Origin of the sequence: Pseudoalteromonas sp. bablab_jr010, from assembly GCF_016464105.1 — a bacterium.
GTDB lineage: Bacteria > Pseudomonadota > Gammaproteobacteria > Enterobacterales > Alteromonadaceae > Pseudoalteromonas > Pseudoalteromonas simplex.
In genome coordinates this window covers 1-57,671 of sequence record NZ_JACDWV010000070.1, presented here as the reverse complement: position 1 = coordinate 57,671, position 57,671 = coordinate 1, and the positions used below count along the sequence as shown (strand labels likewise).

Below are 57,671 nucleotides of genomic sequence, written 5' to 3'. Positions count from 1 at the left end.
TCAAGCGCTTGCGTATACTGAAAAGTAAGCAAACAAGGAATAGGAAGGTTATTTTTATGTGCCAATCTTGGCAAGCTCGCATTATTAATCAACAAAAATATCGTCCAAACGATAACCGCTCAGCTTGGCAGGTTGACCGCTCTCGAATCATACACGCCGCAGCATTTAGGCGTTTGCAGGCCAAAACTCAGATTATGGGTATTGGCTTAAATGATTTTTATAGAACTCGTCTTACTCATTCTTTAGAAGTTGCCCAAATTGGCAGTGGTTTATTACGCCATTTGAAAAAGCAGCACCCTGAATTTACGAATTTTCCTAGCGGTAGTTTACTCGAAACCTTATGCCTTGCTCATGATATTGGCCACCCTCCTTTTGGTCATGGTGGTGAAATAGCATTAAATTACATGATGCGCGATCATGGTGGCTTTGAAGGTAACGCGCAAACACTTAGAATTGTCTCTAAGCTTGAGCCCTATTCAAATGGCTATGGCATGAACTTAACCAGGCGCACCTTGTTAGGTTTTATTAAATATCCAGCCTTCATTGATGATTTGTGGCACAGCATTCCACCTTTGAGCGAGCAGCGTAGCTTTATTAAAGCTGACCATTGGCGACCAGCTAAGGGGTTATACACCGACGATAAAGATATTTTCGACTGGATCATGGAGCCACTGTCTAATAACGATAAAGCACTGCTGAGCAGTCATTATAAGGTTGATGAATTTAGAGCCAAAACCCACTATAAATCGATAGACTCAGCAATTATGGAATTAGCTGACGATATTGCGTATGCCGTTCATGATTTAGAAGACGCTATAGCAACAGAGGTTTTAACGTTGGCTGATTGGCAAAATCATGCCCTTGTACAACTACAAGAGCTTGACTCTGCGTGGCTAACCACTCATTTAAGCTCGATAACCGCCAGACTCTTTTCTCATCACGAGTATGAGCGTAAAGACGCCATTGGTGAGTTGGTAAACACCTTTATTATTAACGCTCAGTTAGTTGTACAAAACGCAGATTTCGAATCTGAAATATTACAGTACACGGTGAGTCTTCCAGATGAATTTGCCGAAATTCTTAACGTGCTAAAACATTTTGTTTTTAAACGCTTAATTCGTGAGCCGAAGATGCAGCAAGTGGAGTTTAAAGGGCAAAACCTGCTGATTGAATTATTTAGTGCTTTTGCCAGCGACCCAATGCGCTTATTACCAGAAACAACGCAAGAAATGTGGCTAAATGCGCACCAACAAGGCGATAATGCGATGCGCATAATCTGTGATTATTTGTCAGGAATGAGTGACGAATACGCCTACAAAACCTATCAGCGTTTGTTTTTGCCCTCTGCTTAAGTAATTTTTGAACACTATTTGATAGTGTTCTAAAATTAAGCAGGTTATTAATAAATAATCGCACTTCTTTAGATGCATTCTATTTAACATGGATTGAAATAATGCTCAAAAAATACCTGCTCATCAGTGCAGCTGTTGCAAGTTCATTTGCTTGCTATAGCGCAGAAACACTTCCAGATCCGCTTCTCGAAGAGCGCGGCATAATAATTAAAGATGCAACCCACTTTGATTGGGTGCGACTTAATTCTGGCGAATGGCTCAAAGGCGAGCTTGTCTCTTTGTACGACAAAGAAGTTGAGTTTGACAGCGACATTCTTGATACATTAATGATTGATCGCGAAGATATCTATATGATTATTTCAGATCGCCATCATACGGTTCGCTTTAACGATGGCAATGAACTCAGTGGTACACTTAATATATCGGGCGGTTATGTAAAAGTTGGCGAACAAGAAGCTAAATACCGTTATCGCGATTTAGTCTCAATTGCTCCCTCAGTTGAAAGCGAACTCAGTGCATGGACTGTAAAGTTATCCATGGGTGCTGATTTGGCCCGTGGAAATACTGACCAAACTGAATATTCTATTAAAGCTGACATAAAGCGCCGTACTGCTTCAAGTCGATTTTTATCTGAGATTTTAGGCTATCGCACTACCAGTGATGATCAAATTACTAAAAACAATATTCGTGCTAACGGTACATTTGACTGGTTTTACACACAAAAAATGTATTATCGCCCTATTTTCTTCGAATACTATCGTGACCCGTTCCAAAATATCGCCAATAAATACACTGTCGGCGCCGGTGTTGGTTATTATGTGATAGATACCGACAAAACAGAATGGGATTTTACAGCGGGGCCTGCTTATCAAAAAACCCAATTTGACACTGTAGCAGCTGGAGAAGATAAGAGTAACTCATCAATGTCTTGGTTTATTTCTACAAATTATGAGTTAGAAATCACTAAGAAAATCGATTTTTCATTAAACTATCGCTACCTAACTGCAAGCAGTGATGCTGGCGGTGACTCACAATATGCTTTGGCTGCGTTTGAATTTGAAATCACAGATGATATCGATTTTGATGTGTCATTAGTTTGGGATTACCTTGCCGACCCGATTGCCGATGAAAACGGTGTAGTACCAGAAAAAGAAGATTACAAAATGATTTTCGCATTGGGTATCGATTTATAATATCAATTCGCTTGATCGATACAAAAACGCCGAGCTAAGCTCGGCGTTTTTAATTTTAGTTAAGTAATATATACATTACCTTATAGCGATTTAACACCCATGTTGTATAGAGTAAAGCCATAAATATCAGCGTACTGATCGATGATCTTACTTGTTGGTGTTCCTGCACCATGGCCTGCATTTGTTTCAATGCGAATAAGATACGGATTTTGTTTAGCACCTTTTTCTTGTAGCTCTGCTGCAAACTTAAAGGAATGCGCAGGTACCACACGGTCATCATGATCCCCTGTTGTTACTAAGGTTGCTGGGTAGCTAACACCCTCTTTTACATTATGAACTGGTGAGTAACCTTTTAAGTACTCGAACATTTCTTTACTTTGTTCACTCGTACCGTAGTCATACGCCCAACCAGCACCAGCTGTAAAGGTGTGGTAACGCAGCATATCTAAAACACCTACAGCAGGAAGCGCAACTTTAAATAGCTCAGGGCGCTGTGTCATAACCGCACCAACTAATAAGCCACCATTTGAGCCACCACGTACCGCTAGGTAATCAGGTGAGCTGTATTGTTTTTCGTTTAAGTACTCACCCGCTGCAATAAAGTCATCAAATACATTTTGTTTCTTAAGCTGTGTACCATTTACATGCCATTCTTTACCGTATTCGCCACCACCACGAATATTAGCAACAGCATAGATACCACCGTGCTCAAGCCATGCCGCAATTGTAGGGCTGTAGCTTGGTGTTAAGCTCACGTTAAAGCCACCATAACCATATAAAATAGTCGGATTTTTACCGTTAAGTTCGGTGCCCTTTTTGTACGAAATTATCATCGGAACTTTGGTGCCATCTTTTGATGTATAGAACACTTGTTCAGAGATATATTCTTCGCTATTAAATTTAGCGCCCGACTTGCGGTACACATCAGACTTACCTGATTCAACATCAAACGAATAGGTATTGCCTGGTGTAGTGTAATTAGTAAATGAGTAATACAGCGTTTGTGCATCGTGCTTACCGCTAAAGCCATATGCAGTACCCACACCTGGTAGGCTGATGTCACGCACCAATTTGCCTGATTTATCGTATTGTTTTACTTGCGAAATCGCATCAACCATATACTTAGCAAAGAAGTAGTCACCGCCTTTTGAAAGGCTAAGCACATTGTCAGTTTCTGGGATTAAATCTTGCCAATTTTCTGGGCTTGGATCAGCTGCATCAACAGTTACAACACGTTTATTTGGCGCGTTTAAGTTAGTCACCAAATATAGTTTCGAGCCGTCATTATCAATAATTGAGGTATCTGAGTCAGTGTTATCTAAAATAGTCACTAACTCGCTGTCAGGCTTAGTTAAATCTTTGATAAACAGTTTATTACCTGAAGTTGAAGTACTTGCAGCAATAATTAAATAACGATTATCACGGGTTACATCAGCACCAATATAACGATGTTTCTGAGCCTCTGTGCCACCATAAACTAATTGGTCATCTGCTTGTGCCGTGCCTAACTTATGGTAGTAAACTTTATGTTGATCTGTTTTTGCAGAAAGCTCACTACCCTTTGGCTTATCGTAGCTCGAATAATAGAAACCTTCGTTGCCAAGCCAAGAGATACCACTGAATTTTACATCGACTAATGCTTCTTCAATTGGTTGTTTAGTCGCAGTATCAATAATGATAATTTTACGCCAGTCACTGCCGCCTTCAGAGATTTGATAAGCCGCTAAAGTGCCGTCTTCTGTGAATGTTAAGCCCGACATTGAGGTTGTGCCGTCGCTACTGAAAGTATTTGGATCTAAGAATACCTCAGCTTCAGAGTCGCCTTTTTTACGATAAACTACGTACTGATTTTGCAGACCATCGTTTTTATAAAAGTAGGTGTACTCACCCTCTTTAAATGGCGCTGTGACTTTTTCGTAGTTCATCAACTTTTCAAGCGTAGTTTTTAGCTCATCGCGATACGGAATATTTTTTAGATAAGAAAAGGTAACGTCATTTTCGGCTTTAACCCACTGGGCTGTTTCGTCGCTCATATCGTCTTCTAACCAACGATACGGATCGGCTACTTTCTCACCGAAGTACTCGTCAACAACATTGCCTTTTTTAGTTTCTGGATAATTCACAGCAGCTTTAACCTCTGCAGTTTTCACTGTTTGTTCTGTTTTTGTTGGGGTAGACTCACCGCAGCCCGCCAATGCAACAACAATCGCACATGCTAGTGTTTTCTTGATCATAATAAATTTACTTTTAGTTATTGTTAATAAAATGAAAGTAAAATTAAAGCATTAGAATGTCTAGTAATTTGCGGTTAAACACCGGAAGTGCTGTAAACCAATGTAAAAACAAAAAAGCCACGTAGTAACGTGGCTCTTCAAAGCATGTATTTGCTCAGCGATTATACTTTTGTTAACCAGCCATGAGTATCTGCTGATTTACCCCATTGAATATCATTCAATGCTTGGCGTAATTTTGCGACTTTTTCACCCGGCTCACCCGACCCCACTTTAAACTCTTGGTTGTTATGAATAAGTGTGCCAACCGAAGTAAGTACCGCAGCAGTACCTGATAACGCAGCTTCAGTACCTGGTTTAGCGGCTCTTTCTAGTAACTCAGACACAGTAAAGTTACGCTCAGATACTGTCATACCTAAATCTTTAGCAATCGTTAAAATACTATTACGTGTTACACCGTGTAAGAATGTGCTATCAAGTGCTTTTGTGATGATTTCATCACCATCAATTAGAATGAAGTTTGCAGCACCAGTTTCTTGTACATCACCACCAGGGCAGAATAAAATTTGGTCTGCTTGATGCTCTGAGCGAGCTTCTAAGATTGGACCTAATGCACTTGCGTAGTTACCACCACTTTTAACCATACCCATGTGTGGTGCACAGCGCATGCCATCTTCTTCAAGTAATACACGTAATGCTGTAGCACCACCAGCAAAGTAATCACCCACTGGCGAAAGTAATACATACAGTAGTGAACTCATTGACGGTGCAGCCGCTTTACCAATAGCCGCTTCTGTACCAATGTGAGTTGGGCGAATATACATAGACCCCGGTGGTGTTGGTGTTTCGTCTGCGTATTCTTTTACAATGTCTTTGATCATTTGCTCAAGCATGGTTTCGTCAAAGTCAGGTAAGTTTAGTAACTTAGAGCTTTGTTTCATACGCGCAATGTTAGCATCCATACGAAAGATATAGACCGAGCCATCTTCGTGACGAAATGCTTTTAATCCTTCAAAACAGGTGCTTGAGTAATGTAATACGTGAGCACCCGCATGTAATTCGATTTTATCAGATGGGACCAGCGCACTTTCACTCCATGAGTTATCAGCAAAACGTGCTTGGATCATTTGTGGCATAAATACAGTACCAAATGCGGCCATTGTTGTTCTCTCTTGTTTGGACTACTTTTACCCCATTGTATGCTAATCCATCCCCGTTTAACCATAGCAAACTAGTGCCTTTTATCGATTAAAGTGATAATAATCCGACCATTTGGTACAAAAAATGCGCAACCCAAGTTGCGCATTGTTTACTGAGAATCATTCGCTAACAAATGACTATAAATTATCTGTAGTTCATTTTTGCTGTGAGGCGATTAAAAAAGCCCGGGAAAAAACGCTTGATAGTCGGTGCTAAACCACTTATTCCTTCACCAATAACAACTTCATCTTTCTCGGCTTCAATGGCTTTAATCATTTTTGCAGCCGCTTTTGCCACATCCATGCCGTTTTCGATTGATTCCTCTGGCTTATTTTGCGGTTTACCTTGACCATCTAACGAATTATGCGCAATGGCTGTTTTAATTGAACCTGGGCAAATAGTCAGGCAATTCACATTTTTGTCGGCTAGTTCTGCTCTTAAGCAATCCATAAAGCCCACGACCGCATATTTAGAGCCCGAATAACCCGTTCTAAACTTTGAACCGACTTTACCCGCTACACTGCTAATTGATACCACCATGCCCATACCTTGCTTCACCATCTGTGGTACGACCGCCTTAGTTAAAGCAATTAAACCAAAATAGTTTACTTCCATCAGTTGGCGATAAACCGTAAATTCGTTTTCTAAAAATAGACTACGCTGCGACACCCCACCGTTATTGATAAGCACATCAATGCGGCCAATTCGCTCGATCACTGCTGGCATATCTTCAAGTAAGGCTTCGGGCTTTGCCAAATCAAGGGCGACTACATGATGATTACCGCCGAGTCTTGTATTAAGAGCGTTGAGTTTTTCCTCATTACGGGCAGACAGTACTAGCGTTGCACCTTTTGCCGCCAATTGCTCACAAAGTGCCTCACCAATTCCAGAAGATGCCCCAGTAACCCAAACTGTTTTACCATTTAATTGCATGTGTGTTCCTTATTATTGTTGTTATGCTTTATTAGGCCCTGCATGTTGTTCGATATGATCAGCAATATCTTTATAAAAACCAAGCATAATCAAGAACTCTGCTAATACAAATAACGGCCCTATGACCAAACCAATTAAATCATCAACAAAGGCTGGCTTTTTACCTTCAAAATAGTGACCAATAAACTGAAACACCCAACCAACCACGAAACTGCCAATGCTCACAGTTAGCCATAACTCTGTTGAAAGCGACACCACAGGCTCAGCAGCAATGCTTAACAAACTTAAGCATACAGCCATAATTAACCCCACAGATAAGCTAAGCATTAAGTAATAAAGACAGGTGAGCGCAATTACCACGGTTGCCAAGGAGATAACAGCAGGCTCTGAGATAAGCGTGACGCGTTGCAATAAACAAATAATTGCAAACACAATTAATGGGATGCCGATAAAGTGAGTGACAATATTGCGTTTAGAACGGTGATAAAGGGCGTAATTTGTCAGTTGTTGTTTTAATGTTTTCATTGTTTTTCCTGCCAAAACTGTGTTCAAAATTCAGATTAGCAGAAAATTCACCAACAAGAATGTCAACTAGCCGACATTTAAAGTTGCTAGCTTAAAATCACACATTAAACCAGCGCATCAATAACTTTGCCTTTTTCAGCTTCTGGTCGCATATCCATGCGTTCGCGATCTTTTTGATATTCTTCATCGAGCATCGCTTGCAGCTCATTCATTTTTTCTTGCAGTGCTTTAGTATCGGCACCTTGTTGTTGCATTTGTTCAGTAAGCTTCTCTATTTGCGCTTTTATTTCATCAATTTTCTCTTTATCAACCCCGAGCCGCTGATAAACCAAAGCTTCTTGAGCTTGTGCTAAAAAAGAGCTGGGCTCAGGCTGCTTTTGTAAAAGTTGTTGTGCTGAAGATGCTGGCGTATGCATTGCTTTCACACCCTCAGTGCGAGCCGTTTGCGACAGCTTAGCAGCAACCGAAGCGTGATAAGGGTTATATTGATTATGAAATGTAATTGCCACAAGTTGTCTTCCATTTAAGCTTGATTACAACCTTGCAGCAATTTTAGTTCCAAGCTAGCATTGAGATTGCAATTTATCGATATCAATAATCTCAATCGTTTGATATTTAAGGTTAATAATTGAGTCAGCTTGCAGGGATTGTAATATTTGGTTAATGGTTTGCCGTGTTAAATAGGTCATATCGGCAAGTTGTTGCTGGGTAAGCGGCAAACAGCTTTGGTGTGACGATTGAAAAAGCATGCATAACCGCTTACTCACCTTTTGCTTTGCTGTAAGGAGTGCGTGATCTTCTAATGAGTCAAACAGATTTCGCACTTTATTGGTAAGCAGCAGCCCAAAGTCATGCCAATATGCAGGATGCTCTTGTAATAACTGAGTTAATGCCCGCTCAGGTACGTGTAAAAGTCGTACCGCAGTTTGAGCATACACATCGTGGGTGCGTTTACCACCATCAAACAAAGCCACTTCACCAAACCACATAGCACCGGTTACAAAACTGAGCACGGCTTCTTTGCCTTGGCTATTGACCCCAGAAACTCTAAGCACACCATTAATAACACAATACAGACCGGTATTTTCATCACCACGCAAAAACAATGCATCACCCGCATTTAAGGTGATTAATTTAGCATTTTTTACTAGCTTGTCCCTAAATAATTGTGTGCGATTTTTAAACCATTTGTCTTGGTTAATTACCGAAAGGTCTTGTTCATTCAAGTGTTTATCCTTTACATTGGTGTAGTGTGCATATATCCAAGCCACCTCAAAATGCAGAATTCAGCGTTTCACAGATTGTTTGGATATCTAAATAATAAAAGGATACGGGATGTTAAACAAACTACTTTCGACCAGCCTACTTCTCAGTGCTATTTCTACCCCTGCATTTGCGAGTGATATTAATACTGAACTTAAATCTGCCAATAAAAGCGTCAGCGAAAAAGTCATTAAATGGCGCCGTCATTTACACAAATACCCAGAGCTTAGTAACCGTGAGTTTGAAACAGCTAAATACGTGGCTAAGCATTTACGTTCTCTAGGCCTTGAGGTTCAAACAGGTGTGGCACATACCGGTGTAGTTGCCAAACTTAAGGGGGGCAAAAAAGGTCCGCTTATTGCGCTACGTGCTGATATGGATGCATTACCTGTTAAAGAGCAAGTAGACTTACCTTTCGCGTCAACTCAAACAACAGAGTACAAAGGCAATACCGTTGGCGTAATGCATGCCTGTGGTCATGATAACCATGTGGCTATTTTAATGGCAGCCGCTGAGTCTTTAGTAAAAATTAAAGAAGAGCTCGCGGGTGATATTCTGTTTGTCTTCCAACCTGCTGAAGAAGGTGCTCCTGATGGTGAAGAAGGTGGTGCTGAGCTGATGCTTAAAGAAGGCTTATTTAAAGAAAAGCCAGAAGCCGTATTTGGTTTACACGTAACCAGTTCACTTAATACCGGACAAATTGGTTTTCGTGAAGGGCCGCTAATGGCCAGCGCCGACAAATTTACAATCACAGTAAAAGGTCGCCAAACTCACGGTTCTCGCCCTTGGAATGGGGTTGACCCAATTGTGGCGTCATCACAAATTATTATGGCAACACAAACCATCGCTTCTCGCCAAGTTGATGTGACTAAAGCGCCTTCGGTGGTTTCATTTGGTGCCATTAATGGCGGTGTGCGTAACAACATCATCCCTGATCAAGTTGAAATGGTGGGCACAATCCGTACCTTTGACCAAGAAATGCGTGCTGACATTAAAAAACGTTTAGCTAAAACCGCTGAGATGGTAGCTGAATCAGGTGGCGCAGAAGCACATGTTCACATTGATCATGGTTACCCAGTAACAGTAAACGATGTTGAATTAACCAAGAAAATGACACCAACTCTTGCTGGTGTGGTTGGCAAAGAAAACCTGATCACAACGCCACTTATCACAGGTGCCGAAGACTTTAGTTACTACGCCTTAGAAACACCGGGCATGTTCTTTTTCTTAGGTGTCACACCAAAAGGTCAAGATGCAGTTACAGCACCTAGTAACCATTCACCACACTTTTTTGCAGACGAAAAAGCTTTACAGCTTGGCGTAAATGCAATGACGCAATTAGTGGTTGATTACCTAAAATAATAAAAATTTTCTTACCGGCGGGTGACATCACTACCCGCCCTATTTTCTTAGCTGTTCAGCATCAATAAAGTTCATTTTGCTAGGGTTTAGTTACTATAAACAGGTAAGGAAACCCCATGACATCAGAATACTTTCATTTTTTAAGCATTATCGGTGTAGCGTTTTTTGCTATTTCTGGCACCTTGCTGGGCCATGAAAAAAGTGTTGGTGGTTTTGGTGTGGTGGTTGTTGCCACAGTCACAGCTCTAGGTGGTGGCACACTTCGAGACATATTGCTTAACAAACCAGTATTTTGGATAGCTCAGCCCGATTATTTGTACGCAACTTACATAGCCATATTCGCCTCTATTTTATCTATTCGTCACTTACCCGATTTAAGTAACACCACCATGCTATTAATGGATGCCGTAGGGATGGCAATTTTCAACATTATTGGTATCGAAAAGGCGCTGATCGGCGGCGCAGATATGATTGTTGCCATCACCATGGGTATGACCACAGGTATTTTTGGTGGCCTGATGCGTGATGTGATCTGCCGAGAAGTGCCTTTAGTAATGGGTGAAGAACTCTATTCAACCGCTTGCTTATCTGGCGGGTTAACTTACGCGGCTTTATTCACCCTAGAGGTGAGTTATATTTGGTGCATTCTTGGCGCATTTGCTGTGACGGTCTGTTTAAGATTAGGCGCCATACACTTTGGCTGGCAACCTAACCTGTTTCGTAAAAGCAGCTTTAAACGTTCTTAGCAGGTCATATAAATACAGCCATCCAGTGGCATGTCAGCGGGGTATTGGGTTTGAATAAACCCCATTTTTTCATAAGCTGTTTTAGCAAGGGTATTATGGGTATATACAAACAACGACAAGCTATCACACTGCAACTGCTGTTTGCCCTGCTCTCCTAGTAAATTTATCAACACTTTCGCAAGACCTTTGCCTCGCTCACTTGGCGCGATAACTAGCCGTCCTAAATGGCAACGACCTTCACGTAAATAGTATTGACCAAACCCTAACATGCAGCCTTCGTCATTAACCAACGCGAAGGAATTCAGCGCATCTAGGTTTAAATCATTCTTAAAGCTTTGCGTATCAAATGGATAATTAAAAAATGGCCCAGACCAAATACGCAGTTCAGCCTCTGAGTTAAACCAACCCATTAACTCGTTGAGTTGGTCACTCGTTACTTTAACTAGCTTCATGTTTTAACCTATCGTATAAACCCGATGCACGAGTAACAGACTTATTCATTGCCATGAGCAATACATTTTTATCGGCCACCAGCTCAAATGTGGTTTTCGCGCGGGTGATCCCCGTGTAAACCAATTGTCTGTTAATGCCCTGATTAGCCTGTTTTATTGGCGGTAAAATCATCGCTGTGTAAGCAAATTCAGAGCCTTGCGACTTATGAATTGTCATGGCATACACTTTGTCGTGAGCAGGTAAGCGTGCGGGCGAAAAGGCACGAATATTTTCTTGTTCATCAACAAACATGGCTTTTAACTGACCTTGCTCATCGTGCATTAAAATACCGATGTCGCCATTAAACAGTTTTAGTTGGTAGTCGTTTTGGCTGATCATAATTGGCATACCCACGTAATGCCTTTGATATGGCGAGATTAAACCTTGTTGAGCCAGTGCTTTTTCAATACGCTGATTAAGGCTATTTACACCGTAATCACCCTCTCTGACTGCAGCTAACAACTGATAATGCGCAAAGGCTTTATGCACACTGGCAACACTTGCCCCTTGCTGGATAAGCTGCAAATAATCGTGATATTGCAACGCAGCTTGTTGCACAAATTGCTCAATCGGTTTACTAATTACGCTGTAATTAAGTTTAAGGTCTTTAAAGCCACCTTGATTAATCGTTTGCTCAACATAGCCCAGTAAGCCACTGTTATTGGTATTTACAGCTTGTGCTAATTGACCAATGCCGCTGCTACCATCAAAACGATAACTTTGCTGTAAAAACGCAATACAATCGTTAAGTACAAAATGACTGCTCGCCGGGGGTATTTCGCTCTGATTATTAAAACAAACGCGATTAAGCTGCGCTGCTCTTTCACTACTGTAATCAGGCATTTTGCCAAGCTCTAACCCTTGGCATAGGTCGCTAAGAATACTGCCCGTATCAACCGAGGCTAATTGGTCTTTATCACCCAGTAAAATAAGCCTTGCATGGCTCGGTAATGCCTCGATTAGTTTTGCCATAAGCGACAAATCAACCATCGACGCTTCATCAATGATCAGTACATCTAAATGCAGCTTATTACGCTTGTTATGGCGAAACTTGTTGGTATGCGGAATAACGCCCAGTAAACGGTGAATCGTTTGCGCGCTGTCAGGAATAAGTGGCGCGATATTATCAGGGATCATACTAAGCTTTTGTTTTGCCCCTAAAATCGACTCGGTTAAACGCGCTGCCGCTTTACCTGTCGGTGCAACCAGCTTAATTGTTAGCGGCGCACTGGCATACAAAGATTGTAATATGGCCAATAGCTTAGTTACAGTTGTGGTTTTACCTGTACCCGGGCCCCCAGTGATCACACTAAAGCCTTTTGTTGCAGCAATCGCACAGGCTACTTTTTGCCAGTTTAATGTTTTAATAGGATCGCTTAGGTTGGTTGTATGGTCACTGCTAGGAAAATACACCTCAAGTAATGCCGTTAATTCGGCTTCATCAAGGGTGAGTTCTTTCGTTGCTAAATGATGTAAACGCGAAGCCAGTGTGGTTTCGTACTCTGCCAAGCGGGCAAAATAAAGTTTATTCGCAAACAACAGTAGTGGCTTGTCGTCCCCTACGCACTCAGCATTCATTAGTTTATTAACAACCTCATTAAGGCTAAATTCCATAGCAAACGGGGTTAAAACCTCAGGGGCTGCAATGCTGGCATCAGCAAAGCTTTGCTCTCTAATTTCAAACGGATTTTGCCAGTTTATATTCACGAGCTCTAAGCAGCTGTGCTGACTTTGCTGCGCGGCCGCAAGTAATAAAATCAGGTAAAACACTTCGTTGTGCGCTGCTTCGTTATTCTCTACCAGTGTTTCTGTGCCAGTCAATAGCTCTGCGAGTTTAACATCAACTAAGCGAATACGTTTTGCCTCAAGTAAATAACTCAGTAACGGCTGTGTTTTAAGTTCTGTGGCAGGCAACACTAAATCGCTTTGGGCATGTTGTTCTGGCTGCTTATTCATTGGCTCGTTTGGCTCATGGTCATCAAAGCCGAATGTCAGTTGACTCATAGCATGGCTCCTTGTGCGAATAAGCTATCCAGCTCAGTTATCTGCTGTTTTGTTAACTGATTAAAATACACCCCTTGTCCTTCGCTCATACCACGTAAGAAGGTGTAGTAAACACCCCCTAAATGCGTATCGCTATCGTAATCTTGAATACGTTGTTTTAATAAACGGTGCAGTGCCACGGTATAAATTAAATACTGCAAATGATACTGATGACTGGTCATGGCTTGCTCTAGTTGCTCATGTTGGTAATCAGCCGCATTATTACCTAAAAAGTTCGATTTATAATCAAGAATATAATACTTACCCTGCCAGCAAAATATTAAATCTATAAAGCCTTTTAGTAAGCCTTGCACCTCACTAAAATCAAGCTGCCCTGGTAAATTAAAGTGCTTTACCAACACTTGGTTAAGCTTATCACTTGAGAGTGATAACAGCGGTAAGTTAAATTCCATTTCGACCAAACAGGTATCGGGCTCAAGTACTGATAAACTAAGCCCTTTATCGTTTAGTGGGCAATTCAGTGCAGCAAGGATCCACTGCTCGGTCATTTCCTGCCAGCTATCGTCAATATGGTATTTTTCGAATAACGTTTTGATCACTTTATCAAGGGCGTGGTCATCTTGCTCGCTGGCTGGGCGCGTTAACGCATAAGGGTCGGTAAAGTCTAATTGCTCAAATATTTCATGCAAACAACTACCCGGCTTTGCCCCTTTAGGGAAGCTGTAAGGTGTTAAAGCATTGGCATTTTGGGCTAAAAACTCATCTTTTTCGTGGTCTTCATCACTGCGGCCAAGTTCAATATGATCAGTATGCTTTTTCAGCGTTAAGCTACTAAAGCTGGTTGAGCGCCAATCACGCTGAATGTCTGCTTTAACAGTATTAACTTGATAGGCTTGCTCACTGTCAGCACCAGCAAAAGTTAACTTTTCAAGCTCACCAGCTTCGCTAAACGCCTCATAGTGCATGTGCGCAGAGCCTTCACAAAATTGTTGTAACAATGCGCGCCATTCATCGCCCGATTTAATCTCTAACCCTGCAAATAATACGTGACCAATGCTGGTACTTTGAATTCCAGGGCGAGCACTACGACCTTGCGAAATGTTATACATACCCACAGAACAAAAATGCACGGCACGAGTCAATGCCACATAGAGTAAGCGTAAATCTTCAGCCAAGCGCTCTTGCTCTGCTTTTTGCATTGCGTCGTCACTTTTAGCAAGGTCAAAAATCAGCTTACCGTCTTTATGGTAAAGGGCTTCTTTGCTTTCACGATAACCACAGGCAAACGGCATGAATACAATCGGGTACTCTAAGCCTTTTGAGGCGTGCATGGTGACAATTTTCACCAAATTAGCATCGCTTTCTAGGCGTACTTGCACCGCTTCACCATCTTGTTGACTAACTTTTTGCGCAAACCAACGCAGCAATCTGTGGGTGCCCTCAAGCTCAATTTGCTTTTGCTGTAAGATTTCCCCTAAATGACGGAAATCGGTGAGCCAGCGCTCAACGTTGTAACCTAAACCTTGCCAACGTGCTGCGAGCTGATTATGGCTTAATAAACGCTCGAGCATCGCCATAGCGCCTTGTTTATGCCAAATGTGAGCAAGCTGAGCAAAAAAGTTTAAATGCTCTTGCCATGCACTTTCATTTTCGTGAAGCTCATAAATACGGTTGTAGCTTAAACAAAACAATGGCCCGGCTAGCACACCACGCAGTAATGATTCATCATACTGACCATGCAATGCCGTTAAAAAGTTCAGTAAATGATGACTAAGCTCTTGGTTAAACACACTGTCACGGGACAAATACACGCTGGCAATGGCGGCTTCTGCTAGTGCTGTTTTCATCAACTGTGCTTCGTTTCGGTCACGCACTAACACACAGATATCAGCAGCCGTGAGAGGCTTTCCTGCAATGGTTGCAGCGCCTGCATTAGCTTGCTTGAGTAGCTCAGTAATTTTTTTCGTATACTGCAAAGCCAGTGCCTGTTGAGCCACCCCTTTGCTGGTTGGCTTGTTGTGGGCTTCGGCGTACTCATCAACAAAAACCGAAAATTCAAACGAACTGGGCATTTCACCGTTTATTAAAAACGCTTTGTCTTGCTGTTTTCCCTTCGCATTAACCTTTTGAAATGGGATCGCATCGTTGTAAATAAAGCTATTAGCATTTTTAGCAAATAAGCGGTTTACACTATCAACAACCCCTTCACTTGAGCGGTAGTTGGTATCTAGGGTGTATTGCTTGCCCTCTGAAACGGCTTGTTTTGCGCCAATATAAGTAAAAATATCAGCACCACGGAAGCCATAAATAGCCTGTTTTGGATCACCTATCATGGCAAGCGTGGTGTTTTTAATGCCATAAATGCGGCTAAAAATACCATATTGAACTGGGTCGGTATCTTGGAATTCGTCAATCATGGCAACCGGAAACAAGGCGGCAATTTTTTCACTTAATGCTTGGCCTTGCTCACTTAAAAGCGCTTGATGCAAATTACTGAGTAAGTCATCTGGAGTAATAACGCCTTGCTCTTGCTTGCGTTTAGCTAATGCACTTGCCACCCATTTAGCAGCATATTGCACTATCGCAATATTCAATCCGTTATTGATAAGGCTACTCAGTTCAGCCATTTCATCAAACTGAGCCAGCATTTCATGACTCAGCAAGCTGCCGTTTTTCTTATAATTCGCAGGGTCGCTTAAATTCTCTGTGCTCCACACTTCGAACGAGTATTTACTGGTACCAAATACAAAAAATAGCTCATCATTGTTTATATACTCTTCAAGCGCAGCAAGGCTGTTTTTTCGACCTGGAGTTTTTGAACCACTTAAATCAGATGCTTTTACAGCATTAATAAATTCACTCTCACGGCATGCCGTTTTAAATGCTGGTACTTTTGCCACAAAGTTGTCGCGCGCTTGCCATATTTCGTCAAGGTTATACTCAGGGGTGATTGTTGCCCCTTGTTTATTGAGTAAACTCACCACCTGTGAATACAGTGAAGCCGGCACGGGGAAAATATCGGTAATTGCTTGCGTGCGCTCTTTTGATTGTGGGTAAACAAAGGCACGCCAAAAGTCATTAAGGGTTTCTTGAATAAGCTCACGCTCATCTAAAATAAACTCTAAGTTAAACGCCACCCCTGATTCAAAAGCATGTTGTTTAAGCATTCGCTGACAAAAGCCATGAATAGTGAATATAGCGGCTTCATCCATCGACTTTGCCGCGGCGTCTAGCAAATCAAATGCGACGTGTTTGTCAGTCACCTCGTTAATTACTTGCTCAATCAGCTCATCATCGGGCTTTTTACCAAGCAGTGCATCTCTGGCATTGATTATACGCGCCCGTACACGGTCTTTAATTTCTTGAGTTGCGGCTTCAGTGAAGGTCACCACCAGTATTTGCTCAACACTTAGAGGCGTATTTAATTGTTCATCTTCACCAGTCGCTTTTTGTAAGCCCAACAAATACCGTAAATACAAACCTGTAATGGTGTAGGTTTTACCTGTACCGGCACTTGCTTCAATAAGGCTTTGCCCACACAGCGCCATACTCATTGGATTAAGCGTTTGCATGATCTGCCTCCTGTGCTAATTCAACAATTGGCGATAACAGCAGCTCGCTCCATTTTATAAACTCTTCTTCACAGTCTTTAAGGTTTTTTATGGTTAAGCGAATGTATGGGTTTTCACCTTCACCTATGCCTATGTATTGCGGCGCGAATTTATTGTTTGCTTTAACCATGTCTTTATCTGTTTTTATGTACTCGTAACCACTGACCGGAAAAAACGCCACAGGACGAGTTAAAAGCGTTTCATAAAGCGAAAACCAATCATTTAAATAGCTACGGGCATCGTCTTCTGACAAAGGTGAAAAACTAATTTGCTTGTCTAAACCAAGAATAAGGGTTTCAACAGGCTGACCCATTATTTGCGCCGCTAAATGATGCACAAAGCCACGAATTACATCTTTTGCTTTAATACTGGCGGTGCGATAAAACACCTGTTTTTGACCATAAATATGATTTAACCAACCTTCTAGTGTGGTATTGGCAATTTTAATATTTACTTCAACGGGTAATGCTTCATCACCTTGAATATGCGCTTTCACTTGCCCAGCAAGCGCATCAACTCGGTGCTGCATACTTTCAAACACAAGGTCGCCAACATGGGCTTGGGGTAATTCACCGCGCTGCATAATTTGCGCTTTATTAAGCGGTAGCTCTTGAATGCTCGCTTCGAGAATTTCATCGAGGTAAAAGTAGCGGCGTAATGCATCTAAACTAAATGGCTCTTCATCTTTAGCGATATCGTTAAATTGCGGTAAGCGTAAACCCAAACTTTGTTGATAAAAGCTCTCGTGCGGCTGGCAAATACTGCGAATAAACTGAGTTAACTCAACACTACTTTCTGGCTGAACACTAAGAGCTTGCTGTGGCTCAGGGTTAACAGCTTGAGTTGGCATCCACACAGGGTTATAGCTGTGTAATTGTGTGGCTAAAGGTTTGTTTGCTTTTTGCTCGTCATCAGTTTGGCTTTTATTACCTTCTTTGTTAGTGGTCAGATAATAAGCCGAGTTAAATGGCTGTAAGTGCTGATAATTAATCAGCGCCTCTGGTAGCTTTAAGTGAGTGTCTTGTTCAGCAAACTCAAAGCTACGGGCTATGTATTCCAAAAGCTCGCTCACTAAAGTTGAGGGCATTCTTGGTTGATTATCAAAACAAGAACGGCCAATATAACTGATGTATAAATTCTCACGGGCACTTAAAATCGCTTCTAAAAACAGGTAACGGTCATCAAGTTTGCGAGAGCGGTCGCCTTTTTGGCGTTTTGAGAAAGGCACTAAGTCAAAACCGATTGGCTGAACGGTACGCGGGTAATCTGCATCATTTAAACCTAGCATGCACACCACTTTAAATGGCACTGCACGCATTGGCATCAGCGTACAAAAGTTAACTTGCCCCACTAAAAAGCGCTGTCCTACGCCTTTTTCTTGAATACCTTGTTTTACAAGGTAACTAACAATGCGCTGCGAAACAGCTTGTTGGTAATCGCCATTGTCATAATGCTTAATCAGTGTATCGAGCACTTTTTGCAGCACTAATAAATCCCAGCTTTGTTCGCCTTCATCGCTATATATATCGTTTAATAACTCTTTTAGAATATCTGCCTTTTCGTTAAGCGGTGCATCAGCTTGCAACTTAGTTTTATAACGGGCCAGTACATCAATAAATTCAATAAGTTTATTTAAGGTATTCAGTGCCATACCTTCAACTTCATCGGCACTGTAAATCCCCGAAAACGGCAATTGCTCATCACGTTGTGCAACACCTAATAACAAGCGGTTTAGGCCATGTTGCCAGGTATTTAAATCTATCGCGGGTAAGCCAAAACTGTCTTTGTGAGCGGCATCTAAGCCCCATTTAACGCCAACGCGTTCAAGCCAAAAACCAATTTGCTCATACTCATGAGCTTCGAGGTTAAATTTTTCGGCAATTTGCGTGACTTGCAGTAAATCAAGAATGTCAGATACACCAAAGCGTGAGTATGGTAAATCAGCTAAACTGGCAAACGAGCTAAGTACTGGTTTTTCTTGCTCTATGGCTAAATCGGCTAACGCATAAGGGATGAAGCGTCGCCCTTCTGCACCACCAAACACTGCCTCAATATACGGGCTATATGTGCCAACATCCGGCATCATTACAATAATATCTTTCGGTGTTAGTGCTTTATTTTCATTGAATAAATTAAGCAAGTAATCGTGTAGTCGTTCGACTTCACGAAGTGGCGTGTGACAATCGCTCAGCACAATACTGGTGTCATCAGCCTGAATCGGCAATTTGCCTTCGTCATTAATAAACCATTCTTTATCAGGCGTTAATGACTCACCCTTAAAAGCTAATTGGTAAATTTCAGACTGTATTTGCGATAACAAGCTTTGATCAAACTCGTTATCGAATCCATCAAGCCACTGCGCATCTAGTTGCAGTAACTGCTCAAAATAGTCTCGGCCTAATTTACCCCACGACGAGAGTAATGGGTTACCAATAAAAAAGTACTCGTGATCAGGGTTTTTCGCGCTGTCTTCAAGCGCTTGTAACTGCGGGCGTTTGGCATATTTAGCAGCAATCTTGGCTGCTGTTTTTTCATCGAGTGTGTCGCCCCAGTAATGTTCACTTGGGTTAAAGAAAAACAAAAACACCTGCGTTTTTTTCGCAATGGCCTGAAATACTTCAAGCTGGCTACTCGCAATTGCAGAAATACCAAATAAGCTAATACGCTCAGGTAATAGGTTTGCGTCCATTTTTTCAAGGGCTGCAAGCAGCTTGTCTTGCATATTGGCGCGGTGATATTGGCTTTGCCCAAGCTCTTTACTGTGTGCCACCAGCTTGCGCCAGAGATCTGGCTGCCATGGTGCAATGCCCACATCAACATCATCAAGTTCATCAATGCCCTGCTCCCAAGTGGCAATCCAATTAGGGCGATACATTAAGTATTGGTCATAAACGTCGGCAATTTTCTCGCACAAGGCAAAGGTTTTTTGCCCTTCACTGTCACCATCCAAATAGGTTTTAAGTGGTAAGTACAGCGGCTCATCAATGCAGTTTGGTAAAATCGCAAACAGCTTCCAAGCAAGGTTCGCTTTGTTATACGGTGATTCACTGGGTACATCAGGCAATAATTGTTGGTAAAGCTGCCATATAAAACTCGAAGGCAGCGGAAAATCAACCTGAGCGGCAATCCCTAAGTGTTCACTTAAACCGATTTTTAGCCACTGCGACATACCCGGTGACTGCACGAGCACAATTTCTTTTTTAAAAGGGCTCGTTAGCGGATTAACTTTAAGAAGAGCGTGAAACCGCGCTTGCAGTGCTTCCATGCGATTTGATTGAATTATATTCAGCACTTTACACTGTCCTTGCTTGAAACTAACTAATTGACACAGTGTAAGATATTTTAATTAGATGGGATAGAGAGAAATACCCGCAAACAAGGCTTATTCCATGTTTGCAGGCATGTGCTGCGGGCATGTGTTTAGGATATGCGCAGCAGGCAATGTTTACTGGTATGGGCTTATCGTCGATAACGCGAACTCGGTGTGCATTATCTCATCACCCTTGATACCTTTAAGCGCAATACGAATGGTAGGGTCTGCTTTTTGCCAATCGATTGTTAAGTCGCCGTAGTTCACCTCATGAGTGTAATCACCAACACGGTGTTTATTAGGGCTAACATCTTTCCACTTCTCTGTAAGCCCAGAGCTGGTCATTTCATATAAAGGGTAATCTAGGTTTTGTTGATATTTAGACAGCTCCCCCCAGTGAGTATCGCCACTGACAATAATCACACCATTTACTTTATGCTTTTTAATAAGCGCAAATAAACGCTCACGATCAGCCGGATAATTAGCCCATGACTCCCAGCCTGTAAAATCAGCCAATAACTGTAAGCTTGAGGCAATGATTTTTATCTTTTCATCTGACTTAAGCTCTTGTTCAAGCCATTGCCATTGGCTTTCGCCAAGCATAGAGGCGTTTTTATCAGTTGTTGGGCTATAAGGCCCTTGTTTTGCAGGTTTTCGCTCAAGTTGATAAGTCATCGCCGATACGTGATTCAACGGTGCGCGATTAAAACGAAGATCAGGCATGATGACTTTTACTGTTTGCTCACCTTCACCGTACGTGTACGAAGTGTAAATACCATCTTCACGAGTTCTGCGATCAGAATCCGCAGGCTCTTGCCAAAAGTCGAGCATGATTTTTCGTGATTGCTGTTTTTTGGGGTATTCGCTGCCAGCATCATTTTCGCCATAATCATGGTCATCCCACATGGCTATTATCGGCGTATTCGCACGTAATGTTTTAAAGCCCGGCTTTTGCCCTAAACGTTGATATTTATCGGCAAGTACCGACATATCTTCGGTATCTCCATAAATGTTATCGCCAAGGAACATAAATAAATCCGCTTGCTCTTTGTTGATGGCATCAAAAATTGGAATAGCTTTGTCTTGATGACCACATGAGCCAAACAAAATTTTACTTGGCGCGGCAATCGCACTCGCACAACTAACCAGCATTAATCCAGAAAAGGCGCTTCTAAAAAAACTAAAAGTTAAACTCATTTTAAAATCTCCTTAATCGGCGCTGCCATCTTCGGGTTAACTTGCTGACTGTTGATACCTAAAACGCTCAACACAGTTGCAGCCACTTGCGCTTGTTTAAGCTCATTTTTGGGCTTTATTAAGCCCTTTGTTTTTATATCTGGGCCAATGGCCGCTAACCAAATATGCTCAGAGCCAACAATACCGTTTGGAAAACGTTGCTTACCTTGCTCTGAACGTGCCAAAGCACGCTTCGAACTATGATGCTGCCAATCATCTGCATGACTGCCACGGCCATGATCGGTGGTAATGATCAATGTGGTATTGTCTTTATAGCCCGGTGTTTGTTGAATTGTTTGCCAAAGGTCACGAATAAACGCATCACTTTGTTTAGCCGATTTTAAATAGGCATCGTATTTACCGTTATGAGCAAAGTCATCGGTTTCACCCAAGCTAATAACAAGCAAACGCGGCTGTTTATTTAATAAATATTGTTTGGCAAATCGGTAGGTAAAGCTGTCGAGGCGCACATTGTGCCAAGGACTGGGGATCTCGCTTTGCATTTGGTTAAGCAGAGTCACTTCGTTTGACTTCACAGCATCAAAAGCTTCAAAGCCAGCATTAACATAAACCCCACTACGCTCACGATTTACAATATAGGGAAACACATCCCAGCTACCAAAAAGCGCGGTTTTACCTTTAAATTCTGGCTGAGTATTTAAACTCTCTAAAATGGTTTTATTGGGGTTAGGCACTTTATCGTTACTATCGATATTTTCATCTACCATACCGGTTAAAATTTCACTGTAACCTGGGTATGAGAAATACCACGGGTTGCTTACCGACATCAATGAGCCTTGAGTTCTATCGCCAATCAAAACGCCTTGCTTTGCCAATGTTTCACTAAAAAATGGCATTAACGCTTGAGTTCGCTGTGCTTGATCATCTCGCCAAAAAAGCGCCTTTAGTTCATCTGTATCTGCAACAAAATCAGTGTTATTGATTAGGTTTTTATCTGCACCAGAGAACACTTCTTGCCAGCGAAGGCCGTCAAGGGTAACGAGCACAACATTGTCGGCAGCTTTACTGTTTAAGCTTAATAGTGATGCCGCTACAACCGCCGTGGCTAAAATTAATTTTTTCATATTTCACCTGCAAAAAAGCCCATCAACGATGGGCTATTTAAAACGTTAGCTTATTACTTAAAACTGCGCTGTAAGTGTTAAAGCTGCGGTACGTGGTGCACCAATAAAGTAGGTAGAGCCATTACCTGTGCCACCTGCGAGATATGATTTATCAAACAGGTTATTCACCACAAATGCAAGGTCGATTGATTTAAACACACCTGAATCAAGGCTGGTATTATAACCAATGTTTAAATCAACCAAGGTGTAACCATCAACCTCGTTACGCGAACGGGTTTGCTCATCAGTCCATGCACCTAAACGCTCACCTGTGTATTTAGCTGATAAACCAAAGCGAAAATCACCACTGTAGTAATCTGCCGATACCACAAATAAATCTTGTGCTGAGTCAATCACTTCATCACCCGCTTTAAAGCTGGCTGTTGCATCTTCAAGTAGCTCACCATCGCTGTTGTAAGCACTTGGATCGTTCGATTGATACTCAGAGTTATTGTAGGTATACGATGTGTAAAGATTCCATTTGTCAGTCAGCATATAGCTTGCTGAAAGCTCAACACCTGTTGACTCAATACCACCTACGTTGATGTAAGAACCGTTCGTGCCAATGGTGTAGTCAATACCATCGGTATCACTGCCCGGAGCAATAAAGGTAATGCGGTTATCAAATTCAATGCTGTAAGCGGTTGCTGTTAAGCTTAAGCGGTCATCGCTGTAACGCACACCTAGGTCGATGTTTTCAGCTGATTCAGGTTCAATTTCGGTCAGTGTTGATGAATCACGTTCAAGTACACCATCTTTAATTGCCGCAAAGTTTTCGCTGTAGCTGGTGAATAGCTCTGTGCTTGCAGATAGCTGATACAGCACACCACCGCTGAATAGTACGTCTGAATCACTGTCGATTTTATCTGAGTATTCATCTTCAAAATGATTATAACGCTGAAGCTCAACAAGGTACTGTTTAGCACCTAAATTAAGTGTGAAGTCGCCTAAACTGATTGAATCTTGTACGTACCATTTGAATGTATCTGTTTCGAAGGTGTTTTTGTACTGTGTCCAATACGGCGTATGGTCAAAGTGATGATAAATACGGGCATCAATAACTTTATGCCAGTCACGTGACTCATCACGGTCTGTTTGTTCAAACCAAAAACCGGCTTCAATGTCATGGTTGCCAAGGGTTACTTGGTATTCACCGGTCATACCTAAGCGGTCTTTTTTATAGTGAGTATGACGATACGACATAACCGGAATCGCATCATCTGGGTAACAGGCTGGGTTTAAGCCAGGGCCTGAAGACCATGGCCACTCTAAACTTGCCGTACAACCTGCAGCAGGTGCCAGTGGGTTACCCTCACTATCTGTAAAGCCATAATTGCCAGCATTTTCGCCGCCAATCGTTGTTGGATTTCCATCATCAACCGGTGACGTTAAATAAGGCGGGATCCAATCGCCACGACCTGAGTTTTTATGATAGTAAGGTGACAAGCTTAAGTTTGAAGTGGCACCTAATGCGTAATCAAACTTTACATACGCAAGAGTATTTTCACGCAGTGTACCCCAGCCCTCAGCAAACATTTGATCAAAATGCGGCACGCCAGTCCAATTCCAAGTTAAACGATCCCAATCAGGGTTTTGTTCAAACTCGCTAATGCTAATGCTGTTATAGTTAATTTCGTGAACATCATCATACGAAACACGACCTGTTACAGTTAAGTCACTAAAGTCTGATACGAACTTCGCTTCGATGTGCTGATTGTCTTTACCACCATTGCTGCCATCACCAATCCAGCGGCTAGTGTCTGTTTGCGAATAGCTGATATAGGCTTGCGTGTTATCAAACACAGTTCCAGTTTCGTGCTTAACAAAGTAACGGCTAGCGTTATGATCGCCCGTTGTGTAAGCAAACGTAGTGCTTTGCTCAGTGCTCGGTTGTGCACTCACAAAATTAAAAGTACCACCTAATGCTTCGAGTGATGCAGAGGCAATATCAGACGTACCTTGCCCTACTTCAACTGTTGCTAAGTTTTCGCTGTCTAAGTAACGGTTTGCTTTTGCACCGCCACCATAGTTAGAACCGCCATTAGGAATACCATCAATCGTCATACCTAATTGCTGTTGATTACCATCGATACTAAAGCCACGCATAGTAATGGTGGTTGACCAGTCGTCTCCACCGAATGCATCACCTTCGTTGATGCTAATACCCGGTAGGTTATCAATCACGGCTAACACACTTGATACTGAGCTTTGTTGCTCAAGCATGGCAGGTTCAATAACGTTATTTGCATAACTGGTTGGCTTTGCAACAACGGTAATTTCTTCAATTTCGTTAGTCGTGTTTGCATGTGCCGATGTTGCTAAAAGCGTTGCGATCACAAGGCTTAGCTTGGTTTTTTTTGCTACTGTGCTCATTGTTTTCCCAAGGTTACGTATTTAAAAGCGGGCACAGTATGCAGAGCGTGTATTACATTTAGGGGCAAAATTTTTGACACAACAGTTAAACAATTAATGCATTTTCATGGCAGATTTAAGACTTAACTGTTTAATAAATAAGAAAGTATTAGAAAAAACGCCCAGTTAAATTAACTGAGCGCTTGTTGGTTGGACAATATTATTAGGTTTGCTTAAATCAGTTCAGCCAGCATTTCGTCGCTGTATGGTGTTAACGCTTCACCATTTTTAACTTTACTTATGTAATCTGGGTTCGCTATGAATGGGCGACCAATCGCAATTAAGTCAAATTGGTTATTATCGATAGCTTGATTAGCTGTCTCAAAGCTATAGCTACCTACCCCGACTAAGGTACCTTTGTACGCACCGCGCATATATTCAGATGCTGACTTATCACCTAAGCTTGCAAAGCGCATGCTGTCATCAAAAATACCAACATGTAAGTACGCAAGGTTACGCGTTTCAAGGGCTGGTAATAGATAATCAAATACCGCCTTATCACCGTCACTTTCGGTCATATTAAAATACGCACCTGGCGATAAACGTAATGCAGTTTTATCTGCACCAATTGCTGCCACTACTGCATCAACAACTTCAAGGGCAAAACGCGACATGTTTTCTGGTGTTTGACCGTATTGATCTTCACGTTGGTTGGCAGCAAAGTGTAAGAATTGATCAATTAAGTAACCATTTGCACCATGAATTTCAACCCCGTCAAAACCCGCTTCAATTGCGTTTTCGGCCGCTTTTGCGTAGTCAGCAATTAAACCTTGAATGTCTTCGATGGTTGCCGCTTTTGGAGTAACGTAAGTTAATTCACGCATTCTCGGTACCGACCCCTCTACACCAATTGCTGATGGTGCCAGTACATCACCACCAAAAAAGTGAGGATGAGCAACACGACCAACATGCCAAAGCTGAGCAAACATTTTGCCGCCTTTAGCGTGCACAGCATCGGTCACTTTCTTCCAACCTTGTATTTGTTCACTAGTAAATAAACCCGGCGTATTTGGATAACCTTGGGCATCTGGGCGGATAATCGTTGCTTCGCTAATAATTAAGCCCGCATCAGCACGGCGTGCATAATAATCAACCATTGCTTGTGTAGGTACTAGGTTATCGTCGCTCATACAGCGTGTAAGGGGTGCCATTAGTACACGGTTTTGCAACTCAATGCTGTCATTTAGTTTAAACGGAGAAAGTAAATCGGTTGTCATGGTTTTATCCTTATCTTGAACATACATTCAAGATAAGGGCGAAACAAACATACTTCAAGGTTTATTTTGAATAATCGTTCAAGATTACGTAAACTTCGTTTATAAAGCGTGAGGAGCCTTAATGAGAACTGCTGAATTTGATACTGAATTTGTACTACGCCAAGCCATGCATGCTTTTATGCAATATGGCTATGCGAAGACCAGTATGCAAAAATTAAAAGAAGTGACTCACCTTCACCCGGGCTCTATTTACGCGGCTTATGGCAACAAAAAAGGCTTGTTTTTAGCCGCCACCGAGCAATATCAAAAAGACAGAAACCAACAATTTACTGCCCTTTTTAATGACCAACAATCAATTTTATCGACCCTCAAACATTACTTAACTGTGATTGTTGATGAGTGTATTGAAGGTGAAGTAGCTAAAGTGTGCTTGCTTACAAAGAGTATCTCTGAGGTTGAAGGCAACGACCCTCAGATTTGCACTGTGCTGCGTGGTAACTTAAACGCTTATGAGCATGCCCTCGCCGAACAACTTCAAAAAGCGCTAGATAACAACGAATTTGTAAGTAGCAAGTCAGCGCAACAACTGGCGCGCTTTTTAGTCATGGGCATATACGGTATTCGTACCTATGCGCTGACAAATCAAGACCCTAAATCTCTACAACAACTTGCTGACGATCTATTTGCTGCATTAGTAAATTAATTTAGCTATTAACTTTACTTGTCATATTAATTTATCACCTTATGATTAAGGTGTAGCTGTGTATAACTAAAAGAGTGAGCCTGTCATGAATAATGCAACTGCTAAACGTGTTGAAACTGAATTTGATGCTGTACTCGCCTTAGGCGCTAAGAAACGACTCGCTTATATGTTTGAAACGGTTCAAGAGTTTAAACAAGTGTGGATCCTCAATGATGATCATGGCTGCGTCATGCTCTCTAATGAAGACGACGACTGCGTGCCTGTTTGGCCTAGCCGTGAATTTGCCCAAAGCTGGGCAACCGGTGAATGGCAAGACTGCACACCAAAAGCCATCCCTGTAAAAGACTGGTTAAGTCGCTGGACGCCGGGCCTTGAGCAAGATGACTTACTGATTGCAGTATTCCCCACTGACCAAGACGACGGCACAATTTTATTCCCCGATGAGTTTGACTCACAACTGAGAATGCCAAAAAGACGATTTTAAATGTAAGGGAGCCAAGCGCTCCCTTTTTTATGCGATTTGTTGTAACCGCAGTGCCGAAATATCTTTTATCGGTGGCTTGCCAAAAAAGCGTGTGTACTCGCGGCTAAACTGGGATGGACTCTCGTAGCCCACTTTTAAAGCCGCAGAGCCTACATCAATTCGCTCATTAAGCATTAATTGCCTTGCCGCCTGCAACCGTAAGTTTTTTACGTATTGCAATGGGCTCATCTTTACCACATCTCGAAAATGTAGCCTGAATGTCGACGGACTCATGTGCGCATCACGAGCTAAATCATCAATTGAAAATTGACTGGTGTAGTTTTCTTTTAACCAACATAAGGTTTTGGCGATTTTTTGATGGGCAGAGCCAGACATCACAATTTGCCTTAAATAAGGGCTGTGCGGACTATTTAACAAGCGCAATATAATTTCTTTTTTAATAAGTGGCGCAAGGTTAGCTTTTAATTGAGGCTCTTTGTCGAGTTGAATAAGCCTAAGTAAAGCGTCAAGCAAGCCATTGTCAGTATCAACCACCGACATGGCTTGGTGTTTAGGGAACTTGTCTTGCCCTGCAAAATCCATTTCAGCAACAATATGGCTGATTTCATGGGCATCTAAACGTAAGTAAATGCCGTAAAATGGCTGCTCTTTACTAGCACGCGTTATTTGTGAAGCTACGGGCACATCGACTGAGGTCACTAATGATTGGCCGTCAGTGTAATCATAACTATGTTCACCCAACACAACTCGCTTTGCACCTTGCAAGCTAATACCCAGCCCTAACTCATACACGCAGGCCATCGGTAATGAAACTTCGCTTCGTCTGAACACCAATAACTCTGGAATTGCTGTTTCAAAATTACCGTCTGCAACCGCTATCGCTTTAACCGCTTCTATTAATGCCTGACGCATTTAGATTACCTCTAAGAAATACTCAATTAAGTGTATCACCGTAATTTGAGGTTAGGACCATTTTAGGTAACAGTTCGTTATTTTAGGCAAAAATTAAATCATTTATGGCAAGCAGAAACAGTCATCATCAACCATAATGTATTTTCAATTTTTCGATTGCATGCTCTTTGCAATCAGCCAATGCTACAAAACCTCAATACAATCAATATCTAAAATCAAAAGAGAAATTATGAACCATAACAACACGGATTTATTTGTGTTTGTCGCGATCGCTGCTTTGGTCACCGTTCATGACAAGCCCTTGTTAAAACGAGCATGTCAGCACGCATTGAATGATGGCGTTTCAATGCAAGAGTTGTGTGATATTTTACCGCATATTAGTGTGTATTCAGGGGTGCCAAAAGCATTGCTGTCGCTAGAGATTTTAAAGTCCCTTGATAATATTCAAGGTTCAAATGCGTTGCTTATCAAACGCACAGAGCAGCAGCTAAAAACCGCACTCACATTTGGCCAACTACCTTTTGGCATAGAACAGCAAAACAACAGAGTTTTTGAGCTTGCCTCTTTAGGCGCTTTGTTTGCATTAGACGATGCCAGCAACTTAGTTAGCGAGCAACTTAAACGCTGTGTACTGCTTGGTTATAGCCATGAACAACTTGAATTATTAGTGATAGAACTTGCCAGAAAGGTCAGTAGCCACATAGCGATGCGCGCTAAATGTAACCTTGAAAAACACTTTGCAATGGTGGGGTAAATTTAAGAAATGGCGGGCGATGAGATTCTCAAAAAAAATCATATCGATATTTTTTATATAAATAAGTAAAAAATAAACAAAAATTGAAATACAAAATGGAGTACTAAAAAATTAGCGCTCCATTTTAAAAATGAAGAGGTGAGTTCATTAAGACTGAAATTTTTCTTTAGAAGCTTCTGATGTGGAATGTACTATTTCTTTAACTCTACTAATCAGTACTTCTAACCCTTCATCCTCAAGTAATTTATCTATGTTAACTTCAAAACCAGTTGTTATTATCGGAAAGTCAGCTAACTCTTGAGGCTTTGTAGTTAAAGGGAAATCTGAACATTTACACCATAAATCATAATACCAGTTCCCCTCCATTTCTTGAAATGGTGAATAGACTTTAAAACTTATAATACTTTTAGACTCTTCGACCGATGGCTTTATCTTTAGAGCATCGGGTTGCCCTCCCAAATCAGGCTTACCATCAACAGCGGTGTCTAAGTCAACTTTAATCTCCAAAATATAGTGTTCTGGTTCAATTTTATTGTTATCAAAGTCAGTTTTAAAAATAAAAACACTAGACAGTGCCGGTAACAAATCCCACTGCCACTTTTCGAAAGGATTTACCGTTAAATTCGCAGGTCGGTCAAAAATAGCTGGTCGCCATGCATAAAAGTGTAAGTTTAATTCAGCAGAGATTTTATTTAGATTACTATATAAGCGCTGGTAAAATGCAGCTAATAAACGATGCCCGGTTCGAACTTGCAATAAAAGCGCTTGATTTGCTTTATTTTTATCCATCTATTGATTTCCTTGTGATATTGAACTTAAAGACAAACTATGTAAATTTGCATTGAAAAAGTCACTAAATCTCCATTTATTATCAAAACTTAATACTTCGCTTAAGCATCTATGATCTAAGAACATTGAATTAAATGAACTTAAACTTAGATCTTCCCATTTAAAGTCTTGAATAGAAACACTATAAAGCCCTAAAGCAGCAAGCATATCATCAATAATACGCTTCTCTCGCAATTTGGTTGAACTAGCAAGCTCTTTTAACACCGGAACTAATTCATGCCAATTTTTTGCTGCAGTATGTTTTAAAACTGTAAAATCATTTTTTAGATCTTTGAGCTGTCTATTTACTCCAGCTTTAGGTACACCTCCAAGTGCCAAGAAAAATAGAGGCTTATTTTTAAAAGAGCTATTCAATATTCCTTTTAATTCTCTAGACCACTGCTCATAATACTGCTTTCCTCCTGAAGGGGATTTAATTTCAATTAATATATTAACTTTTTTGAAATTTAAAATAACATCGGGTTCAACAAGCTTTTGTTGATCGTTAACAAGGTTAAATCTCGGCCAATATTCTACTCTTTCCAATTCACCTAAATCTAATGACTCTAAAATATTATTAAAATCAAAACACTTAGCCAATATTTTAACTTGGGAACAATGATCCAGATAACTAAACCGTTCAAAAAATGCTGAGGTTAAAAGATCTTCATAATTTTTAAAAACGTCCCGCCAAGAAATGACATCTCCCTGACCAATAATAATTCTACCGGCCTTATTATTTAAAACGGCTGTGAGCACAAGTAGCTTCCTTAGTCTTTTCCTTTAAAACTCTAAAGCTATGGTAAAGTTATTATTTTAGAAAAACACCCACTTTCTATTTTATCGTTGGGTGTCACTAATTAATCAACTCTTTAATTAATATAGAGCCTAATTGTCTTGTATTATAGGGGTTACCATTACTATTGAGCACTGAAACTCCCAAGTTTTTCGCAATTTCACGTAAGTATGGTTTACTCGGTGAAACTATTTCACCACTCAAATAGACTTCTATTGTGCCATTTTCTAGCTCTTTTATTTTATAGTTTTCCCACTCAACTTCTTTGATATATAGCAGCTTACTACGATCAGGCTGCGGGTTAAATAATTTAGCTATTGAAATGACTTTGTTACCTGATGTTGTCACTCGCATCATAGCTTCGGCATCATTAAGTGGTAAATCTAACAAGGTTTCTATCTGCATTTCATCAGTGTTAACCCTTAAAATAATAATACGATCAACCCGATCTAGAGTATTAGGATTAAAACTAATACTCCCGCTGCTGTGGATTCTGCCTGTAGTTTTGACCGAAATGCGCTCACCAAGACTCGACACCACATCATAACCTGCTTGGTTCACTTCAGTTGCCATACGGCCATTCGTGATTAGTGCAGCGTAAAGCTCCCCTATCCTGCCCGTCAAGTGCCTGAGCTCTGTCACAGGAACACCCCAATTTAGCTCTCTTTCTAGCCAGCTCATTGCTTCGCCCAGAGACTGAATAATTTGCATCTGTGTTAGAGCCATGTTCATTCCTTAAGAAATCAATTGCTGCTCTTATTATTAACAACATACACTGTTTATTTTATCTTTGAAATACAGAAATTTATTCGATTACTTTGCTAAGGAGTATTTAAAAATGTGCGGGATTATTTGAGGTGCAATTAAAATACACTTATAAATGGCTGCTAAGTAAAGAAATGGCAAAAAGAGTAACTTCAACAATCTTACTTATTTTTGTAAAGAAATGGCGGTGACGGAGAGATTCGAACTCTCGATACGTTGCCGTATACACACTTTCCAGGCGTGCTCCTTCAGCCACTCGGACACGTCACCTAAGGCGCTGCTTAGAGTTTAGCAGCGGCGTTATAGTATGAAAACAACCCTACAGACGCAAGGGCTTTTTAAAATTGTGCTGCTAAGTGATTAGTAATCAAACAAAAAAGGCAAGGTAAACACCTTGCCTTTTGTAAATAGATATCTCGTTCTTAGCGTTGAAGCGTTGCTGAAAAATCTAACATACGGTTAAGCGACTTTAATGCGCCTTCGCGTAAGTCCATATCAACAAACACTTCTTTACCTTCTGGGTCTGTCAGTGCTTCTTCAATCGCTTTTAAGCCATTCATTGCCATCCACGGGCAATGTGCGCAGCTTTTACATGTTGCGCCTTCACCTGCAGTTGGTGCTTCAAAGAATTCTTTCTCTGGGCATAACTGCTGCATTTTGTAGAAAATGCCACGGTCAGTCGCTACGATGAACTTTTTGTTGTCCATAGTTTGCGCTGCTTTGATTAGTTGGCTTGTTGAGCCAACCGCATCAGCTAAGGCTACAATCTCCGCAGGAGACTCTGGGTGAACCAATACAGCCGCATCTGGGTGTAAGGCTTTCATATCCTTAAGTGCTTTGGTTTTAAACTCGTCATGAACGATACAGGCGCCATTCCACATGATCATGTCTGCACCTGTGTTCTTTTGAATGTAAGAACCTAAGTGTTTATCTGGGCCCCAAATGATTTTTTCGCCTTGCTCATCAAGGTGCTCAACGATTTCTAGGGCACATGAAGAAGTCACAATCCAATCTGCACGCGCTTTAACAGCGGTTGATGTATTTGCATATACTACTACCTTGCGATCAGGGTGCTGATCACAAAACGCTGAGAATTCTTCAATTGGGCAACCTACGTCTAATGAACAGGTTGCAGCAAGCGTTGGCATAACAACTGTTTTATTTGGCGTTAGGATTTTTGCTGTTTCGCCCATAAAGCGAACACCGGCTACCACAATTACATCTGCGTCGTGCTTAGCGCCAAAACGCGCCATTTCTAGCGAGTCAGCAACACAACCGCCTGTTTCTTCAGCTAGTGCTTGAATTTCAGGATCAGTGTAATAATGGGCAACAAGAACCGCGTTCTTGTCTTTTAATAATTGTTTGATACGTGCCTTATACTCAGCTTGCTCGTCTTTTGATAACGGAGCTGGCTTTGGAGGGAAGATATAATCTTCAGGCATAATTTGTTCAGCTAGACTCATTTCTCGACCACTTAGTCCACAGTGCATTCATGGCGCGAATTATACGAGAATCTTAAGCTAATGAACAGTATTGCTGTGAGCTGTTAAGATAAATAAAGGATAACTTAGAAAGAAAAGATAAATCAGGAATGGTGGGTCATGATGGACTTGAACCATCGACCAATGGATTAAAAGTCCACTGCTCTACCAACTGAGCTAATGACCCGCTCTGGATATTTTGATACGTAAATCCGCCGATATGAGACCATTCGAAGAATGGTGGGTCATGATGGACTTGAACCATCGACCAATGGATTAAAAGTCCACTGCTCTACCAACTGAGCTAATGACCCGCTCTGGATATTTTGATGCGTAAATCCGCCGATATAAGACCATTCGAAGAATGGTGGGTCATGATGGACTTGAACCATCGACCAATGGATTAAAAGTCCACTGCTCTACCAACTGAGCTAATGACCCGCTCTGTTGCTTATAAAAAGCTGCGTAAATCCGCCGATATGAGACCATTCAAAAGAATGGTGGGTCATGATGGACTTGAACCATCGACCAATGGATTAAAAGTCCACTGCTCTACCAACTGAGCTAATGACCCGCTCTGATGCTTGTAAAAGCTGCGTAAATCCGCCGATATAAGACCATTCAAAAAGAATGGTGGGTCATGATGGACTTGAACCATCGACCAATGGATTAAAAGTCCACTGCTCTACCAACTGAGCTAATGACCCGCTCTGATGCTTGTAATAAGCTGCGTAAATCCGCCGATATAAGACCATTCAAAAGAATGGTGGGTCATGATGGACTTGAACCATCGACCAATGGATTAAAAGTCCACTGCTCTACCAACTGAGCTAATGACCCGCTCTGGTGCTTGTAAAAAGCTGCGTAAATCCGCCGATATAGAACCATTCAAAGAATGGTGGGTCATGATGGACTTGAACCATCGACCAATGGATTAAAAGTCCACTGCTCTACCAACTGAGCTAATGACCCGCTCTAATTGCTTATAAAAGCTATACGTAAATCCGTCGATTAAAGATTACCATTCTAGGAGAATGGTGGGTCATGATGGACTTGAACCATCGACCAATGGATTAAAAGTCCACTGCTCTACCAACTGAGCTAATGACCCGCTCTTTTTTCCGCATTTTGGCTGTTGTTACCAATCGCCTGCTGCGGGCGCTTATAATACTTATTTAAATGCTGAGTGCAACAGAAAATATCTCTTTTTTTAAGTTTTTATGTCTAGTTGCCTAATTTTAGACCGCTTATGTCAAAAAGCAGTCTAATCAGGTCAAATCTACATTTGCGACAGACGTTCTGTGGCTAATTTAGCAGCGGTAGTACTTGGGTACTGATTAATTAAATCATTAAAGGTTTTAAGGGCTTGCTCGCCTAAACCTTGATCCGCTAATAAGTTTCCTAACTTTAACATTGCATCTGGGCGCTTATTAGAATTAGGGTATTCATTCACAACAACTTTAAAGTGCTCAGTCGCACCTGCTTGATCGTTTTGAATAGTTAACAGCTGACCTAACCAATAATGCGCATTAGATGCATACACTGAATTTGGGTATGTCGTTAAGAATGCTTGAAACTCAGGAATTGCTTGCTCATAACGTTTATCTTTCATGATTAACGCCACTGCACGCTCATAAGCTTCGTTTTCAGATAAGTCTGAACTGATTGCCTGTGATGCACCTACATCTGTATAAGTATTTGTAGGTTGAGTTTGTGTTGCAGCAGGCTGGCTATAAGCTTGGCTAACTCGGTTCTCAATTTCTTGATATAGCTCACGCTGACGTTGCAGTACTTTTTCAAGCTTATAGCTTTGCTCTTCTGTAATACCACGTACTTGGCTCACTTCGTCTTGTAAAATATTAAGCTGCTGCTGAAGCTCAGCTTGCAATAAATTACGTGACTTCATCATGTTTTCTAAAGCGACTAAACGCTTCTCAATGCTCGATTGCGAGCTTGCAGCTTCTGAAACAGGAGCGGGAGCAGCCCATAACTGGGTGCTCCCGCTTAAGATCATTGCTGCCAAAATAATTTTCGGCTTCATAATGACTCTTTATTAGTAAACTAATACTGCGCGACGGTTCTTCGCGAACGCTTCTTCAGTGCGAGACTTAACCATTGGCTTCTCTTCACCATAGCTCACTACTGACATTTGGCTAGCAGAAACACCTAAACTTTGTAAGTATTTTTCTACTGCTTGACCACGGTGCTCGCCTAGTGCGATGTTGTACTCAGGCGTACCGCGCTCATCAGCGTGACCTTCGATTAGTACTTTAACTGAAGGGTTTTGTACTAAGAATTCAGCGTGTGCTTGTAATAGTTCAGCATACTTGCTTTGGATTTTTGCGTTATCAAAACCAAAGTAAATGATTTGCTCTTGACGTAACGCTTCGTATTTTTCACGAAGTGCTTCTTCAGCTTGTTGCTCTGGAGTAAGCGTTGCAACTTCAACAGTATCAGTGTTGTTTGATTGCTCAACCATACCTTGGTTAGATTGGTTTGCAGCACCTTCATCAACACCTGAAGAAGAGCTACACGCCGCTAATGTCATCACTGGCACAGCAATTAGCAGGCCTTTTAAAGTTTTATTAAGTTGCATTTAATTGATTCCTATATTGAGTAAACCAGTATAATTACTGTAAATAAGGCGACCAAGCCGGTGCCTTAACTTGTCCGTCTAGCACAGGTAAGCGTGCTTTAAAGCGACCATCCATAGAAACTAACGCCAACACCTGTTTATTATTATGAAGCGTGCTGTAGATAATCATCGAGCCGTTTGGTGCGATACTCGGCGATTCATCAAGGCGTGTTCTAGTTAATACTTGGAACGCACCTGTAGCTAGCTCTTTCTTAGCAAGATGGTATTGACCGTTGGTACGGTTCACCATCACTAATTCTTTTCCATCTGGAGAAACCGAACCTGCTAGGTTCATATCTCCGTCAAACGTCATGCGTTTTGACCTACCAGTTTGCAAATTTAACTTATAAATCTGGGCATTACCACCCCTTTCAGACGTAAACACAATATCTTGCCCATTAGGGAACCAAGATGGTTCAGTATCTATACTACGGTGATTTGTAAGGCGTCTTTCTTTGCGAGTTGCAAGGTCTAAAACATATACTTCTGTTGCACCATTGCGGTCTTTAGAGAGCACTAATAGTAGCTTTTTGCCATCAGGTGAGAACTGTGGCGCACCATTAATACCAGGGTGACTTGTGATCAGCTCACGTTTACCCGTGTATAAATCTTGAATGTAAATTTGGCTTTGACGATTTTCAAATGTTACATACGCAAGCTTAGTACCATCTGGTGACCATGCCGGTGACATTAATGGCTCTTTCGAGCGAAGTAATACTTGCTCATTAAAACCATCATAATCAGCAACAACTAATTGGTATGGCTTAGGTTCACCATCACGAACGATGACATAAGCAATCTTCGTTAAAAATGCGCCCTTTTCACCAGTAAGTGCTTCATAAACTACATCGCTAATACGGTGCGCATAACGTCGGAAACCCGTTTCAGCTATTACACTTTCTCTTGCATCAAGAATATGGTCTTGGCTTTTAACTAACTTACCGTTACTCATCATCTGTGTTTGACCACCCGTGATCTGACCACGAATAACATCAATAAGCTCATACTTAACTAAGTAACGTCCACCTGGCTGTTGTTCAACTTGACCAACAAGAACGGCTTCAACACCTTTATTAACCCATGCAGCATAGTCAACGTCAGTATCAGTTGCTGGTAATTGAGGCATTGTTGCTACATCAATAGGTTTAAATTTACCACTACGCATTAAGTCTGCTGCAATAACGTTACTTAACTTTTCAGGGATGGGGCCAACCCCATTGTATTGAAATGGCACAACCGCAATCGGACGTGCACCATCAACACCTTCGGTAATAACAATTTCTAGTGCAGCACTGGCGATGCCATGAAAGCCCAGTAATACAATAAAACATGCTGTTTTTATCTGGTTGAACATATCATTCCTTTAGAATTCTGGCTTGATTGTTAAATTAATATTTTTAAGTTGCTCAAATACGTCTTTATCGGGTGATACCGGGAGTGTATCTGCCATACGAACAGCTCGAAGCGCAGCTTCACACACTAATTTATCACCACCTAATGACTTAACTTGTGTTACTAAGCCATTAAAGCCAAGACGAATATTTACACGACATTGTTTATTCTTCATCTTTTCATCGATAAGTAAAGTTTGCTGAATACGTGCCATTATTAAGGCTTTGTATTTGTCGACTTCACTTACAATTTGCTGTTGACGAACTTTATTTCGTGCAGCTTGCTCAGCAGCTAACTGCTCTTGCAACATTTGCTCTTGCAATGCTTGCTGGCGTTTACGCTCGGCTTCGGCTTCTTTGCGTTTACGTTCAGCTTCTGCTTCGGCAGCTTTACGCTTACGCTCTTCTTCCGCTTTCTTTAACGCCTCTTCTTCAGCTTTGCGCTTTTCTGCTGCAGCTTTTGCTGCTGCTTCAGCTTCTTGCTTTTGCTTTTCGGCTTGTTGCGCTTTAGCACGTTCTTTTTGCTGAATTTCACGTGCTTTTTTCGCTTGTGCTTCGGCTTCTGCTTTTTCTTTCTCTTTCGCGCGGCGCTGTTGCTCTAGCTTTTTAAGACGACGATCTTCCGCTTCACGTTGCTTGCGCGCATCATTGGCACGTCGTTCAAGATCACGAAGACGCTTTGCTTCAGCTTGTTTTTTCGCTTCTTCTTGCTTTTTTAGCTCAGCAATTTTTTGTTCAACCTTTTGTTGGTCTACCGTAACCGCTGAAACAGCCTTTTCTGGCTCAGGCATAGCTGGATTCAAAGTTACTTCCATTACCTTAGGAGTAGGTAAATGAAAACTAGCTGATCCAATTAAAAAACCAATAATACCCAGATGTAATAGAATCGATTTGATTAATGACTCACGCATACTAACCCTCAAATGATTCGGTCATTAAACCCACTGAAGGCACACCGGCATTTTTCAAAAAGTCCATGAGTAGCAGTACTTCTTGATAAGAAACACGGCCCGAACCTTTGATCATCACTGGCGTATCTGGATTCTTTTGCAGCTGAAGTTTAATCACTGCAGCAACATCCAACGCTTCCATTGGTGCTTCAGGATCTGTACCAATACTTACATAGTACTTACCTTCAGCATCAATTGACGCAATAATTGGAGGCGTGTCTTTAGTATCAACAAGATCCGATTCTTCCATTTTTGGCAAATCTACTTTTACACCATGAGTAATAAGTGGCGCAGTTGCCATAAATATGATTAGTAGTACCAACATTACGTCAATGTAAGGAACTACGTTTATCTCACCTACTGGGCGACGTTTCTTACGCTGGTACATTCGCTTTAGCCTCTATTTGCGCAGCAGCTTGGCGGTGTAAAATATTGGCGAACTCTTCCATGAAGTTAATATAATTACCTTCAAGCTTTTCTACTTTGTTTGCAAAACGGTTGTAAGCAATAACAGCTGGAATTGCAGCAAATAAACCCATTGCTGTTGCGATTAGTGCTTCAGCAATACCTGGCGCTACCATTTGTAGCGTTGCTTGCTTAACTTCACCTAATGCGATAAATGCGTTCATAATACCCCACACCGTACCAAACAGGCCGATGTAAGGACTAATAGAACCCACTGTTGCTAAAAACGATAAACTTGACTCAAGCTTTTCAACTTCACGCGATAAAGCAACACGCATTGAACGGTGTGTGCCTTCCATAACAATACTTGCACTTTGTGGTGAATTTTTCTTATGACGTGCAAACTCTTTAAAACCTGCAACGAATAATGCTTCAACACCTGATGCGCCACCAGGACGCGCTGATACTTCGTTGTATAATTTACTTAGGTCAATACCCGACCAAAACTTCTGCTCAAAGCGCTTTGCGCCATTAAGTGCATCAGAAATCGCTTTTTTACGCTGAAAGATAATTGCCCATGACATTACCGACATACCGACTAATGCCAACATTACTAGCTGGACAAGTACACTGGCTTCTAGAATAAGATCTAAAAAGTTAAGCCCTGATCCCACGTTAAACTCCTAAAATAGATTTCTATGTAATTTGTTATATTTTTTACACTTGTATTTATTGACCACAAAGGCGGCCAAAAGTTACATCTAGTGTATCTAGTCAGCTGTGAACTGACAACGCTCTTGCTGTGAATTAGCGGCAAATAACGGTAAAAAGCAATTTGCTTAGTTATTTTTTAGCCATATTAGGTTTTATCAATACAATTATGCATATTTTCACCTTAATAATAAGTCATTACAGTGACACTAAAAAGCAACCAAAACAGCCAAAAACTCGGCGTTTATTCATAAATAACGCATAAACACCCAAAAGCACTTTCACGAATCTACTACAGAATACTTAAACTAATCCTGAATAAAGTTCTTAAAATTTATAAAAACCTTCCCATTCATAAACTTAAAATTAATATATTCACAATGTGAACAAAAAGAAAACAATTAAAAAACATACTCGCATTAGTTTTTTTTATCTGAAAATAAAATTTTTCTAGTTTGAAGAAAAATCCATCATTGCGTATTATTTACCTATACCGAGCTAGCAACCTCATGAAAGTTTCTTTCATTAAGCTCCGTTTTTAGCAATATGAAAATTCGTATTGCACTAGGTTTGCTTAGATCTGGATAAAACCTTTTTTAAGTAGACCGTAGTTCCCTGGATTACTTCCTTCAACTTGTTGTTTGCCCGCATCCTTATGCGGGCTTTTTTTTGCCTACACAAACGTCAATGAGAATACCTATCGATAACTTAACAGCATGTGAATTACAGATGTTAAAATGAGACAACAACCCAGTGGTAAGCGGTAAGCGGTAAGCGGTAAGCGGTAAGCGGTAAGCGGTAAGCGGTAAGCGGTAAGCGGTAAGCGGTAAGCGGTAAGCGGTAAGCGGTAAGCGGTAAAAATCTACTTACCCGTTGGATACAAGCAATTTATCTCGATAAAAAGCAGCCCTTTCGAGCTGCTTGATACTTATAGCTTAAAGCTTGTAACTAACCGCGGGGTTTTTAGTTATTTTTCTGGCGTTAATCCAAAGTGCAGGTAGGCAATGTCTGAAACAAGTCGTCCGCGTGGGGTGCGTTGTATAAAGCCTTGTTGAATTAAAAACGGCTCTATCACATCTTCAATGGTTTCTTTTTCTTCGCCAATTGCAGCCGCTAGGTTATCAAGGCCAACGGGGCCGCCCATAAATTTTTCGATAATAGCTAGCAAGTATTTTCTATCCATGTAGTCAAAACCGCTTTTATCGACATCAATCATATCGAGGGCTTGCTCGGCAACTGTAGCATTCACTTTACCGTCTGATTTCACTTGGGTGTAATCACGAACGCGGCGTAATAAACGATTCGCTATGCGCGGTGTACCACGTGAGCGCTTGGCGATTTCTGTAGCGCCTTCATCGCACATGGTTAAATCTAAAAAGCTTGCTGAGCGAGCAACAATTTTTGAGAGGTCTTCAACTGAATAAAACTCTAATCGCTGTACGATGCCAAAACGGTCTCTAAGTGGTGAGGTGAGTGAGCCTGCACGCGTTGTTGCACCAATTAAAGTAAATGGTGGCAAATCAAGCTTGATTGAACGTGCTGCAGGGCCTTCACCTATCATGATATCCAGCTGATAATCTTCCATTGCTGGATACAAAATCTCTTCGACTTGCGGGCTCAAACGGTGAATTTCGTCAATAAACAGTACGTCACCTTCTTCAAGGTTCGTTAAAAGTGCGGCTAAATCCCCTGCTTTTTCAAGCACTGGCCCCGACGTTGTTTTAATATTAACGTTAAGCTCGTTGGCAACAATGTTTGCAAGTGTGGTTTTACCAAGACCCGGTGGACCAAATATTAATAAGTGATCCAGCGCTTCGCCACGATGGCGAGCAGCCTCAATAAAAATTTCCATTTGCTGCTTAACATGCGGCTGGCCTGTGTAATCGGTTAACAGTTTTGGTCGTATGGCACGATCAACACTGTCTTCGTTACTTTGTTCACTCGCATCTATTAAGCGATCTGCTTCAATCATGGTTTACTCACAACATTGATTTTAGAGCTTCTTTAATTAGAACCTCGGTCGTCATATCTGGTTTGTTCACTGTTTTAACCGCTTTTTGTGCTTGCGGTAGCTTATAGCCTAATGCCACAAGTGCTGATACAGCATCATCAGCAGCATTATTTGCTACTAGGGTATCATCACTTGATGGCTCAATGACGGCATTATCGCTAAATGGTGTAAATAAGTCATTACCCCAATTTTTAAGCCTGTCTTTCATTTCGAGCACTAAACGCTCAGCCGTTTTTTTACCAACGCCCGGTAGTTTAACCAGTGTGGTCGCATCTTCATTATTAACACAACTAACAAATTGCTGCGCCGACATACCCGATAAAATAGCTAGACCAAGCTTTGGCCCTACACCATTGGCTTTTAAAAGCTCTCTAAATAAAGCGCGTTCGGTTTTGTTGTTAAAGCCAAATAATAGCTGGGCATCTTCACGTACCACAAAATGGGTATAAATAATCGCTTGCTCACCCACTGCCGGTAAATCATAAAAGCAAGTCATGGGCATTTGTACTTCGTAGCCTACACCACTTACTTCGATAAGAATTTCTGGTGGCTGCTTTTCAACAAGTAAGCCATTTAATCGACCAATCATATTACTTCCTTAATCGTCCTCTTACGGTTTTGCTCGCACTGCCCGCAAGTTTTATTAAATTTTGTTCTGAGTGTGCATGACAAATAGCAATTGCTAAAGCATCTGCGGCATCGGCTTGAGGGGTACCTGGCAGCTTTAAAATGTTTTTAACCATATGCTGTACTTGAGACTTATCGGCTCCGCCATTACCTACAACGGCCTGCTTAATTTGCCTAGCCGAATATTCATAAACTGGCAGCTCTGCCATTGAAGCACCAACGATAGCAGCGCCGCGTGCTTGACCGAGCTTAAGCGCTGAGTCTGGGTTGTGTGCCATAAACACTTTTTCGATAGCAAAACTGTCTGGGGAGAATTGCTCTACCAATTGACTGATCCCTTGGTAAATCATTTTTAAGCGTATCGGAAAATCGTGATCGGCCAATTTAATGCAGCCACTGCCTAAATAAGTGAACTTAGCACCTTGGTGGGCAATCACGCCGTACCCTGTTAATCGTGAACCAGGATCAATCCCTAAAATAATCGCCAACTAACTGACTCGTCTATTATCATTATTATCTGCGGTTAATAATGCCAGAGCACTGTATAAATTACCAGTAGCCAATTGCAATTCATAAAAAATGCCCGCAATTGCGAGCATTTTATAGTCAACCTTAATTAAGACATTTACGCGAGCGAGCGTAATAAGCCTTGGGTATTTTTTCGCATTGTGCGGGCTATCATCAAATAACCTAAACATGCCACAAATAAGCCCCCGACTGCTGGGCCAATAACCCAAATATGAGGGTGGAACTTACCTGCTAAATCGAACATTTGTTTTTGCACTATTAACAGAGCGATGTCACTGACAATGGCAGCGACTAAACCTGCAGTAACGCCTAATAATAAAAACTCATATAAGGTGGCATTTTTAATTAAGCGCCCTTTCGCACCTAAAGTTCGCAAAATAACAATCTCTTGCATTCGCTCACCCAAACTTGCTTGTACTTGTGAAATAAGTACTAAAGCGCCACAGGCAACCACAATCGCTAGTACAAAGCCAATCGCTAACGATACTTGCTCTATGGTTGAGCGAATTTGTTTAATGAAGCTTTCAACATCTATCACGTTAACCGTTGGGTATTGACGCATTAGCTCATTAAACTCACGTTTTTTCTCTGCTTTTACATTCACTGATGAAATATAAGTAGCCGGGAAACTCGCTAGCACATCAGGGCTTAAAATAATAAAGAAGTTAGGTTTAAGTGTGGTCCAATTAACCTTACGTACACTGGTAATTTTTGCGTCAAACGATTGCGCACCAATTAGGAAAGTAAGTGTATCGCCTATTTTTACATCAAGGCGTTCAAGCATCGACTCTTCGACCGATGCCTCGGCCACTGAGTTTTCACTAAACCATGCACCGTCGATAAGCTCGTTTTGATTAGGTAAGTCTTTACGCCAAGTTAGGTTTAACTCACGGCCAATACCAGAGCGGGCTTCTTCGTCTTTCTTTTCGTTGTCTTCTTGCGATACTTCGCGGGCAACCAGCTCGCCATTAACAGCGTTTACGCGACCACGCACAACCGGATAGAAATCAGACGTGGGCATATCCTTTTGCACTAAGAAGCTAGTAATAGGCTCTAACTCTTGCTCAGTAATGTTCACTAAAAATGAATTAGGGGCATTTTCGGGAAGCTGCGACTGCCAATCCGAAATCATGTCGTTCTTAAGTACAATTAAAAACAGTAATAGCTTGATAGCCAAAGCAAAGCTAATTAATTGCACAGCATTCACATTGGCACGCTTTTGAATTGACGCAATCGCCAATGACCAACTGTTGCCCGGGCTCAAGCCAAGTTTGCGGCCACCACCAAAAATAACCTTTGATAAAGCAAATAACACCGCAATTAAAAATGCCGTCGAAAGGAACAAAATTGCACTAATTTTGATGTTGTTACTAAATAACCACATCAGTAAAAACACAGTAAGCGCCGACATAGTAAGGTGCACTTTACTTACCAATAAACGGTCGCCTAAGTTACGGCGAAGCACACGGAGCGGCGGAATATCAAATAAATCGAGTAGCGGTTTAATTGAAAACATAACCGCACAAATCACACCCGTGCTAATCGCAATGATCCAAGGTTTTGCCGATGCACTCGGCAATGCTGAGCCCATGGTTTGTGCCAAATAATCAGTGGCAATCGCTTGTAAACCATAACCAATCAGTAAACCCACAATCACCGACATTGAACACACAAGGCTCAAATGTAATAAATAGATTTTACGGATCATCGCGCGGCTACCGCCAAGCGTTTTCATCATAGCAACTGGGTCGTACTGACGTTCACAATACCGTTTTGCCGATACCGCAATAGCAACAGCAGCTAAAATAATGCCTAGCAAACCAGCTAGCAATAAATAACTCTCGGCACGATTTAAACTATTAGAAATAGGTGACTGGCGGTCTTTAACACCATACCAACGTTGGTTTTCTTTCATCTGTGGTTTTAACCACGCATAAAAGGTATCTAAATTGTCTTTTTCGCCAGCATAAAGTTGACGGTAAAACACTCGGCTGCCGGGCTGAATTACCTCTGTTACAGCAATGTCTGCTTCATTGATTAAGATTCGCTGGCTGCTCGAGAACACATTAAACGGTGCATCAGGCTCTTCGGCTACAACATGACTAGCCGTAAAAGTAGCAGCACCAAGCTCTACTTTATCGCCCACTTTAATGTTTAGCGCATAAAACACAGATTCACTTAACCACACTTCACCACGACTTGGGATGTCGTTTGTTACTTCTGGTTGACCAGTCAGGCTAGTTTTTACTTTTAACTCGCCTTTTAACGGATAGGTGTTTGATACCGCTTTAACCGAGCCAAGTTGCATTTCGTCACCGGCAAATAACATGGTATCGAAGTAGGTTATTTTAGCGGTGCGTAAGTTTTCTTGGTTGGCTTTATCTAAAAACTCAGCAGGCAATGCATGGTTACTCGCTAAAACGCGGTCAGCGGCAATAAAGGCGCTGCTTTTTTCTTCAATACTTTGACCAATTCGGTCGGTAACCATAGACAGTGTTAAAACAGTGAGAACAGCTAAGGCTATTGCTGCACTGATCACTGTTAATTCGCCACGCTTAAACTCACGTGAAAACAGTTTTAGTGCTAATTTAGCCCACATTCGCTTGCACTCCTTCGTTTTCTTTAGCAGTTACTAGCTGCCCTGCTTCAATATGTAAAATTTGCTGGCACTTTTGTGCAAGCTGCTCATCATGGGTTACTAAAATAAGTGTCGTGCCGTGCTCTTTATTTAGTTCAAATAATAGAGACTCAATTAACTTACCGTTTTTGCTATCAAGGTTTGCTGACGGTTCATCGGCAAATAAAATTTTAGGTGTGCCAATAAATGCACGAGCAATTGCTACACGTTGCTGCTCACCACCAGATAATTGCGATGGGTAATGGCCAACACGATGGCTCAAACCTACTTTTTCAAGTAGCTCAAGGGCTTGTTGTTTAGCGTCTTTGCTTCCTGCAAGTTCAGCGGGAAGCATTACGTTTTCAAGGGCTGTTAAGCTTTGTACAAGCATGAAAGACTGAAACACAAAACCTACTTTTTCAGCGCGAAGTGCTGCGCGTGCTTCTTCATCTAATTCGTGTAATGCGGCTCCATCTAAATGGATACTACCACCGGTAGATTGGTCAAGGCCGGCCAATAAACTCAATAAAGTAGACTTACCCGAACCTGAGGTGCCTACTACAGCAACTGAGTCGCCCGACTTGACATTAAAGCTGATGTCACTGAGGATGGTCAGGTCGCCCTCAACCGTGGTGACCGTTTTAGAAAGTCCTTTAACTTGAATGATGTTTAATTGAGAAAGCGCTGACATATGATGCATCCAATCCTACGTTTTATATTCGTTTTACTGTTAGTAATCAAACCACTTACGGCAGCAGCTGACAACACAATTTTAATTTTAGGTGACAGTTTAAGCGCCGCTTACGGTCTTAAACAAGAGCAAGGCTGGGTTAAATTGTTACAAGATAAGTACGATGAAAAAGACCAATCTGTATACCTAGTAAACGCCAGTATTAGCGGTGAAACCACAGGCGGTGCTCTAAGGCGACTCGACGCGTTACTGAGCGAATTTGAACCCACTCATGTACTCATTGAGCTTGGCGGAAACGATGGTTTACGAGGTTTCCCTATTAAACGCCTGCAAGCTAACTTACGTGATTTAATTGCAAAAAGCCAAAAAATTGGGGCGAAAACCGCCGTAATGGAAGTACAAATTCCACCAAACTATGGCCCGCGTTATACCAAACTTTTCACCGATAGCTTTAAAACCATTGCCGATGAAACAGATTCTGAGCTCATGCCCTTTTTCATGCTTAGCATTGCAGGCCGCCCTGAACTTATGCAAAACGATAACCTGCACCCAAATGCCGATGCTCAACCATTAATACGCGACTTTATGTACAAAACGATCAACGACTGGCTAGATTAACCTCTAGCCCATTGATTTAATGTGGATTACCTGAACAATAAACAGGCAATCGAACTGCGGGGATATTGATTTTTATAAAAAAAGCCGTACTATGGCTTGCAACGTCGGCATATAGCGCAGCTTGGTAGCGCACTGTCATGGGGTGTCAGGGGTCGCAGGTTCAAATCCTGCTATGCCGACCATTTTTCTACACTCTATTCAATAAGTTAATTAACTTAGCTATTTACTTTATCGCACCTTAACTCTGCATTCTTTTATTTATATCGCACATTTATCGCACCATACTTAACTAAATTTATTTTCTCATTTTTATGTTGGATTAGGTGTTGATTGGGGGGGGATATATAGGAAGAGAGCTAATGGCACCTAATTTAGCATTGCTCAGTATGAAATCGAAAAGCCTTCTTTAAAGCTTTTCAATCAATGAACAAACTCATTTTCTATTTTGGCCCTCGAGATGGGACCTAGCACTAGTTTCCGTGAGTAAAACTTAAAATGGTCAAAGTGCCCCACTAGTTTTAGTGGGGTAAGTTTTAGCTATTTAGCTGCACTATATTAGTAGGATCTTCTTTGCTTTTTATTAATGCTGACGTCAAGCTCCCTTACATTATCTTTTGCCCAGTTATATTTACTTTTAACTCTAGCGCTTTGCTGACGTTTTCCAATTTCATCTAGTTCAGCCTCTAAACAATCATATTCCCTAATTAACTCATTTACAGTTTCAAACTCATTTAAATTAAGGGAACTATCGTTAATCATATATCTAAAAGCTGAAGCAAGTGTTATTTGATAGAAGCCATCATCTGATTTAGTAACAATGCTTTCAAATAAATCATTTGCTCCAGAGGCTTTAAAAGAAGCAATACATTCATTTTTTACTAATATCCTCGGGTGCTCAGCTAATGTTGCTTCAAGTTTATATGCCTCAATCATCGCTGGACCAAATATAACCTCTTTATCTTTATGATAAAGCTTTCCAACAGTCATTCCGCCACGGATCAAAAGCTTATTATCTTCCCAGATTTTGATTGAAAATTTAGCTATCATTTCAAGTATCATATTACATGACATAACGCAGTTAGCTTTTGCTGAGAGGACCATGCAGTCAGAAAATTGTGAAATCCTGACTTCAAATAACTCGGCAAGCATTTCATTCATATGATTAGCATCAATTGAAACCGATTCTAAATCACTAGTTACTTTTGAAGAAGGTGTTATTTTACAGTGTTCCTCAAGACTACTTGGTATCATTAAAGTAATTGCATTTAATATGTTTTGGGTTACCTCTGAGCTATTTTCACTTTCTTCTACTAATGCAGAAAAGCCTAATATATCAATAAAAGCTGTTAATCTATTTTCGTACATTCTTTATCCTTAAATTTTAGGTTTTTATAAGTTACCATTTTTTAGCCTTTGATATCATTTATCAGGGGGATTATATTTAGCATTGAATTAAAATAATCACCTTTAATTTCAGACTAAAACCAATACCTCTTTACAGTTCGTAACCCTAACCCTACCCTTTCCGCAACTTGCCTCTGAGTAGGCTTTTTGCCTGTTTCTTTTGTCAGCTGTTTAATGGCTTTCGCTACAACCTCCTGAGTGTTATTTCGTTTTTTAGCAGCCGTACATTTGGCTGCTTTACTCTGCCTTTGTCTTATTTCATCGCTTGATAGCTTAATTTTAGGTTTCGTACATAAATACTCTGGACAGTAACCAAGCAACTCTTCTAAGTACTCAGCTAAAGTTTCTTTTCTGTAGTTATAAGTCGTTATTTTGGCGGTTTTTGTCAAACCTTCTAACTCTTCGAGTGAGAAGCCAATAAGTTCATCATTTATCTTTGTTAGCTTTTCAAAAGCAGTCTCTTTATTTAAATGCTGAAAAGCAACAAATAGGATGAAAGCTGTTTTGTCACGTTTGCCTTTAGGCACCTTACCTAACTTTCTAAAATGAATTTGAACTGTGTTAATACACTTGAACCACCAATCCTTGATGTTGTGACCATATCGCCTTTGAATTTTTTGACGAGGTTTACTGCTTGTGGGTTTATGTGGCAGCCTAACAACTGTCGATTCTTCTTTTATTTTTAATTTATCTCTTAGTGAGCCCAAGTTTAGATAATTTATTAACTCTTCGAATTCATATTTAGGGCCACCAGCTAAAAACCTTGCTTGCAAACCTGTCGTTCCATGCACAGAGCCTGGTATCCGAAGGTTTCCACTAAGTCTTTTTGATGCTGTAGAATCAACTTCCCATTGGGAACTTATACCATTTAAACTATCAATATAAATTTGGGCTATGCTCTTCCACAGCTCCTTATTCGTTAGTGAAGCATCTACTGGCTCGTAAACCCAGTATAAATGTAACCCTCCAGAACCAGAGAAAACGTAACCTGTAAATGGCGGTATTTTCTCTCTTTTGAAAATTTGCACGACCTCACCAATTAAGACTTTCTCAACCTCTCTGACTTTTTTTCCATAGACAGCTTTTTTGATATCTATATCTATCCAATTGGCTCTTAAAAGGGCTAAATTTGATACTTTAGGCCATTCATAAAACTCATTCGGACTAAAGTAAATATTTACTGCTTCGCTTTTACAATTCAATACACCCTGAACATACCTACTTGTTTTTCGCTTGAAGGTTTTTAAGTCTGTGACACTTTTCGAGTTTCGATTTCCTAGCAAAAAAGTCCTGTAGCCTGATTCGTGGTTTTTACTGAAAAGTGCTCTTACATATTTTGGTGAATGAAAATCTATTAAATCGTAAAAGTCCTTTGGCGAGGCAATAGCGTACTCTGGCCACGACAAAGGTGGCCTTTCTTTTAAGGCAAGCATATAATTTGAAGATGCAAAGTGCGGTTGGGGTATCGCCGGTCAAGCTGCCCCTTTCGCCTTCCTTACATCTTCACCCCTTCAAAACGAGCTAGCCATTGCTCAACCGTTTCCCGAATGAACAAACGAGATTTGCCTAACTTTATTGAAGGTGGCGCTAAACGCTGTATTTGATAGCTTTCTGGATTTTCACCAGCTTCTATTGCTTTAAATTGAGCACTAATTCGGTTGTGGATTGTGCGAGGTGATAATTGTAGTAACTCAGCTAAGTCTTTAACTGAAATAGTTTGAGATGATGACATGACAGCCCTCCAATACGTTTAATGGAGCGAAGGGCATTGTTCATGCAAGTATGCACGATGCTGCATATGCAGCCATGTCTTTCCTCTTTACGTATTGAAGGCAGCCATAAAGGCGCCTGTTTTCAGTCACCGAAGTGACTCCCTTCGCAGGAACGCAGCAAATGTGCGTATGTATGAATATAAGTGATGAAACGTGAACTATCAAGAGCTGTATTTAAAGGGTTGCTTCTCCTATTAAGGTTTTTCCATACTTAAAGTATTAACTTACTGTTTATCTCTTATCAATTTAACCCAATGCTCTAATGCAGCTAACTTAATACTTTTATCCTTATGCTCCCATATCAACCTTTCTAAGAACGCCAATGCAATGTATTTCTCTACAGGAGATTCTGTTAATTCTCCTGCAAGCTTTCTTAGCCTGCTATTTGAAACATACCTAATTTTGCTGGCAACCGTTTCTGATTCACTATGCCCAGAGCTATGATGATTCATTTATTTCCTCTTCCTTTTAACTAAGACTCGCCTGTTTTTATAAAACAAGACTGCGAAAAATATAACCAAGCTTATGATCATTATATTACTAGCGATTAATGCGCCCATATCAACCTCTAAAGCCTTTAAAATTAGCCTTACAGAGTATATGCCATAAGCTAATATGCATAAAACCAAGCCCTTTTTAACTAAGGCATCATGAGCAACTACCTCCTCTTTTAAAAGGGGCTACGCCCCCCGCTATGTCGAAGCGATAAATCGCTCGCTTCATAGCGGGGGGCTTGGTTTTTCGTAGCTTACACGCAGGTTTTTATTTGCAGATTGCACCTAAGCAATTTTAACGCTAACCTGATATTGAAATAGCCCAATGGGCATTTACAAAAAACGGCGCTGTTCAGCTGCCGACAACACGTAGTGAGGTCCCTCACTCTTTTCTATTTAATAGTCATGTCTCACGCCACATTTAAGGCGTTATACCGGCGCTCTCTGCTGCCGTTTTCACGTAAAGAGGAAATAAATTAAGGCGAGATCGGTCCGAGCCTTTCGCATGTGCGAAAAACAGGGGCGAATAGGCTTTAGTGTCGCTGAGTAACCTAGTTGCCAGTTAATCTTACAACCTAGGAGAACATCATGACTTTTAATGCAAATACTGAAGTCGCTTTATTAAAAGCGCAAACTAAACTACGAGCTCGTAAGCGACATAAACCATCCAAACTGGATAAATACCGCGCTCACCTTTGCAAACTCTATGAAGCGGGTGCAAGCAAAGCTGAATTAAAACGTTGGCTTGCGATGAGAGGTGTCAATGTAGAATGGACGACTGTTAAAAGGTGGGTCGATAAAAATGCCTAAATTTGCTAAAGCTGAAACTCAAGCAAAAAATGTCATTAAAGGACTAACTAAAGCACAACGCATAAAGTCTTTAGGCACTGCTAGAAACTATCTTCAGTCGCTAAAAACGGTTGCCAACTGGTCTAAAGATATCGGTATTAATGGTATTCAGGCTATGACTACTCAGCAAGCACGTATGTATCTTGATTACAGAGCTGAGATCGTTGGTCAAAAAGCCCTGGATATGGAACGCCAAGCGATACAAGCTATGATGCAATTAAACGGTAAATTACAACCGAAAGAAACACTCTACCGAGTAAAGTCATGTTTAGACGAGATAAAACGCTCTCGTGCTTACACTGCAGAACAAGCTACAGCTATTTCACATAGGCAAACAGAAAGGAATCAACTCGCAACACAAATCGCTTATGCGGCCGGCCTTCGAGCTCATGAGCTGCTAACACTTGCCAAAGCTAATGAACGAGCTCCAGATAAACGCCCTGCTCTAGATTCAAAATGGCAAGGCAGAAATGGCGAACTTTACACAGTAGTTGGCAAAGGGGGCTTGATTCGTCATGTGCTTATCCCCAATATCCTTGCCTCTCAGCTCGAACAACAACGTTTAGCTCAACCAGTCACAGTAGTAGACAGAGAAATTAACTATTCTCAGCATTATAACATTGCTGGCGGTAAAAAATGGTCGGACTCATTTTCAAAAGCTTCTAACCGCGCTTTGCTATTTTCTACAGGCGCACATGGCCTCAGGCATAGCTATGCTCAAGAGCGGATGGTTGAGCTTAAAAGATTAGGACTTAAATATGAAACGGCCTTAGAGACCGTTTCACAGGAAATGGGGCATTTTAGGGCTGAGATAACTTATGCCTATTTAATCTGAACAGATTCAGGTTTGTATCTGGCTATCTTTAAGAAAACTTATAAATATCTTTTCATGCTCTTCTGAGCAAAGCAACCCACCTGTTCGTGTTAATTCGTAGGTTACAGGCTCCCCACGATGATGAAACGCCCCGACTACCTTATCCAAGGTATATTGTTTCTGTACAACTAAATCTCTTAAGTCACTTAAAGCATTAGCCAGAGAGGTAATTTCGACTGCAGCCTTTGCACTTCTATTAACTACCAATCCACTTATTCTTGCTTTCTTGAAACGAATTCCTTCAATTTCATCTTGCACTCTAATCCAGTCAATATAATTATTAAGATTTAATTGTAAAGCTTGAAATGAGTACTTGTATTCGAATAAAGAAGATAGATAATTAATAAAAAATTTAAATGACTTCCTAGGATTTATAATAGATATCAAAAGATATGTTTTATCTAACTGCTGTATTGAAAAGCGAATAGACTCATAGTCAACCCAAATGTGCTCAATAGAATCACCAACTGGTGATAATATTTCTTCATTGAATTGTTTTTCTTCTGAATAAAGGCCAGAAACAACTCCATCTTCAAAATAGAGTTCTGAAAACCCCTTTCTAGTACTATTTGAAAATATATTTGTTTTAAATACTCGATAGAGCTCATCTATCGGCAATTGAAAGTCAGCCCTATGCCACTTGATTCGACGATGTGTCATCTTTCACGTCCCCTAAAGCCTGCTCAATTAAATCTCGTGATAATTTTCTAGCACAGTCTTCAATTAGCTGATTAAACATTAGTTCTTCTTCAGAAGCTAATGGCACTGACGTCTTATTATGCTCAGAATTACCCTTATATTTTCTCATTCCTTTAGAGCTATAAGAAAAATCTAAACAATCTTCAGGGTTGTTAAATTGTGCTTCAAATGTATAGATATTTGATTGTGAGTCACTTTTCTTTTTTAAACGCCAACGAATTTTCCAAATATAAAAATCTTTTTCATACAATGCATTCAATTCTTCAGATTCTAAGACCCCCTGTCCTGCTAATGACGCTCGTCTAATATGAACGCTATTCTTATCATAGGTCTCATCACAATCTAGCTCTAGCTCGATATCTACATTTTCTGGCTCTGGATGATAAATATGAACATCACTAACATCATAAACCTCGTAGTTACCAATACTAGAGATTAGCTGAACAAAGAACTCAGTTCTTACTTTTGGGTCACTTATGTTACTAAGATGAATTTGCTCAACTTCATCAACAAGCTCTCTTCCTATTTCATTCTCTATATTTATTAAAAGGGATTCTTCCCACTTCTGTGTGAATTCATTGTCAGGCCTACGAACCACAACACCAGAATCACTAAACTCTATTTTAACTTTCGCATTTTTTTTAACTACCTGGCTGAATTCACCCTTTTTAAAGTCAAGAACCTCATATGTTGCATCTAAAACAAAAGAGCCATCTTTATTCTTATACAATTGACACAAATCACCCTCTTGATTGATTTGTTGTATCAAAAGTCTTGCCGCATTTTCTACTTGCTGTGTCGTTATGTCGTTGGGTAAAAACTTCGCGGTATTTCTCTCTTTTCTATTACTAACCCCTAATTTTGAAGCTATCTTCTGATGGTCATAGTAATCATGAATGTAGCGAGAAAGATTTTTAGCAAGCTCTTCTCGGCTAGTTTGAGAAGATACTATTACACCTTTAGAAAGAAAATATTCTCGTAATTCTGACAATGGGATTTTTGATTGATTCAAAGCATCAAACAGAGCTTTGTCAGAGGCACTGTACGGATAATTTTTATACATTCTCAACTCCCCAACCAATATCTTCGGATGAATAAAACTCTTTCGTGACAGGGCAAATGTGCAGCTGGATATTTTCTAAAATTCTAGTCGCACTTTCATCAAACCCCCACTCATGCGCAAACTTTTGAATTGCTCGGTTAAAGTTAGAGCGCAATGAGCCTGAAGGGCTCGAATGAGCTACTCGAATACGAATTCTTGTACTTGCATTTAAGAGTTGATATCTAGCAAGTGTATCAAGTAGATATAAAAACTCTTGATCAGTTCCACCATTACGGTTGTAGTAGATTACATAGCCTGAAGAGTAGACTTCTTTTAATTCGCCAACTTGCTTGTCATATTGTTCAACAGCCCCATGCTTGATAAGCATATAAGCGGCTGAAATTAATTCAATTGTCGCTGGTAAATATTCTTCAGATGTTAACACCTTGTGCAAAGTCAACTGAGGGTAGTAAAACCCATAATCTTCACGAGGAAATTTTCCTTCTGATATCATTTCATGCATATCAGCGGTTATAGCCATCATATATTTAATTAAATTGGGCTCTACGATATGTAGTTGATGGCCTTGAGCCAAATCAAAAGACTCTAATTTGATAGGTGAACGCTTTCTACTTCCAGCCGCTTTTTGTCTTTCTGGATAAAAATATTCGTAAAAATCTTTATCAAATTTGTTGTCATGATTGTAGACAAATAACATTCCTCTTATTTCATAGTCCCCTACACAAACCCTGTATTTATCTAACCACTCTTGGCTATTGCTAGCACAATCAATAGTACGTGCAAGAGAGTTTAATGAACCTTGGACTAACTCTTTGGAAATAGATCCTATTGCGTAACTTTTAAGATCAGTATTCAATAATACGGTCTTGTTTGTGTATGGGTCTTTATAAGAAAAAACCACATCTACAGGGTGGGTATGTTCTTGTTTTTTTGTAGCAGGTTTATGCTCGTTCTGTTTTAAGCACTTAAAGTCTTGGTTACAGGGCCCAACCTGCTTCCATTTAAATTTTGTCAGTACTTTATCTGAGACGATTTCCGCCAGCCTTTCAATAGGACCATTTTCAGCCACAACAACTCCATGTAATTCCAATTATATTTTATTTAAGCTACTCGAATTAATAAAAGAAAACAATTACATTATTTATTAGCTAATAAAATTTAATGCATTGTAGACAAAACATGTTTGACAACCTTATTAACACAAAAAGCAGCCACCCTAACACTCAGACATTAGTAACTTCTTCTCCCAAACTAATAGAGCTTTAGTTCTTTTCTCCATATACTCCTGCAAGTTATAGATACGCTGCATGCCTTGTAACTGGTGATTCAGTATCTTTTCTACCACAATAGGGTCTGTTCCTATATCATCATCACCTAAACGTGTAGCCATAGTCCTACGTAAGTCATGGGGCACAAATTTCGGAACTCCTAACTCATTTTGTTTACGGTTTAAAGCTCTTGATAGTGAATGCCTATCTATAGGCTGCTTGCCAGGTTCACTATTGATACAAGTAGTACTTGGGAACACATACTTTGAGCCTAAATAACTAAATGAAGCTCTCAGTTCATCAAGCATGATTAGCATATTTTGATTAATCGGCACTTTGTGAATTCGCTCCCCTCCTTTGTTTTGTTTTACTCGCTCGGCAGGGATAGTCCACATCATCTTCTCAAAATCAAATTCTTGCCACTGGGCACCAGTAATCTCTATCGGCCTACAACCAGTAAGTGCTATGAATTTCAGTGCATAAATAACTTGAGTACTTACACCGAGCTTAGGCAAGCGCTCAAATACTTGTATCAATTCTTCAAACTCAAGAGCTCTTGTACGTGGCTTTTCAATACCGCCTACATTCTTTTTCTTGGCGGTGCTAATTGGGTTGCCCTGCATTAAGTCACGCTCAACAGCAAAATCAAACATCTGCTTTAATATTGAAAGGGTTTTGTTGGCTTGAGTACCAGCTCCTCTATCTGTGATTGGGTCTAGAACTTTACTTAGTATTTCTCGGCGAGTTATCTCTTTTAATTTAACTTTCCCAATAGCTGGTAGCACATCTTTTTCGAACATACGCTCTACTGCACTAGGGTCTTTACGATTAATTTTGATATAACGCTCTAGGAACTCTGTAGCTAATTCTTGTACCGTTGGCGCTTCATCTTCTTGTTTTTGCGCTTTGGTTCTTTCTTTTTGTTCAAGGAATACATCTATTCCACGCGAAACATCACCAATATATTGCTTAGCTAGCTTTCTGGCTTCACCTACTGTTAAAACTGAAGATTTACCTAGGGCTAATCTTCTTTCTTTAGAACCTCGGCCACCTAAGCGATAATAAAGATAAAATACTTGGGAACGTTCGCCATCTTTATTTGGCTTACCAATGTTCAGATAGAAACCTGGGATTTCAGTGTCGTTTATTTTAGTAATTTCTAAAGGAATATTATTAAGTACTGACTCCGTTAATTTTACTCTGATTGACGCCATTTTTCGCACACCCAACACATAGTTAAAAAATTTATCGCACAGTTATCGCACCAACTAGTTCTAACTCACGATTTATCACGTTACTTCACTGTGTATAATTTACAGCGCAATTATTAGCAACAGCAATAACTTAGGTTTTATTTAGATACTTCACGATAGGTCACATTTGGTCATGATTGTACACGTATGAACACAGTTAATTTTTATGGGGTGTCAGGGGTCGCAGGTTCAAATCCTGCTATGCCGACCATCTTTTCCCCTTTAATATCAAATATATATAATGCGCCACTTGTATATTAGCAACTGCTAATTTGTATTATTTTTGTATTATATTTGTATTACTTATTTTGAAATTTCTCTTTTCTTACACGTAAATCAGATAACTTTTCCTAATGAATACTTGGGACCAAAACAGATTCTTAATATTCCCTACTAAATTTAAGATGTTAGTATCATACGGTATGCTAACTTTGTAACTGTTAGAAATTGAATTTAAATGGGGATCACATGAATGAAGTGATCAAAATAGAGAGATTGTTTAATGAGATGGCAAAACAAGTTTTTAGCTTTATTAAAAGTTTCCCTCAAGGCTGGGTTTCAGCTACCTTTTTTAAAGAATAGCTAAATTGTAGTAGCTCATATCTAATCTTACAGTTACGATGAATACATCTGATAGGCAGTTATGAGCTACAAGCAGCCCTATGGATGATAAGGAGTAATGATATTGTCAGAGAATGATAACCACATAAAACTATATAAGTTCCATATATCTTTATTCACCATCACTTTTATTTTGTATGTTCTAATGCTGTGGTGGGTAAAAGACTATTTAACTGATTCAGGTAAAATTGGGGTTCTATTAGTTTATGGATTACCGTCATTACTTCACCTTTTATTGGCATGGGGCTGCAAACAAAGGAAGCTGTGGGCACGTAAGTTATCCGTCTTTGTTGGGGCTCCAATGTTGTTATTTTTCCCGATAGGAACTGTTGTAGGGTTTTATTATTTACCATTAACAAATTGGGAAAATCAAAACGTATAGGAATTAATGAGCCTCGGCTTATGGTACAAGTCGGCCATTCACTGTCAGATTTGATTCAACTCTAAAATCAAGTCAGGCAGATCAAGTTAAGATTTATTCAGCTAAATCTTACAAAAAATGCTTATCCACAATGAAACAAAACTGACAATAAAACAGGATGGCTATTCCCTACTTTAGCTCGCCACTCACAAGATCGTGGCAAAGTAAAATTTAAGAAAATTAGCTCTAGGTCTTACTATAAATCGAACAAATAGAAATCCGTACTTAAATACAATTGTAATTTTTAAAAATTTGCACTTTAATAGCAAAAATGTTCTGAGGAGTTTTTCGTTAATATCTAAATAACTCCTCAATTTGCTGCTATCACCAATACTAAAAGACTATTACTGTATTCCGCTTGATTGAGTTTTTCATTTTCAGTTTTAATTTTTCACGATAAAACTTTTCTTTAGGCAGTATTTGTAGAATCTCTGCATATTTAAAACACTTTTCTATATCCCTTTTAGTCAAACTAAAATCTTCCTTGTACTCTTTACCAACAACAGCTGTTTCAGTATGGGCATAGCAAGTTGTTACAATGCCAACAGGGTCAACATAGCCAGTTAACTCTTGGCCCTCAAAAGTAGCGACGGTTACACCAGCAGCCGCAAGAATGCCGGAAAACCCCAGCGCTATAAGTTTTCCTGCTTTCATAGTTTGCTCTCAAATTTTAGGTATAAAAAAACCCGCGAGGTGCGTAATGCCAGTCAGTTAAGAGCTGACTGGCATTTTCTTTTATAGGGATATTTATTAGGTTTCCTTCTTACCACCCTTGGATAATGCCTGTCTGGTAGCCTATCGGGTAAGATAAACAACCTAAGAGTTGTCAGTAATT

49 protein-coding genes, 10 tRNA genes and 1 pseudogene are annotated in these 57,671 nt (G+C 40.6%); 12 read left to right on the top strand and 48 right to left on the bottom strand.

What is annotated here, in order from left to right:
* Positions 1 to 56 precede the first annotated feature (56 nt).
* On the top strand, positions 57 to 1,352 hold the full coding sequence (locus tag JIG37_RS05745; RefSeq protein WP_138602443.1) for an anti-phage deoxyguanosine triphosphatase: 1,296 nt from the start codon (positions 57 to 59) through the stop codon (positions 1,350 to 1,352).
* 101 nt (positions 1,353 to 1,453) lie between these two features.
* Entirely contained in the window at positions 1,454 to 2,545 is a 1,092-nt protein-coding gene (locus tag JIG37_RS05740; protein ID WP_199528927.1) for a DUF481 domain-containing protein, read from the top strand.
* Positions 2,546 to 2,625: 80 nt separating this feature from the next.
* Here JIG37_RS05740 and JIG37_RS05735 read toward each other — a convergent pair whose 3' ends face one another.
* The 6 genes and pseudogenes from JIG37_RS05735 to JIG37_RS05710 form a co-directional block, all read right to left on the bottom strand.
* Positions 2,626 to 4,779 carry a prolyl oligopeptidase family serine peptidase gene (locus tag JIG37_RS05735; RefSeq protein WP_199528926.1) on the bottom strand — a complete coding sequence of 718 codons (2,154 nt, stop codon included), beginning with the start codon at positions 4,777 to 4,779 and terminating at the stop codon, positions 2,626 to 2,628.
* 161 nt (positions 4,780 to 4,940) lie between these two features.
* Positions 4,941 to 5,942 (bottom strand): annotated as a pseudogene (locus JIG37_RS05730) (branched-chain amino acid aminotransferase); the annotation flags it as partial.
* A gap of 178 nt (positions 5,943 to 6,120) precedes the next feature.
* Positions 6,121 to 6,909: an SDR family oxidoreductase gene (locus tag JIG37_RS05725; RefSeq protein ID WP_054561314.1), complete on the bottom strand. Its 789-nt coding sequence runs from the start codon at positions 6,907 to 6,909 to the stop codon at positions 6,121 to 6,123.
* A 21-nt stretch (positions 6,910 to 6,930) separates the two neighbouring features.
* On the bottom strand, positions 6,931 to 7,434 hold the full coding sequence (locus JIG37_RS05720) for an Mpo1-like protein (protein ID WP_199528924.1): 504 nt from the start codon (positions 7,432 to 7,434) through the stop codon (positions 6,931 to 6,933).
* Between the two features lie 104 nt (positions 7,435 to 7,538).
* Positions 7,539 to 7,943 (bottom strand): hypothetical protein, encoded by a 405-nt coding sequence (locus JIG37_RS05715; protein ID WP_199528923.1) that lies wholly within the window; start codon positions 7,941 to 7,943, stop codon positions 7,539 to 7,541.
* A 54-nt stretch (positions 7,944 to 7,997) separates the two neighbouring features.
* Positions 7,998 to 8,660, bottom strand: coding sequence for a Crp/Fnr family transcriptional regulator (locus JIG37_RS05710; RefSeq protein WP_166339369.1), 663 nt, complete (start codon positions 8,658 to 8,660; stop codon positions 7,998 to 8,000).
* Between the two features lie 109 nt (positions 8,661 to 8,769).
* Between JIG37_RS05710 and JIG37_RS05705 the strand changes: the two genes are divergently transcribed.
* Both JIG37_RS05705 and JIG37_RS05700 read left to right on the top strand, forming a co-directional pair.
* Positions 8,770 to 10,059 carry an amidohydrolase gene (locus JIG37_RS05705; protein ID WP_199528922.1) on the top strand — a complete coding sequence of 430 codons (1,290 nt, stop codon included), beginning with the start codon at positions 8,770 to 8,772 and terminating at the stop codon, positions 10,057 to 10,059.
* A gap of 116 nt (positions 10,060 to 10,175) precedes the next feature.
* Positions 10,176 to 10,805 carry a trimeric intracellular cation channel family protein gene (locus tag JIG37_RS05700; RefSeq protein WP_054553032.1) on the top strand — a complete coding sequence of 210 codons (630 nt, stop codon included), beginning with the start codon at positions 10,176 to 10,178 and terminating at the stop codon, positions 10,803 to 10,805.
* On the opposite strand, the gene JIG37_RS05695 is transcribed toward JIG37_RS05700, so the two are convergent.
* The 8 genes from JIG37_RS05695 to JIG37_RS05660 all read right to left on the bottom strand — a co-directional run bounded on the left by JIG37_RS05695 (position 10,802) and on the right by JIG37_RS05660 (position 26,211).
* On the bottom strand, positions 10,802 to 11,257 hold the full coding sequence (locus tag JIG37_RS05695; protein ID WP_166339375.1) for a GNAT family N-acetyltransferase: 456 nt from the start codon (positions 11,255 to 11,257) through the stop codon (positions 10,802 to 10,804). The two genes, JIG37_RS05700 and JIG37_RS05695, sit on opposite strands and share 4 nt — an antisense overlap.
* A complete protein-coding gene (recD, locus tag JIG37_RS05690) occupies positions 11,244 to 13,253 on the bottom strand; it encodes an exodeoxyribonuclease V subunit alpha (RefSeq protein ID WP_244664357.1) in 2,010 nt (669 codons plus the stop codon). Before recD ends, JIG37_RS05695 begins: the two co-directional genes overlap by 14 nt.
* 44 nt (positions 13,254 to 13,297) lie before the next feature.
* A complete protein-coding gene (gene recB / locus JIG37_RS05685) occupies positions 13,298 to 16,873 on the bottom strand; it encodes an exodeoxyribonuclease V subunit beta (RefSeq protein WP_199528920.1) in 3,576 nt (1,191 codons plus the stop codon).
* The gene (gene recC / locus JIG37_RS05680; protein WP_199528919.1) at positions 16,860 to 20,204 is read right to left on the bottom strand and encodes an exodeoxyribonuclease V subunit gamma; all 3,345 of its coding nucleotides are present in this window, start codon (positions 20,202 to 20,204) and stop codon (positions 16,860 to 16,862) included. Before recC ends, recB begins: the two co-directional genes overlap by 14 nt.
* 153 nt (positions 20,205 to 20,357) lie before the next feature.
* Entirely contained in the window at positions 20,358 to 21,374 is a 1,017-nt protein-coding gene (locus JIG37_RS05675) for an alkaline phosphatase D family protein (RefSeq protein ID WP_244664356.1), read from the bottom strand.
* A gap of 41 nt (positions 21,375 to 21,415) precedes the next feature.
* Positions 21,416 to 22,543, bottom strand: a complete 1,128-nt coding sequence (locus JIG37_RS05670; RefSeq protein WP_199528917.1) for a sulfatase-like hydrolase/transferase — start codon at positions 22,541 to 22,543, stop codon at positions 21,416 to 21,418.
* Between the two features lie 57 nt (positions 22,544 to 22,600).
* A complete protein-coding gene (locus tag JIG37_RS05665) occupies positions 22,601 to 24,955 on the bottom strand; it encodes a TonB-dependent receptor (protein WP_199528916.1) in 2,355 nt (784 codons plus the stop codon).
* Positions 24,956 to 25,167: 212 nt separating this feature from the next.
* Complete coding sequence (locus JIG37_RS05660; RefSeq protein WP_199528915.1) at positions 25,168 to 26,211, bottom strand: alkene reductase; 1,044 nt, start codon at positions 26,209 to 26,211, stop codon at positions 25,168 to 25,170.
* 121 nt (positions 26,212 to 26,332) lie between these two features.
* Here JIG37_RS05660 and JIG37_RS05655 point away from each other — a divergent pair, with 121 nt between their 5' ends.
* Positions 26,333 to 26,914, top strand: a complete 582-nt coding sequence (locus JIG37_RS05655; protein ID WP_062565206.1) for a TetR/AcrR family transcriptional regulator — start codon at positions 26,333 to 26,335, stop codon at positions 26,912 to 26,914.
* Positions 26,915 to 26,999: 85 nt separating this feature from the next.
* Complete coding sequence (locus JIG37_RS05650; RefSeq protein ID WP_199528914.1) at positions 27,000 to 27,398, top strand: DUF2750 domain-containing protein; 399 nt, start codon at positions 27,000 to 27,002, stop codon at positions 27,396 to 27,398.
* Between the two features lie 27 nt (positions 27,399 to 27,425).
* Here JIG37_RS05650 and JIG37_RS05645 read toward each other — a convergent pair whose 3' ends face one another.
* Entirely contained in the window at positions 27,426 to 28,310 is an 885-nt protein-coding gene (locus tag JIG37_RS05645; protein WP_199528913.1) for an AraC family transcriptional regulator, read from the bottom strand.
* A 229-nt stretch (positions 28,311 to 28,539) separates the two neighbouring features.
* On the opposite strand from JIG37_RS05645, the gene JIG37_RS05640 reads away from it, so the two are divergent.
* Positions 28,540 to 29,064 carry a hypothetical protein gene (locus tag JIG37_RS05640; protein WP_199528912.1) on the top strand — a complete coding sequence of 175 codons (525 nt, stop codon included), beginning with the start codon at positions 28,540 to 28,542 and terminating at the stop codon, positions 29,062 to 29,064.
* Positions 29,065 to 29,211: 147 nt separating this feature from the next.
* On the opposite strand, the gene JIG37_RS05635 is transcribed toward JIG37_RS05640, so the two are convergent.
* The 24 genes from JIG37_RS05635 to JIG37_RS05520 all read right to left on the bottom strand — a co-directional run bounded on the left by JIG37_RS05635 (position 29,212) and on the right by JIG37_RS05520 (position 45,500).
* Positions 29,212 to 29,853 (bottom strand): hypothetical protein, encoded by a 642-nt coding sequence (locus JIG37_RS05635; protein WP_199528911.1) that lies wholly within the window; start codon positions 29,851 to 29,853, stop codon positions 29,212 to 29,214.
* Positions 29,854 to 30,651, bottom strand: coding sequence for a hypothetical protein (locus tag JIG37_RS05630; RefSeq protein ID WP_199528910.1), 798 nt, complete (start codon positions 30,649 to 30,651; stop codon positions 29,854 to 29,856). It abuts the gene before it with no gap.
* Between the two features lie 97 nt (positions 30,652 to 30,748).
* Entirely contained in the window at positions 30,749 to 31,414 is a 666-nt protein-coding gene (locus tag JIG37_RS05625) for a hypothetical protein (RefSeq protein ID WP_199528909.1), read from the bottom strand.
* 221 nt (positions 31,415 to 31,635) lie between these two features.
* Positions 31,636 to 31,723, bottom strand: a tRNA-Ser gene (locus tag JIG37_RS05620).
* A 152-nt stretch (positions 31,724 to 31,875) separates the two neighbouring features.
* A complete protein-coding gene (gene nadA, locus JIG37_RS05615; protein ID WP_054561293.1) occupies positions 31,876 to 32,916 on the bottom strand; it encodes a quinolinate synthase NadA in 1,041 nt (346 codons plus the stop codon).
* A 129-nt stretch (positions 32,917 to 33,045) separates the two neighbouring features.
* Positions 33,046 to 33,121 (bottom strand) — tRNA-Lys (locus JIG37_RS05610).
* 51 nt (positions 33,122 to 33,172) lie between these two features.
* Positions 33,173 to 33,248, bottom strand: a tRNA-Lys gene (locus JIG37_RS05605).
* A 51-nt stretch (positions 33,249 to 33,299) separates the two neighbouring features.
* Positions 33,300 to 33,375: transfer RNA gene (locus JIG37_RS05600), tRNA-Lys, on the bottom strand.
* Positions 33,376 to 33,432: 57 nt separating this feature from the next.
* Positions 33,433 to 33,508: transfer RNA gene (locus JIG37_RS05595), tRNA-Lys, on the bottom strand.
* A 57-nt stretch (positions 33,509 to 33,565) separates the two neighbouring features.
* Positions 33,566 to 33,641 (bottom strand) — tRNA-Lys (locus JIG37_RS05590).
* 57 nt (positions 33,642 to 33,698) lie between these two features.
* A tRNA-Lys gene (locus JIG37_RS05585) sits at positions 33,699 to 33,774 on the bottom strand.
* A gap of 56 nt (positions 33,775 to 33,830) precedes the next feature.
* Positions 33,831 to 33,906, bottom strand: a tRNA-Lys gene (locus JIG37_RS05580).
* Between the two features lie 63 nt (positions 33,907 to 33,969).
* A tRNA-Lys gene (locus tag JIG37_RS05575) sits at positions 33,970 to 34,045 on the bottom strand.
* 168 nt (positions 34,046 to 34,213) lie between these two features.
* Entirely contained in the window at positions 34,214 to 34,975 is a 762-nt protein-coding gene (gene ybgF, locus JIG37_RS05570) for a tol-pal system protein YbgF (RefSeq protein ID WP_054553017.1), read from the bottom strand.
* A 12-nt stretch (positions 34,976 to 34,987) separates the two neighbouring features.
* A complete protein-coding gene (gene pal / locus JIG37_RS05565; RefSeq protein ID WP_054553016.1) occupies positions 34,988 to 35,530 on the bottom strand; it encodes a peptidoglycan-associated lipoprotein Pal in 543 nt (180 codons plus the stop codon).
* Positions 35,531 to 35,564: 34 nt separating this feature from the next.
* Positions 35,565 to 36,923, bottom strand: a complete 1,359-nt coding sequence (gene tolB / locus JIG37_RS05560; protein ID WP_199528908.1) for a Tol-Pal system beta propeller repeat protein TolB — start codon at positions 36,921 to 36,923, stop codon at positions 35,565 to 35,567.
* A 9-nt stretch (positions 36,924 to 36,932) separates the two neighbouring features.
* Positions 36,933 to 37,871, bottom strand: a complete 939-nt coding sequence (gene tolA, locus JIG37_RS05555; protein ID WP_054553014.1) for a cell envelope integrity protein TolA — start codon at positions 37,869 to 37,871, stop codon at positions 36,933 to 36,935.
* Position 37,872: 1 nt separating this feature from the next.
* The gene (gene tolR, locus JIG37_RS05550) at positions 37,873 to 38,298 is read right to left on the bottom strand and encodes a protein TolR (RefSeq protein ID WP_054553013.1); all 426 of its coding nucleotides are present in this window, start codon (positions 38,296 to 38,298) and stop codon (positions 37,873 to 37,875) included.
* Entirely contained in the window at positions 38,285 to 38,989 is a 705-nt protein-coding gene (tolQ, locus tag JIG37_RS05545) for a protein TolQ (RefSeq protein WP_054553012.1), read from the bottom strand. The genes tolR and tolQ overlap by 14 nt, the downstream gene beginning before the upstream one ends.
* 1,004 nt (positions 38,990 to 39,993) lie before the next feature.
* The gene (gene ruvB, locus JIG37_RS05540; protein ID WP_054553011.1) at positions 39,994 to 40,998 is read right to left on the bottom strand and encodes a Holliday junction branch migration DNA helicase RuvB; all 1,005 of its coding nucleotides are present in this window, start codon (positions 40,996 to 40,998) and stop codon (positions 39,994 to 39,996) included.
* 7 nt (positions 40,999 to 41,005) lie between these two features.
* Entirely contained in the window at positions 41,006 to 41,626 is a 621-nt protein-coding gene (gene ruvA / locus JIG37_RS05535) for a Holliday junction branch migration protein RuvA (RefSeq protein ID WP_054553010.1), read from the bottom strand.
* A gap of 1 nt (position 41,627) precedes the next feature.
* A complete protein-coding gene (ruvC, locus tag JIG37_RS05530) occupies positions 41,628 to 42,152 on the bottom strand; it encodes a crossover junction endodeoxyribonuclease RuvC (protein WP_054553009.1) in 525 nt (174 codons plus the stop codon).
* Between the two features lie 137 nt (positions 42,153 to 42,289).
* Positions 42,290 to 44,791 (bottom strand): FtsX-like permease family protein, encoded by a 2,502-nt coding sequence (locus tag JIG37_RS05525; protein WP_199528907.1) that lies wholly within the window; start codon positions 44,789 to 44,791, stop codon positions 42,290 to 42,292.
* Entirely contained in the window at positions 44,781 to 45,500 is a 720-nt protein-coding gene (locus JIG37_RS05520; RefSeq protein ID WP_199528906.1) for an ABC transporter ATP-binding protein, read from the bottom strand. The genes JIG37_RS05525 and JIG37_RS05520 overlap by 11 nt, the downstream gene beginning before the upstream one ends.
* Between JIG37_RS05520 and JIG37_RS05515 the strand changes: the two genes are divergently transcribed.
* Positions 45,501 to 46,118, top strand: coding sequence for an arylesterase (locus JIG37_RS05515; RefSeq protein WP_054553006.1), 618 nt, complete (start codon positions 45,501 to 45,503; stop codon positions 46,116 to 46,118).
* 105 nt (positions 46,119 to 46,223) lie between these two features.
* Positions 46,224 to 46,300 (top strand) — tRNA-Pro (locus JIG37_RS05510).
* A gap of 373 nt (positions 46,301 to 46,673) precedes the next feature.
* Here the strand turns inward: JIG37_RS05510 and JIG37_RS05505 are convergent.
* The 4 genes from JIG37_RS05505 to JIG37_RS05490 all read right to left on the bottom strand — a co-directional run bounded on the left by JIG37_RS05505 (position 46,674) and on the right by JIG37_RS05490 (position 49,746).
* Complete coding sequence (locus tag JIG37_RS05505) at positions 46,674 to 47,483, bottom strand: hypothetical protein (protein ID WP_199528905.1); 810 nt, start codon at positions 47,481 to 47,483, stop codon at positions 46,674 to 46,676.
* Positions 47,484 to 47,596: 113 nt separating this feature from the next.
* Positions 47,597 to 48,928, bottom strand: a complete 1,332-nt coding sequence (locus JIG37_RS05500) for a hypothetical protein (protein ID WP_199528904.1) — start codon at positions 48,926 to 48,928, stop codon at positions 47,597 to 47,599.
* Positions 48,929 to 49,017: 89 nt separating this feature from the next.
* Entirely contained in the window at positions 49,018 to 49,254 is a 237-nt protein-coding gene (locus tag JIG37_RS05495; protein ID WP_063704702.1) for a helix-turn-helix domain-containing protein, read from the bottom strand.
* A 264-nt stretch (positions 49,255 to 49,518) separates the two neighbouring features.
* A complete protein-coding gene (locus JIG37_RS05490; protein ID WP_199528903.1) occupies positions 49,519 to 49,746 on the bottom strand; it encodes a hypothetical protein in 228 nt (75 codons plus the stop codon).
* Between the two features lie 630 nt (positions 49,747 to 50,376).
* Here JIG37_RS05490 and JIG37_RS05485 point away from each other — a divergent pair.
* Complete coding sequence (locus tag JIG37_RS05485) at positions 50,377 to 50,598, top strand: hypothetical protein (RefSeq protein WP_199528902.1); 222 nt, start codon at positions 50,377 to 50,379, stop codon at positions 50,596 to 50,598.
* Positions 50,591 to 51,472 carry a site-specific integrase gene (locus JIG37_RS05480; RefSeq protein WP_199528901.1) on the top strand — a complete coding sequence of 294 codons (882 nt, stop codon included), beginning with the start codon at positions 50,591 to 50,593 and terminating at the stop codon, positions 51,470 to 51,472. The genes JIG37_RS05485 and JIG37_RS05480 overlap by 8 nt, the downstream gene beginning before the upstream one ends.
* A gap of 6 nt (positions 51,473 to 51,478) precedes the next feature.
* Here JIG37_RS05480 and JIG37_RS05475 read toward each other — a convergent pair whose 3' ends face one another.
* From JIG37_RS05475 to JIG37_RS05460, 4 genes are all read right to left on the bottom strand, one after another.
* A complete protein-coding gene (locus JIG37_RS05475) occupies positions 51,479 to 52,171 on the bottom strand; it encodes a hypothetical protein (RefSeq protein ID WP_199528900.1) in 693 nt (230 codons plus the stop codon).
* Entirely contained in the window at positions 52,143 to 53,273 is a 1,131-nt protein-coding gene (locus JIG37_RS05470; protein WP_199528899.1) for a hypothetical protein, read from the bottom strand. Before JIG37_RS05470 ends, JIG37_RS05475 begins: the two co-directional genes overlap by 29 nt.
* The gene (locus JIG37_RS05465; protein WP_199528898.1) at positions 53,266 to 54,342 is read right to left on the bottom strand and encodes a hypothetical protein; all 1,077 of its coding nucleotides are present in this window, start codon (positions 54,340 to 54,342) and stop codon (positions 53,266 to 53,268) included. The genes JIG37_RS05470 and JIG37_RS05465 overlap by 8 nt, the downstream gene beginning before the upstream one ends.
* 147 nt (positions 54,343 to 54,489) lie before the next feature.
* Complete coding sequence (locus JIG37_RS05460; RefSeq protein ID WP_199528897.1) at positions 54,490 to 55,755, bottom strand: site-specific integrase; 1,266 nt, start codon at positions 55,753 to 55,755, stop codon at positions 54,490 to 54,492.
* A gap of 724 nt (positions 55,756 to 56,479) precedes the next feature.
* Here JIG37_RS05460 and JIG37_RS05455 point away from each other — a divergent pair.
* Positions 56,480 to 56,797 (top strand): hypothetical protein, encoded by a 318-nt coding sequence (locus JIG37_RS05455; protein ID WP_199528896.1) that lies wholly within the window; start codon positions 56,480 to 56,482, stop codon positions 56,795 to 56,797.
* A gap of 372 nt (positions 56,798 to 57,169) precedes the next feature.
* Here JIG37_RS05455 and JIG37_RS05450 read toward each other — a convergent pair whose 3' ends face one another.
* Positions 57,170 to 57,490 carry a hypothetical protein gene (locus JIG37_RS05450; protein WP_199528895.1) on the bottom strand — a complete coding sequence of 107 codons (321 nt, stop codon included), beginning with the start codon at positions 57,488 to 57,490 and terminating at the stop codon, positions 57,170 to 57,172.
* Positions 57,491 to 57,671 lie beyond the last annotated feature (181 nt).

Bases quoted from the DNA above. Each gene is read 5' to 3' on its own strand.
- JIG37_RS05745 (WP_138602443.1), top strand. From the start codon at position 57: ATGTGCCAATCTTGGCAAGCTCGCATTATTAATCAACAAAAATATCGT.
- JIG37_RS05740 (WP_199528927.1), top strand. From the start codon at position 1,454: ATGCTCAAAAAATACCTGCTCATCAGTGCAGCTGTTGCAAGTTCATTT.
- JIG37_RS05735 (WP_199528926.1), bottom strand. From the start codon at position 4,779: ATGATCAAGAAAACACTAGCATGTGCGATTGTTGTTGCATTGGCGGGC.
- JIG37_RS05725 (WP_054561314.1), bottom strand. From the start codon at position 6,909: ATGCAATTAAATGGTAAAACAGTTTGGGTTACTGGGGCATCTTCTGGA.
- JIG37_RS05720 (WP_199528924.1), bottom strand. From the start codon at position 7,434: ATGAAAACATTAAAACAACAACTGACAAATTACGCCCTTTATCACCGT.
- JIG37_RS05705 (WP_199528922.1), top strand. From the start codon at position 8,770: ATGTTAAACAAACTACTTTCGACCAGCCTACTTCTCAGTGCTATTTCT.
- JIG37_RS05700 (WP_054553032.1), top strand. From the start codon at position 10,176: ATGACATCAGAATACTTTCATTTTTTAAGCATTATCGGTGTAGCGTTT.
- JIG37_RS05695 (WP_166339375.1), bottom strand. From the start codon at position 11,257: ATGAAGCTAGTTAAAGTAACGAGTGACCAACTCAACGAGTTAATGGGT.
- recD (WP_244664357.1), bottom strand. From the start codon at position 13,253: ATGAATAAGCAGCCAGAACAACATGCCCAAAGCGATTTAGTGTTGCCT.
- recB (WP_199528920.1), bottom strand. From the start codon at position 16,873: ATGCAAACGCTTAATCCAATGAGTATGGCGCTGTGTGGGCAAAGCCTT.
- JIG37_RS05675 (WP_244664356.1), bottom strand. From the start codon at position 21,374: ATGCTGGTTAGTTGTGCGAGTGCGATTGCCGCGCCAAGTAAAATTTTG.
- JIG37_RS05670 (WP_199528917.1), bottom strand. From the start codon at position 22,543: ATGAAAAAATTAATTTTAGCCACGGCGGTTGTAGCGGCATCACTATTA.
- JIG37_RS05665 (WP_199528916.1), bottom strand. From the start codon at position 24,955: ATGAGCACAGTAGCAAAAAAAACCAAGCTAAGCCTTGTGATCGCAACG.
- JIG37_RS05660 (WP_199528915.1), bottom strand. From the start codon at position 26,211: ATGACAACCGATTTACTTTCTCCGTTTAAACTAAATGACAGCATTGAG.
- JIG37_RS05655 (WP_062565206.1), top strand. From the start codon at position 26,333: ATGAGAACTGCTGAATTTGATACTGAATTTGTACTACGCCAAGCCATG.
- JIG37_RS05650 (WP_199528914.1), top strand. From the start codon at position 27,000: ATGAATAATGCAACTGCTAAACGTGTTGAAACTGAATTTGATGCTGTA.
- JIG37_RS05645 (WP_199528913.1), bottom strand. From the start codon at position 28,310: ATGCGTCAGGCATTAATAGAAGCGGTTAAAGCGATAGCGGTTGCAGAC.
- JIG37_RS05640 (WP_199528912.1), top strand. From the start codon at position 28,540: ATGAACCATAACAACACGGATTTATTTGTGTTTGTCGCGATCGCTGCT.
- JIG37_RS05635 (WP_199528911.1), bottom strand. From the start codon at position 29,853: ATGGATAAAAATAAAGCAAATCAAGCGCTTTTATTGCAAGTTCGAACC.
- JIG37_RS05625 (WP_199528909.1), bottom strand. From the start codon at position 31,414: ATGGCTCTAACACAGATGCAAATTATTCAGTCTCTGGGCGAAGCAATG.
- nadA (WP_054561293.1), bottom strand. From the start codon at position 32,916: ATGAGTCTAGCTGAACAAATTATGCCTGAAGATTATATCTTCCCTCCA.
- ybgF (WP_054553017.1), bottom strand. From the start codon at position 34,975: ATGAAGCCGAAAATTATTTTGGCAGCAATGATCTTAAGCGGGAGCACC.
- pal (WP_054553016.1), bottom strand. From the start codon at position 35,530: ATGCAACTTAATAAAACTTTAAAAGGCCTGCTAATTGCTGTGCCAGTG.
- tolB (WP_199528908.1), bottom strand. From the start codon at position 36,923: ATGTTCAACCAGATAAAAACAGCATGTTTTATTGTATTACTGGGCTTT.
- tolA (WP_054553014.1), bottom strand. From the start codon at position 37,871: ATGCGTGAGTCATTAATCAAATCGATTCTATTACATCTGGGTATTATT.
- tolR (WP_054553013.1), bottom strand. From the start codon at position 38,298: ATGTACCAGCGTAAGAAACGTCGCCCAGTAGGTGAGATAAACGTAGTT.
- ruvB (WP_054553011.1), bottom strand. From the start codon at position 40,998: ATGATTGAAGCAGATCGCTTAATAGATGCGAGTGAACAAAGTAACGAA.
- ruvA (WP_054553010.1), bottom strand. From the start codon at position 41,626: ATGATTGGTCGATTAAATGGCTTACTTGTTGAAAAGCAGCCACCAGAA.
- JIG37_RS05525 (WP_199528907.1), bottom strand. From the start codon at position 44,791: ATGTGGGCTAAATTAGCACTAAAACTGTTTTCACGTGAGTTTAAGCGT.
- JIG37_RS05520 (WP_199528906.1), bottom strand. From the start codon at position 45,500: ATGTCAGCGCTTTCTCAATTAAACATCATTCAAGTTAAAGGACTTTCT.
- JIG37_RS05515 (WP_054553006.1), top strand. From the start codon at position 45,501: ATGATGCATCCAATCCTACGTTTTATATTCGTTTTACTGTTAGTAATC.
- JIG37_RS05505 (WP_199528905.1), bottom strand. From the start codon at position 47,483: ATGTACGAAAATAGATTAACAGCTTTTATTGATATATTAGGCTTTTCT.
- JIG37_RS05495 (WP_063704702.1), bottom strand. From the start codon at position 49,254: ATGTCATCATCTCAAACTATTTCAGTTAAAGACTTAGCTGAGTTACTA.
- JIG37_RS05490 (WP_199528903.1), bottom strand. From the start codon at position 49,746: ATGAATCATCATAGCTCTGGGCATAGTGAATCAGAAACGGTTGCCAGC.
- JIG37_RS05485 (WP_199528902.1), top strand. From the start codon at position 50,377: ATGACTTTTAATGCAAATACTGAAGTCGCTTTATTAAAAGCGCAAACT.
- JIG37_RS05480 (WP_199528901.1), top strand. From the start codon at position 50,591: ATGCCTAAATTTGCTAAAGCTGAAACTCAAGCAAAAAATGTCATTAAA.
- JIG37_RS05475 (WP_199528900.1), bottom strand. From the start codon at position 52,171: ATGACACATCGTCGAATCAAGTGGCATAGGGCTGACTTTCAATTGCCG.
- JIG37_RS05470 (WP_199528899.1), bottom strand. From the start codon at position 53,273: ATGTATAAAAATTATCCGTACAGTGCCTCTGACAAAGCTCTGTTTGAT.
- JIG37_RS05460 (WP_199528897.1), bottom strand. From the start codon at position 55,755: ATGGCGTCAATCAGAGTAAAATTAACGGAGTCAGTACTTAATAATATT.
- JIG37_RS05450 (WP_199528895.1), bottom strand. From the start codon at position 57,490: ATGAAAGCAGGAAAACTTATAGCGCTGGGGTTTTCCGGCATTCTTGCG.